This is a genomic window from Paenibacillus sp. AD87, from assembly GCF_001659845.1.
Lineage (GTDB): Bacteria > Bacillota > Bacilli > Paenibacillales > Paenibacillaceae > Paenibacillus > Paenibacillus marchantiae.
Genome location: NZ_LXQN01000007.1, coordinates 3,505,848 through 3,563,518 on the forward strand (window position 1 = coordinate 3,505,848; position 57,671 = coordinate 3,563,518).

General features: G+C 47.3%; 49 protein-coding genes (1 of these 49 only partly in view). 9 read left to right on the top strand and 40 right to left on the bottom strand.

Annotated features, from left to right (window positions below; all coding sequences use genetic code 11):
- Positions 1-216 precede the first annotated feature (216 nt).
- Positions 217-558 carry a 50S ribosomal protein L19 gene (gene rplS, locus gpAD87_RS15325; protein WP_024630190.1) on the bottom strand — a complete coding sequence of 114 codons (342 nt, stop codon included), beginning with the start codon at positions 556-558 and terminating at the stop codon, positions 217-219.
- A gap of 514 nt (positions 559-1,072) precedes the next feature.
- Here rplS and gpAD87_RS15330 point away from each other — a divergent pair.
- The gene (locus gpAD87_RS15330; RefSeq protein ID WP_064639084.1) at positions 1,073-2,041 is read left to right on the top strand and encodes a polysaccharide deacetylase family protein; all 969 of its coding nucleotides are present in this window, start codon (positions 1,073-1,075) and stop codon (positions 2,039-2,041) included.
- A gap of 1 nt (position 2,042) precedes the next feature.
- Here the strand turns inward: gpAD87_RS15330 and gpAD87_RS15335 are convergent, their stop codons facing one another.
- The 20 genes from gpAD87_RS15335 to gpAD87_RS15430 form a co-directional block, all read right to left on the bottom strand.
- Positions 2,043-3,299: a hypothetical protein gene (locus gpAD87_RS15335; protein ID WP_064639085.1), complete on the bottom strand. Its 1,257-nt coding sequence runs from the start codon at positions 3,297-3,299 to the stop codon at positions 2,043-2,045.
- 443 nt (positions 3,300-3,742) lie between these two features.
- On the bottom strand, positions 3,743-4,510 hold the full coding sequence (gene trmD, locus gpAD87_RS15340; protein ID WP_064639086.1) for a tRNA (guanosine(37)-N1)-methyltransferase TrmD: 768 nt from the start codon (positions 4,508-4,510) through the stop codon (positions 3,743-3,745).
- 1 nt (position 4,511) lies between these two features.
- Positions 4,512-5,024: a ribosome maturation factor RimM gene (gene rimM, locus gpAD87_RS15345; protein WP_064639087.1), complete on the bottom strand. Its 513-nt coding sequence runs from the start codon at positions 5,022-5,024 to the stop codon at positions 4,512-4,514.
- A 240-nt stretch (positions 5,025-5,264) separates the two neighbouring features.
- Complete coding sequence (locus tag gpAD87_RS15350) at positions 5,265-5,495, bottom strand: KH domain-containing protein (RefSeq protein ID WP_024630185.1); 231 nt, start codon at positions 5,493-5,495, stop codon at positions 5,265-5,267.
- A 23-nt stretch (positions 5,496-5,518) separates the two neighbouring features.
- On the bottom strand, positions 5,519-5,791 hold the full coding sequence (gene rpsP / locus gpAD87_RS15355; RefSeq protein ID WP_024630184.1) for a 30S ribosomal protein S16: 273 nt from the start codon (positions 5,789-5,791) through the stop codon (positions 5,519-5,521).
- 54 nt (positions 5,792-5,845) lie between these two features.
- Positions 5,846-7,222, bottom strand: coding sequence for a signal recognition particle protein (gene ffh, locus gpAD87_RS15360; protein ID WP_063564662.1), 1,377 nt, complete (start codon positions 7,220-7,222; stop codon positions 5,846-5,848).
- Positions 7,223-7,287: 65 nt separating this feature from the next.
- Positions 7,288-7,638, bottom strand: coding sequence for a putative DNA-binding protein (locus gpAD87_RS15365; protein ID WP_063564663.1), 351 nt, complete (start codon positions 7,636-7,638; stop codon positions 7,288-7,290).
- 260 nt (positions 7,639-7,898) lie between these two features.
- The gene (gene trhA, locus gpAD87_RS15370; protein ID WP_064639088.1) at positions 7,899-8,546 is read right to left on the bottom strand and encodes a PAQR family membrane homeostasis protein TrhA; all 648 of its coding nucleotides are present in this window, start codon (positions 8,544-8,546) and stop codon (positions 7,899-7,901) included.
- Positions 8,547-8,689: 143 nt separating this feature from the next.
- Positions 8,690-9,703: a signal recognition particle-docking protein FtsY gene (gene ftsY / locus gpAD87_RS15375; protein ID WP_064639089.1), complete on the bottom strand. Its 1,014-nt coding sequence runs from the start codon at positions 9,701-9,703 to the stop codon at positions 8,690-8,692.
- 75 nt (positions 9,704-9,778) lie between these two features.
- A complete protein-coding gene (smc, locus tag gpAD87_RS15380) occupies positions 9,779-13,348 on the bottom strand; it encodes a chromosome segregation protein SMC (RefSeq protein WP_064639090.1) in 3,570 nt (1,189 codons plus the stop codon).
- Between the two features lie 398 nt (positions 13,349-13,746).
- Positions 13,747-14,445 carry a ribonuclease III gene (rnc, locus tag gpAD87_RS15385; protein WP_024630178.1) on the bottom strand — a complete coding sequence of 233 codons (699 nt, stop codon included), beginning with the start codon at positions 14,443-14,445 and terminating at the stop codon, positions 13,747-13,749.
- A gap of 13 nt (positions 14,446-14,458) precedes the next feature.
- The gene (fabF, locus tag gpAD87_RS15390) at positions 14,459-15,697 is read right to left on the bottom strand and encodes a beta-ketoacyl-ACP synthase II (RefSeq protein ID WP_064639091.1); all 1,239 of its coding nucleotides are present in this window, start codon (positions 15,695-15,697) and stop codon (positions 14,459-14,461) included.
- Between the two features lie 180 nt (positions 15,698-15,877).
- Positions 15,878-16,111: an acyl carrier protein gene (gene acpP, locus gpAD87_RS15395; protein ID WP_024630176.1), complete on the bottom strand. Its 234-nt coding sequence runs from the start codon at positions 16,109-16,111 to the stop codon at positions 15,878-15,880.
- A 151-nt stretch (positions 16,112-16,262) separates the two neighbouring features.
- Positions 16,263-17,012 carry a 3-oxoacyl-[acyl-carrier-protein] reductase gene (fabG, locus tag gpAD87_RS15400; RefSeq protein ID WP_064639092.1) on the bottom strand — a complete coding sequence of 250 codons (750 nt, stop codon included), beginning with the start codon at positions 17,010-17,012 and terminating at the stop codon, positions 16,263-16,265.
- Between the two features lie 37 nt (positions 17,013-17,049).
- A complete protein-coding gene (gene fabD, locus gpAD87_RS15405; protein WP_064639093.1) occupies positions 17,050-17,982 on the bottom strand; it encodes an ACP S-malonyltransferase in 933 nt (310 codons plus the stop codon).
- A gap of 27 nt (positions 17,983-18,009) precedes the next feature.
- Entirely contained in the window at positions 18,010-18,999 is a 990-nt protein-coding gene (locus gpAD87_RS15410; RefSeq protein ID WP_063564927.1) for a beta-ketoacyl-ACP synthase III, read from the bottom strand.
- An 8-nt stretch (positions 19,000-19,007) separates the two neighbouring features.
- Complete coding sequence (plsX, locus tag gpAD87_RS15415) at positions 19,008-20,003, bottom strand: phosphate acyltransferase PlsX (protein WP_064639094.1); 996 nt, start codon at positions 20,001-20,003, stop codon at positions 19,008-19,010.
- Entirely contained in the window at positions 20,000-20,548 is a 549-nt protein-coding gene (gene fapR / locus gpAD87_RS15420) for a transcription factor FapR (protein WP_063564670.1), read from the bottom strand. The genes plsX and fapR overlap by 4 nt, the downstream gene beginning before the upstream one ends.
- 450 nt (positions 20,549-20,998) lie before the next feature.
- On the bottom strand, positions 20,999-21,172 hold the full coding sequence (rpmF, locus tag gpAD87_RS15425; RefSeq protein ID WP_017689233.1) for a 50S ribosomal protein L32: 174 nt from the start codon (positions 21,170-21,172) through the stop codon (positions 20,999-21,001).
- 68 nt (positions 21,173-21,240) lie between these two features.
- Positions 21,241-21,747 carry a YceD family protein gene (locus tag gpAD87_RS15430; protein WP_064639095.1) on the bottom strand — a complete coding sequence of 169 codons (507 nt, stop codon included), beginning with the start codon at positions 21,745-21,747 and terminating at the stop codon, positions 21,241-21,243.
- A gap of 484 nt (positions 21,748-22,231) precedes the next feature.
- Here gpAD87_RS15430 and gpAD87_RS15435 point away from each other — a divergent pair, with 484 nt between their 5' ends.
- Positions 22,232-23,464: a nucleotidyltransferase gene (locus gpAD87_RS15435; RefSeq protein WP_064639096.1), complete on the top strand. Its 1,233-nt coding sequence runs from the start codon at positions 22,232-22,234 to the stop codon at positions 23,462-23,464.
- Between the two features lie 286 nt (positions 23,465-23,750).
- On the opposite strand, the gene gpAD87_RS15440 is transcribed toward gpAD87_RS15435, so the two are convergent.
- Positions 23,751-24,791 (bottom strand): SepM family pheromone-processing serine protease, encoded by a 1,041-nt coding sequence (locus tag gpAD87_RS15440; protein ID WP_064639097.1) that lies wholly within the window; start codon positions 24,789-24,791, stop codon positions 23,751-23,753.
- Between the two features lie 203 nt (positions 24,792-24,994).
- Here gpAD87_RS15440 and gpAD87_RS15445 point away from each other — a divergent pair, with 203 nt between their 5' ends.
- A complete protein-coding gene (locus tag gpAD87_RS15445) occupies positions 24,995-26,251 on the top strand; it encodes a nucleoside recognition domain-containing protein (RefSeq protein ID WP_082935137.1) in 1,257 nt (418 codons plus the stop codon).
- On the opposite strand, the gene coaD is transcribed toward gpAD87_RS15445, so the two are convergent.
- The 16 genes from coaD to gpAD87_RS15525 form a co-directional block, all read right to left on the bottom strand.
- Positions 26,229-26,735, bottom strand: a complete 507-nt coding sequence (gene coaD / locus gpAD87_RS15450; protein WP_090807427.1) for a pantetheine-phosphate adenylyltransferase — start codon at positions 26,733-26,735, stop codon at positions 26,229-26,231. The genes gpAD87_RS15445 and coaD overlap by 23 nt on opposite strands.
- Position 26,736: 1 nt before the next feature.
- The gene (rsmD, locus tag gpAD87_RS15455) at positions 26,737-27,348 is read right to left on the bottom strand and encodes a 16S rRNA (guanine(966)-N(2))-methyltransferase RsmD (RefSeq protein ID WP_064639098.1); all 612 of its coding nucleotides are present in this window, start codon (positions 27,346-27,348) and stop codon (positions 26,737-26,739) included.
- 339 nt (positions 27,349-27,687) lie between these two features.
- On the bottom strand, positions 27,688-28,113 hold the full coding sequence (locus gpAD87_RS15460) for a hypothetical protein (protein WP_064639099.1): 426 nt from the start codon (positions 28,111-28,113) through the stop codon (positions 27,688-27,690).
- 1 nt (position 28,114) lies between these two features.
- Positions 28,115-28,414 carry a hypothetical protein gene (locus gpAD87_RS15465; protein WP_157258471.1) on the bottom strand — a complete coding sequence of 100 codons (300 nt, stop codon included), beginning with the start codon at positions 28,412-28,414 and terminating at the stop codon, positions 28,115-28,117.
- A 105-nt stretch (positions 28,415-28,519) separates the two neighbouring features.
- Complete coding sequence (locus gpAD87_RS15470) at positions 28,520-28,825, bottom strand: hypothetical protein (RefSeq protein WP_063564677.1); 306 nt, start codon at positions 28,823-28,825, stop codon at positions 28,520-28,522.
- 142 nt (positions 28,826-28,967) lie between these two features.
- Positions 28,968-32,015, bottom strand: coding sequence for a glycoside hydrolase family 2 TIM barrel-domain containing protein (locus tag gpAD87_RS15475; RefSeq protein WP_064639101.1), 3,048 nt, complete (start codon positions 32,013-32,015; stop codon positions 28,968-28,970).
- Positions 32,016-32,189: 174 nt separating this feature from the next.
- A complete protein-coding gene (locus gpAD87_RS15480; RefSeq protein WP_063564679.1) occupies positions 32,190-33,020 on the bottom strand; it encodes a carbohydrate ABC transporter permease in 831 nt (276 codons plus the stop codon).
- Positions 33,013-33,900 carry a carbohydrate ABC transporter permease gene (locus gpAD87_RS15485; RefSeq protein ID WP_053783937.1) on the bottom strand — a complete coding sequence of 296 codons (888 nt, stop codon included), beginning with the start codon at positions 33,898-33,900 and terminating at the stop codon, positions 33,013-33,015. The genes gpAD87_RS15480 and gpAD87_RS15485 overlap by 8 nt, the downstream gene beginning before the upstream one ends.
- 152 nt (positions 33,901-34,052) lie before the next feature.
- On the bottom strand, positions 34,053-35,336 hold the full coding sequence (locus tag gpAD87_RS15490; RefSeq protein ID WP_371121407.1) for an ABC transporter substrate-binding protein: 1,284 nt from the start codon (positions 35,334-35,336) through the stop codon (positions 34,053-34,055).
- A 373-nt stretch (positions 35,337-35,709) separates the two neighbouring features.
- A complete protein-coding gene (locus tag gpAD87_RS15495; protein ID WP_064639102.1) occupies positions 35,710-37,476 on the bottom strand; it encodes a cache domain-containing sensor histidine kinase in 1,767 nt (588 codons plus the stop codon).
- A 19-nt stretch (positions 37,477-37,495) separates the two neighbouring features.
- Positions 37,496-39,043: a response regulator transcription factor gene (locus gpAD87_RS15500; RefSeq protein WP_064639103.1), complete on the bottom strand. Its 1,548-nt coding sequence runs from the start codon at positions 39,041-39,043 to the stop codon at positions 37,496-37,498.
- 407 nt (positions 39,044-39,450) lie between these two features.
- Positions 39,451-42,534 (bottom strand): X2-like carbohydrate binding domain-containing protein, encoded by a 3,084-nt coding sequence (locus gpAD87_RS15505; protein WP_064639104.1) that lies wholly within the window; start codon positions 42,532-42,534, stop codon positions 39,451-39,453.
- A 362-nt stretch (positions 42,535-42,896) separates the two neighbouring features.
- Positions 42,897-43,793 carry an SMP-30/gluconolactonase/LRE family protein gene (locus gpAD87_RS15510; protein ID WP_064639105.1) on the bottom strand — a complete coding sequence of 299 codons (897 nt, stop codon included), beginning with the start codon at positions 43,791-43,793 and terminating at the stop codon, positions 42,897-42,899.
- A 15-nt stretch (positions 43,794-43,808) separates the two neighbouring features.
- Positions 43,809-44,471 carry an SGNH/GDSL hydrolase family protein gene (locus tag gpAD87_RS15515; RefSeq protein ID WP_064639106.1) on the bottom strand — a complete coding sequence of 221 codons (663 nt, stop codon included), beginning with the start codon at positions 44,469-44,471 and terminating at the stop codon, positions 43,809-43,811.
- A 99-nt stretch (positions 44,472-44,570) separates the two neighbouring features.
- The gene (locus gpAD87_RS15520) at positions 44,571-45,359 is read right to left on the bottom strand and encodes an alpha/beta hydrolase (protein ID WP_082935138.1); all 789 of its coding nucleotides are present in this window, start codon (positions 45,357-45,359) and stop codon (positions 44,571-44,573) included.
- Between the two features lie 200 nt (positions 45,360-45,559).
- Complete coding sequence (locus gpAD87_RS15525; RefSeq protein ID WP_064639107.1) at positions 45,560-46,393, bottom strand: AraC family transcriptional regulator; 834 nt, start codon at positions 46,391-46,393, stop codon at positions 45,560-45,562.
- Between the two features lie 133 nt (positions 46,394-46,526).
- Between gpAD87_RS15525 and gpAD87_RS15530 the strand changes: the two genes are divergently transcribed.
- From gpAD87_RS15530 to gpAD87_RS15540, 3 genes are all read left to right on the top strand, one after another.
- On the top strand, positions 46,527-48,554 hold the full coding sequence (locus gpAD87_RS15530; protein WP_064639108.1) for a beta-galactosidase: 2,028 nt from the start codon (positions 46,527-46,529) through the stop codon (positions 48,552-48,554).
- Positions 48,555-48,967: 413 nt separating this feature from the next.
- Complete coding sequence (locus tag gpAD87_RS15535) at positions 48,968-49,939, top strand: helix-turn-helix transcriptional regulator (protein WP_064639109.1); 972 nt, start codon at positions 48,968-48,970, stop codon at positions 49,937-49,939.
- A gap of 19 nt (positions 49,940-49,958) precedes the next feature.
- Positions 49,959-50,645 carry an AlkZ-related protein gene (locus tag gpAD87_RS15540; protein WP_064639110.1) on the top strand — a complete coding sequence of 229 codons (687 nt, stop codon included), beginning with the start codon at positions 49,959-49,961 and terminating at the stop codon, positions 50,643-50,645.
- Between the two features lie 109 nt (positions 50,646-50,754).
- Here gpAD87_RS15540 and gpAD87_RS15545 read toward each other — a convergent pair whose 3' ends face one another.
- Positions 50,755-52,269 carry a UxaA family hydrolase gene (locus gpAD87_RS15545; RefSeq protein ID WP_064639111.1) on the bottom strand — a complete coding sequence of 505 codons (1,515 nt, stop codon included), beginning with the start codon at positions 52,267-52,269 and terminating at the stop codon, positions 50,755-50,757.
- A complete protein-coding gene (locus gpAD87_RS15550) occupies positions 52,269-53,783 on the bottom strand; it encodes a tagaturonate reductase (RefSeq protein WP_064639112.1) in 1,515 nt (504 codons plus the stop codon). Before gpAD87_RS15550 ends, gpAD87_RS15545 begins: the two co-directional genes overlap by 1 nt.
- A 202-nt stretch (positions 53,784-53,985) precedes the next feature.
- Here gpAD87_RS15550 and gpAD87_RS15555 point away from each other — a divergent pair, with 202 nt between their 5' ends.
- The 3 genes from gpAD87_RS15555 to gpAD87_RS15565 all read left to right on the top strand — a co-directional run.
- Positions 53,986-54,867: a helix-turn-helix domain-containing protein gene (locus gpAD87_RS15555; protein ID WP_064639113.1), complete on the top strand. Its 882-nt coding sequence runs from the start codon at positions 53,986-53,988 to the stop codon at positions 54,865-54,867.
- Between the two features lie 136 nt (positions 54,868-55,003).
- Positions 55,004-56,992 carry an elongation factor G gene (locus gpAD87_RS15560; RefSeq protein WP_064639114.1) on the top strand — a complete coding sequence of 663 codons (1,989 nt, stop codon included), beginning with the start codon at positions 55,004-55,006 and terminating at the stop codon, positions 56,990-56,992.
- A 17-nt stretch (positions 56,993-57,009) separates the two neighbouring features.
- A protein-coding gene (locus tag gpAD87_RS15565) for a tetratricopeptide repeat protein (protein WP_064639115.1) crosses the window boundary here: on the top strand, positions 57,010-57,671 show its 5' portion. It continues 16 nt past the right edge of the window; 662 of the gene's 678 nt are visible here — the first part of the coding sequence; it begins with the start codon at positions 57,010-57,012; its stop codon lies beyond the right edge, outside the window.

Consider the following 57,671-nt stretch of genomic DNA (forward strand, 5'->3'; position numbering starts at 1 on the left):
TTTACACATCATCAGTTATGTAATCTTACACGCAAGCATTACCAGTACATTTAATCCACAATTCAAATGTCCTTCAATAACTGATTCCACAAGCCTCCCGGACTATTCGCGCGTGTGCCGCCATACCATTTTACTCGGAAGTGCACCTCCGGTTCAACTTTTCCCGGACAAAAACGAAAAGGGCTTGTCTCCAAGCCCTCCCCGGTATCCGTTATATTAACGAATTTCTTTAATTCTCGCTGCTTTACCGCGTAGTTCACGAAGATAATAAAGCTTCGCACGACGCACTTTACCACGGCGAGCCACTTCGATTCTATCGATTTTAGGGGAATGAAGCGGGAAAGCTCTTTCCACACCTACACCGTAAGAAATTTTACGAACTGTAAAAGTCTCACTGATTCCACCACCACGGCGTTTAATCACAACACCTTCGAACAATTGGATACGCTCACGAGTTCCCTCGATTACCTTAACGTGCACTTTCAAAGTGTCACCAGGACGAAAACTCGGAATATCCTTACGAAGTTGTTCTTGTGTAATCGCTTGAACGATATTCATCTATGACTCCCTCCTTCCGTACAGGCGTTCATACTTCTTCCAGAGAACACCTTGTCTCCTTCATTATCCATAGAGGACCGCCGTATTCCACATAACAGACTTATTGTATCACGCACCATAACAAAACACAAGGAAAAATAAACAAATTGCCGACAGAACTCTTTGGTTCTTCAATCACCTGTAATCCTCATTAATTTCCTTTCTCCAATTAGACGTTATCCGCTATAACGTTCCTCTTAAAATAAGTCCTAAATTTTATTATAGTCACATTACAATTCCATTAAAATACACCTGTACATGCTTTTCTACACAATCCCTTTATGCACATCAAAGCTTCGCCCTATGGATTGTAATAATTAGTATTCTTGAATAAGTCAAGCATTAGACGGAAAAAATACTGTAACTTTCTGTCAAGAAAGATCGTCTATGATATAGCTTGTTGGATTACATGGTGATGCATCTAAAATGTAATTCCACGAAGAAATGAAATGGCAAAAGGAGAACCAAACGAATTATGAAATACTTCAAAAAAATTGCTCTTGCTGCACTCGCATTACTCACTTGTACCATTACAATGTATGCGTATGCAGTAACTCATCCTACCAATGCAATGTCTCACAAAGCATGCACGTCCTGGGATATGGTCAAACGTAAGGCATTTCTAATGTCTCACTCCGATTATTCCAGCAAACCTGCACTTGATCTGGCTACCTTTCACATCGCACAAGGTTCGGCTACTGAAGTACCTGTACTGATGTATCATTACATACAGCCCAAAATTAATAATCATGAAACAAACAACAAATCGATCATTAATCTGGAAGACTTCGAAGAAAACATGAAATATTTGCATGAAGAAGGCTACAACACAATTACACTGGAGCAGCTTGAACAATACGTGAATGGACAGATCTCCCTGCCCCAAAAGTCGATTGTCATCACCTTTGATGATGGGTATCAGAACAATTATACTTTAGCCTACCCTGTGCTAAAAAAATATAATTTCCATGCTTCCCTGTTTGTAATCGGCAGCAAAATTCAGGATCAGCCTTCGCCTTTTGATCCAGCCAAAAAAACGTTTATCTCCAAACAGGAGATGCAGACCGCTAAAGACGTCTTTGAGTTCAATAGCCATACCTATAACCTGCATCACAAGGGATATATGCGTTGCGGCGACAACGTGCCCGTCGGACTCGACACAAGTCTGCTCAATGATGACGTCAAGCTGATGAAAGAAACTGGTATTGATACGCCGTATCTTGCCTACCCTTTCGGTTATACCAGCACACAGATGATCTATCAGCTGCAGCAAAATGGGTATCGCATGGCCTTTTCCGTACGTTCAGGATTTGTTCGACCTGGGGATAATCCTATGAAGCTCCCACGATTAACGGTTACGACAGGAACCGATTTGGCTGCATTGCTCCATCCTGAATCAGACCAACAACAGGAAATCCTTCCTGTCGTAGAGATCAGTCATTAAGCTAGAGTGAAACTTCCCCGCCTGGATAAAGAGTCGAGCTATACAGCCTTTTTGGCTGAAGCTGGGCTCTTTTTATGTTCAAAGAGGTTGGAGTGGTTATCTCCATCACTGAGCTGGAATAGATCACCGCCTCATGTGCATCATAGATGATGACCTGTTCCCTTCCGCTCTGACACAAGTCTGCATGTACGGCGTAGCCATCTCTTTCGAACGCTGCAACCGTTTGCATGTTACCATTGATCAAAGATGGCAGGACATCCCCACCTCGGCGATAAGCCAGGATATAGTCAAGCCCGCTGTCATCCCAGTTGCGTACAGGCTCAATAATGGTTAACCATCCACGCGTTTTACGATCTTCTTTCCAAAGTTCCTTTCCGTCGCTATCCAGCATAAACATTCCATCCTTACCATTCTCATCTCCACGAATAATCCGATCCAGGCCAGCAATCTGTAATCCTTGTCTTTCTCTATAAAATTTCCCCAGTGCAATATGCTGTGATTCAATCGAATCCTCATAACGCCATTTTTCATTACCGTACCGATCCATCATCACCGTGACACTGCCACCGATAACAATTTCAACCTCTCCATCCTCGTCCACATCGCCAAACCATATACAGTCTGCGTGATCATCAAGATTCTGACAGGACCATAATAATGTTCCATCATGATCCAGCATGTCATACCCGGCCATCACTTCATCCTTGCCATCCCCATCGATATCGTAAACCCACGGATAATGACCTATATTACCTTCATGCTTCCATAACAATTTGAAATCGTGATCTAATGCCCATAACGTCTTATACCGATCCTTTAGCAGGATATCCATCGTGTGTTGGTCACCAGTCAGGTTTGCAAGAATAATACAGTCATGCGCTTGCTCTCCAGGCAAATCATGACGTTTCTTTATCTCTCCGGTTCTTCCGTCCAGAATAAGAAATTGTTTGTTCATTACACACAGCACTTCATTATTTCCGTCCCCATCCCAATCTGCAATCTGAGCGGGGTAGTCTGATCCTGGACCACCTGCATCCGGGTCCGGTGTTCCGACCTGCCACATTAATGTTCCATCCAGATCATATGCCGACAAACAGCATACCTGATGCGGAACGTAACGGTCGTCTATGCCCCCATCTGCCTGCACCAACAGCATCTCAAGCCTGCCATCTCCATTCAAATCCCCCAGAAGCATCTTGCAGCGCTCTCCAGCTTCGCTAACATTTACTCTACCAACTTCATAAGGCTGATGATTCATAATCTTCCTCCTTAGCATGTTGTTTCATACGCTTCTATATAAATTAAACTAAAGAATATTTACACTTACCACTCCGATGACAGAACCACCTTCCGATCGCTGTTATCCCCAGATTTTTGAATTCTTTTTCAAATGGGAAAATCCGGTGATAAAGGCGAGGTGTATGCTTCCGATGCAGCTTTCTTTCAGAAAGCTTTTAGCTCCGCTTCTTCAGGTTATTTCTGTCCTCTCCGTTTCTCGTGTAAATGTTTAGTTCAATTTATAAAGCTGAAATCACCATAAAGAAATTTTTCAGTTTATACAACCCTATTTCGGAACATGCAAAAATGTTCAAAGCGGCAAAAGTGTTCAATACAGAAAAAGACCAACCTTCATATCACAAGGCTGGTCTCTCAAGCTTTCGAATGAGATTATTTTACTTACTCAAACGAGATATCAACAAATTACTCTGCATTCTTTTCACGATCGGAACGAAGCTTGTTTAACCAAATTCGTTCTTTATCCGTCAAGTCCGCCGTCTCCAACATATCCGGTCTACGTTCCAGCGTACGAAGCAATGACTGCTCCCTGCGCCATGCCTCAATATTCAGATGATGTCCAGATAACAACATATCGGGCACCTTCATACCTCTAAATTCCGGAGGACGTGTGTAGTGCGGGTATTCGAGCAATCCGGTACTGAATGAATCCGTTACAGCACTTGTCTCATTACCAAGTACACCCGGAATAAGGCGTACAATACTATCAATCGCAACCATCGCAGGCAGCTCGCCACCCGTCAGCACGTAATCACCAATCGACAATTCGTCCGTCACGAGAAACTCACGGATACGCTCATCATAGCCTTCATAATGACCGCAAATAAAAATCAGATGGTCTTCTTGTACAAGTTCCTCTGCTTTTTTCTGTGTGAACGTCTCACCTTGCGGACACATTAGAATAATACGTGGCGGTTTCATCGTTGCCGCAGCTTCCCCTCGCTGCTCTAATACATCCTCAACAGCAGCAAAGATCGGATCTGGCTTTAATACCATACCTCCACCGCCGCCGTAAGGTGCATCGTCAACTGTATTATGTTTGTTGGTCGCAAAATTTCGGAAGTTTGTTGCTCCCAGAGACACAAGCCCTTTGGTTTGGGCTTTGCCCAGAATGCTGGTTCCGAACACACCGTCAAACATTTCCGGGAATAGGGTTAATACATCCACTTTCATGTTACAGCAGCCCTTCCATCAGGTGAACCTTGACTTGCTTCTCTGTAACGTCCACATCAAGAACAACATCATCAATAACCGGGAGCAGAATTTCTTTGCCTGCAGGCGTTTTGACAACCCATACATCATTCGCTCCAGGAGTCAAAATCTCAGAGATGGTTCCAAGTGTTTCACCCTCTTCGGTGAGGACAGAACACCCAACGATTTGATGGAAGTAGTATTCACCTTCCTCCAGCTCTGCCAGATTCTCTTTTAACACTTTGGCCATGCCGCCTTTAAACTTCTCTACTTCATTAATGTTGCCATACTCTTTCAGACGAAGAATATACATATTCTTATGCAAACGTGCAGATTCCACGTTAACCATGACTGGATGATTATCTGGTGTAAAGAAAAACAACTCTGCATTTTTCGCAAAACGCACTTCCGGGAAATCAGTTAAAGGCATGATTCTCACCTCGCCACGAATTCCATGCGTATTGACGATTTTACCTACATTCATAAACTCTGCCATACTTTCCTCCTACAATCCATTCATATTGGTACTCATATGTGATGATCTCCCTGCGGCCGTTCCGGTTACGGATCTTTCTTCGGATCGCTGTTATCCTAACGCTTCTTCAGAATCGATTCCGTCCCCTTCACTACTTCCGCAGATAATCATACTTGACGAGCTATTTCAATCCTATTATTTAAGTTTCAGCATGCACGAAAAGGGGCTAGGACATGCATCCTAACCCCCTTTCGTATATCTTTAAGATATGATATCGACGGTTACCCGTTTATCCATCTTAACTGCTGCTGATGTGACGACTGTACGAAGAGACTTTGCGATTCGTCCCTGTTTACCAATCACTTTCCCAACATCGTCAGGATGAACGGTTAACTCATAAACGACAAGCCGGTCTTTCTCAACCGTCCGAACCGCCACATCTTCCGGATGATCGACCAAAGCCTTAGCAATTATGCTTACTAATTCTTCCATAGAGGACCCTCCGAATCAGCACCTTATTTAGTCAATTTAGACTCGTGGAACTTCTTCATCACGCCCGCTTTGCTCAGCAAGTTGCGGACAGTGTCGGATGCTTGTGCACCGTTTTGAAGCCATTGCAATGCTTTATCTTCATCGATCTTAACAACAGCCGGTTGTTCAACCGGGTTGTAGTAACCGATCTCCTCGATAAAACGACCGTCACGTGGGGAACGGGAATCCGATACCACTACGCGGTAGAAAGGAGCTTTGTGAGCACCCATACGTTTCAGACGAATACGAACTGCCATTTGAAAATTCACCTCCTTCAATGAAATCTGTATATCGTTCAGCTGCCATTGGAATCAACGGAAAGGAAACTTCATTCCTTTGCCCAGACCCTTAAGCTGCTTCATCGCTTTATTCTTGCCGCCTTTAGGTCCCATCATATCCGAGAACTGTTTCATCATGCGGCGCATCTCATCAAACTGCTTGATCAGACGGTTTACTTCGGCTAGGGATGTTCCACTACCTGTAGCAATCCGCTTCCGGCGGCTATGGTTGATCATATCCGGGTTACGTTTCTCCTCGGTCGTCATGGAGTACACGATCGCTTCGATTCGGCCCATCTGTTTATCATCAACTTTCAGGTCCTTGGCTTGTTTCATCTTGCCCATACCAGGAATCATATCCATGATCTGATCGATTGGTCCCAGCTTTTTCACTTGATCCATTTGCTCAAGGAAATCTTCAAACGTAAATTCTGCATTACGCATCTTCCGTTCCATTTCCTTGGCTTTATCGGTATCAATGTTGGACTGTGCTTTCTCAATCAGAGATAGCATATCACCCATACCAAGAATACGTGAAGCCATACGCTCCGGATGGAAAGGTTCCAGTGCATCAAGTTTCTCACCAAGGGAAGCAAACTTGATTGGGCAACCGGTGACTGCTTTAACGGAAAGCGCGGCACCACCACGAGTATCTCCGTCAAGCTTGGTCAGAACGACACCCGTCAGATTAAGCTGCTGGTTAAAGTGTTCTGCCACATTAACTGCATCCTGACCTGTCATGCTGTCTACGACAAGCAATACTTCATCGGGATTTACTACGCTATGAATCTGACGAAGCTCTTCCATCAGTTCTTCATCGACATGCAGGCGTCCAGCCGTATCGATAATGACATAGTCATTGCCGTTGTCCTTGGCATGCTGCAGACCCTGACGTGCGATCTCTACAGGGCTTGTCTGATCTCCCAGTGTGAATACCGGCGCTTTGATCTGCTCGCCGAGCACTTGCAACTGCTTGATCGCTGCTGGACGATAAATATCTCCTGCAACAAGCAACGGTCTACTATTCTGCTTTTGCAGCATTTTAGCCAGTTTACCGGATGTGGTCGTTTTACCTGCACCCTGCAAACCAACCATCATCAGTACCGTAGGCGGTTTGTTCGCTTTAGCCAGCTTGGACTGGCTTCCACCCATCAAATCCGTCAGTTCCTTGTTTACGATGTCGATAATGACCATTCCTGGCGTGAAGCTCTCCATCACTTCTTTGCCAACAGCCTTCTCTTTCACCTTGGCGATGAATTCCTTGACCACTTTGAAGTTTACATCCGCTTCGAGCAATGCCAGACGTACCTCGCGCATAGCTTCGGCAACATCTTCATCAGACACCTTGCCTTTGCCGCGCAGCTTGCTGAACACATTCTGCAATCGGGTCGTTAATCCTTCAAATGCCATGATCCCACCTCCTTAAGCTGTAATACTGTTTTCAGGACCGATACGTTTCGTTCAACTCTTAAGAACTATTCTCTGAGCTGATGAATAATATCGTTTATTTGTTGGTTGTTATCAATGGAAACGCCTGCGCGCTCCAATGCATTTTGCAAATCTTCAAGATTACGGTTGCGCCGTTCGTGCTTCTCCAGCAAGCCAAGCTTGCTTTCGTAATTTTCCAGCACTTGTTCGGCACGCTTGATATGCTCGTATACCGCCTGGCGGCTGATCTCGAACTCGGCTGCAATCTCGCCCAGCGAGAAATCATCATGAAAGTAATACTTTAGAAAAGTCTGCTGTTTCTCGGTAAGCAACCGTTCATAGAAAGCAAACAGCAAGTTAATCCGGTTTGTCTTCTCAAGCCGGTTTTCTTGACTCATAACGGGGCACTCCCTTCGTCAAGGAAAAACACTTTACACTCTTGCAACGTTCCTAATAATACCTAAAACAATTCAGGTTGTCAAGCAAAAATACTTGTCACAATAAAAACGTTCATTTTGCACTCATTTTTCGTGCCTACACGGTTGATCTTAGCCATTCCTCTATAGTTGAATACGACCTGCTGTATCCTTTATATAGAACAAAAAACGAATGGGTCTCCACAGATGGAGCCGATTCGTTTTACGCTATCTACCGTGTTCTAGCGAAGTGGTGTCAGGTACAGCAGTACCATAAAGAAATGAAGAATACTGCCTGCCAACACAAAGAGATGCCAAATCGCATGGTGGTACGGAAACCCACGCCACACATAAAAAAGCGTACCCAGTGTATACATCAAACCTCCAGCAACCAGCAGCACGATTCCTCCTGTAGGAATGGCAGCCATAAGCGGTTGCCAGGCAATAACGATGAGCCAGCCCATTGCAATATAGAAAATCGTGGACATGAATAGAAACCTTTTTGTAAAAAACGCCTTAAAGATCACGCCGAATAATGCAATTCCCCAGATTACACCGAACAGGGTCCAACCAAGTGTGCCCCGAACAGCAATAAACAAAAGCGGAGTGTACGATCCCGCAATAAACAAATAAATGGAAGAATGGTCGAAAATCTCAAATAAATCTTTCATTTTTCCATCTTTCCATGCATGCACGAGTGTAGAGCTCGTATAGAGCAGCAGCATGGTGATCCCGTAGATCGTGAAACTGACCACATGCCAAGCCGTGCCTTTCATACTCGAAAATACAATCAACAGCACTAGTGCAGCTACACTGAGTGCAGCGCCAATTCCATGAGTCACCGCATTGGCGACTTCCTCACGGCGGGAATAGGTGTAGGTATTGGCCATATCAACCGTCCTTTCTAGCCCTTTAGCCTTGCCTTCTTTATTCCCATTATACACGTATTGCCAGTGACATTACACGTGACACTTATCACGTATATCACTGGCAATACGGTTGCGCTATTCATTCATCCTATTTATTAATGGTTCTAGGAATTAGCTTCCTCTTCTTCAGCACTTTCAGCTGGCTGTTCTTGAATCAATCCGGCAAACAACGCATGCACGAATTGCTCCGAGTCGAAAGGCTGCAGATCATCAATTTTCTCACCAAGTCCGACCAGCTTCACAGGCAGATCCAACTCCTGGCGAATGGCAACAACAATACCACCTTTGGCGGTACCATCCAGCTTCGTCAGTACAAGTCCAGTTACCCCGCTCTTCTCTCCGAAGAGTTTGGCCTGATTCAGTGCATTCTGACCTGTAGTTGCATCCAGCACCATTAATACTTCATGAGGTGCTTCCGGAATTTCACGTTGAATGACACGATAGATTTTGTTGAGTTCGTCCATTAGATTGGATTTATTTTGCAGACGGCCTGCGGTATCACAGAGCAATACATCAGCACCCCGTTGCTTCGCAGCCTGCACCGCATCGTACATAACAGCGGCAGGGTCAGAACCTGACTGTTGCTTGATGACATCCACACCAGCGCGTTGTCCCCATACTTCGAGTTGCTCAATCGCTCCGGCACGGAACGTGTCACCTGCTGCCATGATGACCTTTTTGCCTTGCTGTTTGAAACGATGAGCCAGTTTACCAATCGTTGTTGTTTTACCAACACCATTAACACCAACAAACAAAATAACCGTAATTCCATCCGGATTCATTTTCAGTTCATTATTCTGCTCACCACGAAGCAAACCCGTCAGTTTTTCGGACAGTACAGGCTGTAGTTCAGCCGCATCCTCAATTTTGCGTTTTTTAACCTCATCACGCAGATCTTCAATCAGTTTCATGACCGTATTGACACCTACGTCGGCTCCAATCAGAATCTCTTCCAATTCTTCATAGAATTCCTCGTCGATTTTTTTGCGACGGATAACGAGATCCGACACTTTCTCTACAAGGCCTTTACGCGTCTTTTCCAACCCGTCCTTGAACTGTTTGGTAACCGACTCCGTTTTGCTTGCAATGCTGTCTCTCAGCTTTTTAAAAAAACTCATAAAGCCCCTCCATCGTGTACATTTCTTAGTTTAAATGATATTAGATGAGTTCATGCGTGACAACCAACTCAAAGATTAGGCAATGACAGCTTCCTCATCTTCCAGTTTAACCGAAACAAGCTTGGATACTCCGCCCTCTTCCATCGTGACACCATACAGCACATCCGCTTCTTCCATTGTGCCTTTGCGATGTGTAACAACGATGAATTGTGTTTGTTCCGAGAACTCACGCAAATACTGGGCAAAACGCACCACGTTGGCTTCATCCAGCGCCGCTTCCACTTCATCCAGTACGCAGAACGGTACCGGCTTAACATGCAGAATAGCGAATAAGAGTGCCATCGCGGTCAACGCTCGTTCCCCACCGGATAATAGCTGCAGGTTTTGCAGCTTTTTGCCTGGTGGCTGTGCGACGATATCAATGCCCGTATCGAGCAAACGCTCAGGGTCCATCAATACAAGATCCGCGCGCCCTCCGCCAAACAGCTTGGTGAAGACAGCGCCAAATTCCCGGCGAATCGCATCAAATGTTGCCTTGAATCGTTTGGCCATCTCGTCTTCCATCTCTCGAATAACCTGATATAACGTTGTTTTGGCTTCAACCAGGTCATTCTTCTGCGTGCTGAGGAACTCATACCGTTCGTTAACCCGCTGGAATTCCTCGATGGCTCCCAGATTGACGTCGCCAAGAGCTGCAATGCTGCGCTTCAGTTTCTGAACCTCAGCTTGTGTACTCTCCACATCTTCCGGTACTGGATAACGCTCTTTGGCGAGTTCATAGCCGAGCTCATACTCATCCATCAGTTTGCGCAGAATATTTTCCAACTCCACATCAAGTCTGTTCACGGAAATTTCCGTTTGTCGCATCTGTTCCTCCACAGCTTTCAGCTGTGTGCGTTGTTCCTTCGTTTCACTCTCGGCAAGCTCAAGCTTCTTCGACAGCTCGCTTCGGGCAGCACGCTTGAAGTCCAGTTCCTGTGCAGATTCCGCTTTTTTCAACTTGTATTGGTTAAGATCTTCAATCTGTTTAACACTCTCAGTCTCTGTTTTCTTCAGATCGGCTTCCATGGAGGCCAGCAACGTGCGATTTTGACGAAGATCCTTCACCAGTGAATCCACTTCGCGCTCCAGACGACGCAATTGTTCCTCGTTGGAGAATCGTTCCTGATCCAGTTTCCCCTCTCGGACTTTCAGATCAGTGAGTTGGGTCTGCAATTCCTCCTTCGCCGATTCATTCGCTTTACGCGCAAATTCTGCGGCATGAATGGCCCTATGAGTTGCCTTCTCTTCTTCCTCAAGCTGCTCCAGCTTCTTCACGGCGACATCGCGAGCTGTATCCATCTCTTTGATTTCTTCGGTAAAGCCACTCTTCTCCTGCCCGGCTACGGCAACCTGTTCCAGCACGTGACGCAGCTCATGCTCAACCTGCTTCATTTCCATTGAAGCCTGCTGTTCTGCATTCCGGGTGTCGTCTCCAGACTGACGCAGCTCGTCCAGCTTGTCCTGGCACTGCTCCAGTTGAGTTTTTACATCATCCACACTGCGATGAAGTTTTACGATCTGATTTTCGGTATCCAAAATATCCTGGTCCAGCTGGTCCAGTTGCCGTTTGCGACTGAGCAGACTTACATTTTTCTTGTGCTGGCTACCACCAGTCATCGAACCACCCGCGTTAACCACATCGCCTTCCAGGGTTACGACCCGGAAACGATATTGGCAGCGAGCCGCGATCTTATTGGCATCCTCCAACTTCTCCGCAATAATGACATTTCCGAGTAAGCTTCCAATGATCGCAGCATAACGTTCTTCGTATTGTACGAGATCCGCACCAATTCCCACAAAACCATCCATGCCTTCGATCATCGAACGTTCACCCGCACCAATGGTACGTGCACGAATAACATCCAGCGGGAGGAACGTAGCTCTGCCCAATTGACGTTGTTTCAGAAAAGCGATCGCCTGTCTGGAAACCGATTCATTCTCCATGACGACATGCTGCAGGGAAGCGCCCATCGCTGTCTCTACCGCAAGTTCGATCTTCTCAGGCACTTTAACGAGCTCTGCAACGGCTCCATGAACCCCGTTCAGTGTACCTTTTCGTGATGCCTTAAGAACTTCTTTGACACCCAACATGAAACCGTCAAAATCATCCTGCATTTCTTTCATTGTATCGCGACGGGAGACCTGGGCTTCACGCTTCTGTTCCCATTTCCGGACAGTTCCCCGGCTTTCTTCGAGCAGCTTCTGCAACGATTGGAGACGTTCACTTTCCGTAATATAACCACCGCGCAGATCACTGATTTCCTTGCCTAAACGAATAACTTTTTTCTCAATCTCCGTTTTGCGGGCTTCCAACGTTTCCTTCTGGCCTTCCCACTTGCCGGATTCCTCAGTCGCGCGATTCATTCGCCGTTCCAACGTTTCTTTCTGTTGGTCCGCGTAACGAATTTCATTTCGTGTCTGAGCCATCTGATTCATCAGTTCCAGCAAGTTGCCCTTAAGGCTTTCCTCCTGCTGTTGGCTAATGCCGCCAGTAACACCGATAAGTTTGGCCTCTTCTTCGGATAGGCGGTTTCTAACGTCACTCAATTCCAGTTCAAGCTTGGCAAACTTTTCGCGTAATGCAAGTAACTCGGCTTCACGCTCCCGATGTCTCTCTTCACTCGCTGCAAGCGTTACTTTAAGCTGTTCCTGATTCGTCTGCAGATGACGCGAACGCTCCTTGAGCAGTTCCCCAAGCCCTTCGCTTTTCTCCGTTGCTTCACTGAATTGCAATAAGGCCGATTGCAGCTGTTCCGTCTCCGTCTCCAGAGTACGCAGCGCATTCCGGTCACTTTCCAGCTTGGCATCATGAGTGGAGACGATAGCCGCCAATCCGACTTCTTCCTCTTTCAATGATTCAAGTCGTTGGTTTGCTTTACTCCAGGAAGCGTGAATTTGTTCAATCTGATACACATACATAGAGATTTCCTGTGATTTCAGCTGTCCACGCAATTCCTTGTAGTGGATTGCTTTCTCCGATTGTTCCTTTAACGGACCAATCTGGTCTTCCAGCTCGGTGACCAGGTCATGAATGCGCAACAAATTCTGTTCCGTCTCATCCAGTTTGCGAGTAGCATCCCGTTTGCGAGATTTATATTTAACAATACCTGATGCCTCTTCAAAGATCCCCCTGCGATCCTCTGAACGGGTACTCAGAATCTCTTCGATTCGTCCCTGTCCAATAATCGAGTAAGCTTCCTTGCCGATCCCGGTATCCATAAACAATTCCGTAATATCCTTCAACCGACACGACTGTTTGTTGATAAAATATTCACTGTCTCCGCTGCGATGTACACGACGCGTTACCGTTACTTCACCAAAATCCAAAGCAAGCGCATGATCTTCGTTATCCAGCGTCAACGAAACTTCACCATAATTAACAGCCTTCCGTGCATCACTGCCGGCAAAAATGATATCTTCCATCTTGCCACCACGCAGTGATTTGGCGCTTTGTTCCCCAAGAACCCAGCGTATGCCGTCTGAAATGTTACTTTTGCCACTTCCGTTCGGGCCCACAACAGCGGTTATGCCACGAACGAATTCCATTTCCGTTTTGTCGGCGAATGACTTGAATCCACCCAGTTCAATCCGTTTCAAAAACATAGGGTTTCCCGTCACCTCCTCTTGCAAATTTCAAATGTTGCATTCAGCGCCTATTTACACTTGCCACTTCGATGACAGAACAACCTTCCGATCGCTGTTATCCCCAGATTTTTTTGATTCCTTTTAAAAAGGGAAAATCCGGGGATAAAGGCGAAGCGTATGCTTCCGATGTAGCTTTCTTGCAGAAAGCTTTTAGCTCCGCTTCTTCAGGTTATTTCTGTCCTCTCCGTTTTGGTGTAAAACTTAGGTTCAACTTCTATAGTTAAACTAACAGGAGCAGCTAGCCCTGAACCCCTTTACAAAAAAAAGAGCAAAAAGCAGTCCGGCCGATAAATTCCGCCAGGCGGACCCGCGGGCTGCTCTTTGCTCTTCGTTTGTCTATGCGCTTACGGTAAAGCTCAGGCTTCCGGAAGCTTCAGTCGATCCAGTGCTGCGGATGCAGCCTGTTGTTCGGCTTCCTTTTTGGAACGTCCTGTACCTCTGCCAAGCCGTTCTTGACCCATATGGACCTCGGAGACAAACTCCCGTTCATGGGCAGGGCCCCGTTCCTCAACAATACGGTATTCCAGAGCTCCCATATTGTGATGCTGAGTGAGTTCCTGCAATTCCGTTTTGTAATCGCTCATTTGCAATTTGCTGCCCAGAACGATCAACGGAAATACATGCTGATCCAGAAATGTCCGGACAGGCGCCAATCCCTGATCCAGATATAATGCACCGATGAAAGATTCAAACACATCCGCTAACAAAGCCGGTCTAGTTCGTCCTCCCGTCAGTTCCTCACCTTTACCAAGAAGTACATACTGCCCAAAACCCAACGCTTCAGCAAATTTGACGAGGGAAGGCTCGCAGACAATGGATGCCCGCAGCTTAGTTAATTCACCTTCCGGCCGGTTAGGAAACAAGTGATACAAGTATTCCGACACAGTCAGTTCCAGTACCGCATCGCCCAGAAACTCCAGACGCTCGTTATCCTGATGCTGACTGAACCGGTGTTCGTTTACATAAGAAGCATGGGTAAACGCTTGTTTTAAAAGCTGCCTGTTGTCAAATTTGATTTGAAGTTTGTGTTGTAACTGCTTCAGATCTTCACTCAAACGAACTAGCCCCTTATGCTTCAAATTTTTTGAGAATAATGGTGGCATTGTGACCGCCGAACCCAAATGAATTGGACATGGCAATGTTGACTTTAGTTTGACGTGGAACGTTTGGAACATAATCCAGATCACATTCCGGGTCCTGATTTTCCAGGTTGATTGTTGGAGCAAGCGTCTGATGTGTCAGCGACAATCCGCAGATTACGGCTTCCACGCCACCAGCAGCACCAAGCATATGACCTGTCATCGATTTGGTTGAACTTACAGCAAGCTTGTACGCATGATCGCCAAACGCTTTTTTGATCGCAAGCGTTTCGGATCTGTCACCTACAGGTGTTGATGTACCGTGTGCATTGATATAGTCCACTTCTTCTGGTTCGATACCCGCATTACGCAGAGCCATCTTCATGCAACGAGCTGCTCCATCCGGATCAGGCTCCGTCATGTGATGTGCATCGCCAGTGAGACCGTAACCAATTACTTCGCCATAAATACGAGCACCACGTTTTTGAGCATGTTCAAGGGATTCAAGGATCAGAACTCCCGCGCCCTCGCCCATAACAAACCCGTCACGTTCTGTATCAAAAGGACGGCTCGACTTAGCCGGATCATCATTACGTGTAGACATGGCACGCATTGCACAGAACCCAGCCAGACCAGTTGGTCTAATGGTTGCTTCCGCACCGCCACAAATCATTGCATCCGCATCACCGTTTGCAATCAGCTTGAAGGAATCTCCAATGGAGTGTGTTCCTGTAGCACATGCCGTTACCACGTTGATGTTAGGACCTTTCGCCCCGAGAGAAATCGACATCTGGCCAGAAGCCATGTTGGAGATCATCATCGGAATGAAAAATGGGCTTACGCGTTTAGGACCTTTTTGCAGCAATGCATTATGTTGGTCCTCCCAAGTACCCAATCCACCGATACCCGATCCGATCGACACACCAAAACGCTCTGCATCAATGTTCTCGTCAATTTTCAGACCACTGTCTTCAACGGCTTTGAAACCAGCTGCTACAGCGAACTGAACAAAACGGTCCATTTTACGTGCATCTTTGCGTTCCATGTATTCTTCCGGGTTGAAATCCTTGATCTCGGCTGCAATTTGAGTGGTGTATTCACTTACATCAAACGCCTCAATCTGAGAGATTCCGGACTTGCCTGCCATTAAACTGCCCCAGAACGTTTCCAAATCTTTTCCGAGCGATGTCATTACGCCCATTCCGGTAATTACAACTCTTTGTTTCAAACCGACTCACCTCTATATCGACTGCATTACGCAATTATTTTGTGGGAACATCCGCAAGCAGACGTCTAGCCAAGCAGGACCCGGAGATCCGTTTGACCAGCGCCGCTTGCGGAATGAGAAAAACCAATGAATGATGAGAAGTCCCGCCTGTTCGAAAACAGGTGCGGGACTGAATTGACTTTAGGTATGAGATTGTATGTAGTTTACAACTTCACCTACGGTCGTGATTTTTTCTGCATCTTCATCAGAGATTTCCAAATCGAATTCATCTTCCAATTCCATGACCAATTCCACTACATCCAAAGAATCAGCACCCAAATCTTCTTTGAAAGATGCTTCAAGTGTAACTTCAGCTTCGTCTGCGCCCAAGCGGTCGACGACGATGCGTTTTACACGCTCCAATACATCGGACATCCGGTTCACCTCCTCCTTGGTATTATACGAGAATCGCAGGCAAAATGCCATAGAAGACATATGCGGCTCCCGGCCGGGGAACCCGGCCTTTTTCCGGCATTTCGGATCGTCCAGCGCCTGTTCCCCGACTATTGTTCAAGTCCGGGAAGAATTACATGTACATGCCACCATCAACATGCAGTGTCTGCCCTGTCATATAAGATGAAGCTTCTGAAGCCAGGAACGTGACAACACCGGCGATTTCATCCGGTTGGCCCAGACGGGATAACGGAATACCGTTCAACATGTTGTCAACGATCTCCTGGGACAATTCCTTCGTCATATCGGTCTCAATAAATCCTGGTGCAACGCAGTTAACTGTGATGCCGCGGGAGGCAAGCTCACGAGCAGATGCCTTCGTCAAACCGATGACCCCTGCCTTGGCAGCAACATAGTTTGCTTGTCCAGCATTTCCGAGCACGCCCACAACAGAGGAGATATTGATAATTCTACCAGACCGTTGCTTCATCATTGGACGTGTAACCGCCTTAAGACAGTTAAACACCCCTTTGAGGTTGGTTTCGATCACCTGATCAAATTCCTCTTCTTTCATACGCATGATCAGATTATCACGGGTAATTCCAGCATTGTTGACAAGAATATCAACATTGCCCCATGCCTCAATCGTAGCTTTGACCATTTGTTCGGCTTCGTCCATCTGGCCCACATTCGCTTGAATCGTAATTGCCTGGACACCTTTGGCACGAATCGCTTCCGCTACTTCCTCAGCTGCCGCTTGACTGCCCGCATAATTCACGGCCACGTTGGCGCCAGCCTCGGCCAAAGCGAGTGCAATACTGCGCCCAATACCACGGGATGCACCGGTAACAAGCGCATTTTTGCCGTGTAATGGTTTAGACATAATCATTCCTCCTTTCCCCAAATCTAATCATGGTTAATCAAATTAGTGCAGCTGCAGTTGCTTCAAGCGTCTCAAGACTGTTCACATTGTACAGTTTAACGGTTTTATCTGTTTTTTTAATCAAACCTGTTAACACACTGCCAGAACCAATCTCGATAAAGGTATCGACACCTTGCTCAATAAGCCATGTCACACTGTCTTCCCATAAAACCGGAGAATAGACCTGAGCTGTCAACAAATCCTGAACCTTACCGTCCTCCACAGGTCTTGCAGTCACATTCGCAACTACAGGGACATCCCCAGGTGAGAACGAAACAGTTTTCAGTTTCTCAGCCAGCTTCTCTGCTGCATCCTTCATTAAGGAAGAATGGAACGGACCGCTTACTTCAAGTGTGATGGCACGTTTGCCGCCCGCTTCCTTGACCCGTTCAGCGACAGCAGCTACCCCTTCCTTCACACCGGAAATCACGATTTGTCCCGGACAGTTGATGTTGGCAAGTTCAACCGCATGACCACTTTCGGATACGTCTCGGCAAAGCACCCCCAGCGCTTCCCGATCCGCACCCAATACCGCAGCCATTGCACCCTGTCCACCAGGAACAGCCTGTTCCATATATTGACCGCGTGCCCGCACAATGCTTACCGCGTCCGCGAACGAAAGAACGCCCGCCGCGACCAGTGCACTGTATTCACCCAGACTGTGTCCGGCCGTATAATCAGGCTGAATTCCTTTTTCTTTAAAAGCCTCAAGCAATGCAATACTTGCTGTCAACAGAGCCGGTTGTGTATTCGATGTCTGTTTCAACTCGGTCTCTGGTCCCTCAAAAACAAGATTGCTCAGCGCGAAACCTAGCGTTTCATCGGCTGTGCGAAAAATCTCTGTTGCCGCAGGCACAGACTCATACGCGTCCTTGGCCATGCCCACAGCCTGCGATCCCTGTCCGGGAAATACAAATGCTATTTTACCCATCCAATTCATCTCTCCCAGCTGTCTAGTTTACCAAACGAGTACTGATGCGCCCCACGTCAATCCGCCACCGAAACCAACCATAAGCACAGTATCTCCGGCTTTCATGCGGCCTTCTTCAGCAGCTTCTACCAGAGCAAGCGGAATGGAGGCTGCAGATGTGTTGGCGTATTTATCCACGTTGACTACAACTTTCTCTTCAGGAAGCTCAAGTCGCTGCATTGCAGATTGGATAATCCGGATATTGGCTTGGTGAGGAACAAACAGATCCACGTCCGTACGTTCCAGGCCAGCCTTGCGCAGAACTTCGATCGTCGCTGTACCCATCACCCGTACTGCAAATTTAAACACTTCACGGCCATTCATGTAAATATAATGTTTTTTGTTCTCAACCGTTTCTACGGATGCAGGCAGACGGGAACCTCCGCCTTCCATTTGAAGCAGGCTTCCGCCCGCACCTTCAGCTCCGAGATCGAATGATTTAAATCCACGGCCTTCCGGCACTTCACCAACGATAACCGCACCGGCGCCATCGCCAAACAGCACACAGGTATTACGGTCGGTATAGTCAGTAATGCGAGACAAGCAATCTGCACCAATAACAAGTGCATTGTTGTACATGCCGCTTTGGATAAAGCTCGTTGCTGTTGCCAGACCGTATACAAATCCGGAGCAGGCAGCAGACAAGTCAAATGCCGCAGCGCCCTTGGCACCAAGCTTATCTTGCAAAATACAAGCAGTAGAAGGGAATGAAGAATCCGGTGTAATAGTTGCCACAATAATCAGATCAAGATCGCTGCCAGTCATGCCAGCAGACTCAAGTGCTTTGATCGCTGCCTCGTATGCCAGATCTGAAGTCGCCTGATCCGGTGCAGCGATGTGACGCTCCTTGATTCCTGTACGACTGACGATCCACTCATCATTCGTATCGACCATTTTCTCCAAATCGCTGTTTGTCAAAATTTTCTCAGGTACATATTTACCAGTACCGATAACCCCTACCGGGCGCAAATTATTCATGTCTTCACTCACTTCCCGCTAATTTCCTTAGATATGCTCTCCACCAGCTGGTTCTGTACTGCAATCCGTGCTTGGCGCACAGCATTTTTGATGGCATTGCCATCAGCCGATCCATGACTTTTCACCACAAGTCTGCTCAAACCGAGGAGTGGTGCACCACCATGCTCGGTATAATCCAGTTTCCGTTTCAAACCGCGCAGCTCAGGCATGAGCACAGCAGCAGCCAGTTTGCTTTTGAGCGATGATGAGAATTGTTCCTTAAGCAGAGCGAAAATGGCACCTGCTGTGCCTTCGAGCGATTTCAGCAATATATTTCCGGCAAATCCATCACATACAAGCACATCACACGCACCTGTAAGCACATCACGGGCCTCTACGTTACCAACAAAACGAATCGGAAGTTGCTCCAGCAACGGATAGGCATGTTTGGTCAACTCATTCCCCTTACCGGGCTCCGTTCCCACATTGAGCAGGCCCACTCTTGGGGACGCAATTCCCTGCACTTTTTGCCGATACAAGCTCCCCATCAGACCATACTGTGCGAGGTGTTCCGGTTTGGCATCCATATTCGCACCAAGATCAAGTGCAAGTACACCCACATCATCGATCGTTGGAATCATGGGTGCAAGCGCCGGGCGCTCAATACCTTCCATACGACCTACTACAAGCAAGCCGGCTGTCATCAGTGCTCCGGTATTGCCCGCAGAGATCATGGCGTCTGCTTCGCCTTCCTTAAGCATACGACCTGCAACCACCATGGAGGCATCCTTCTTACGACGGACTGCCTTTACCGGTTCATCATCCGAACCGATCACTTCGGAAGCATGCCGAATAGTCAGATTAGCAGGTTTGGCGCCTGACTGACTCAGAAGAGGTTCCAGCTTGGCTTCATCGCCGACCAGGACGATCTGTGTATCCGCCCATTCCGTAGCCGCGGCGATCGCACCTTCTACTGTTGCCGCAGGTGCGTTATCGCCTCCCATGGCATCAATGACGATTTTCATCCCAAATGACCTCCTTCTACGCTGTCTTCTCCACCTGAATGGTAGATTACAAAGTTGCCTTGAAACACCATTTCTTCACCCACATAAGTGAACACTTCTACTTTGGCTTTGCCCTTTTGACCCGGAATCGATCTCACATAGGCCTTCGCAATACATTTCTCGGCCAAATGAACCGAACGAACAAAACGAATGTCTGCGGACGCCGTCAGTGCAATCTCGTCATTAATAACGGCCACAGCCAACGAGTTGGCCTGTGCAAAAACATAGTGTCCCCGAGCAATGCCCGTTCTCGAAAATACGTGTTCTTCCTTAATCTCAAACAAGGAAATCCCGCTCTTGTCCAGTTGCAAGTCCACAATATCACCGATAATCTCATGCAGGGGTAAGGAACGCACCTGATCATAGGAACGCTCCGCCATCAGTTTCATCCGCTCCCGAAGCTCGGGAATCCCAAGCTCCAGTCTGTCGAGACGAATCGTCTGAATACTCACCTTCAATTGGCGTGTAAGTTCCTGATCCGTCACAAACGGGTTGTCTTCGATCATTTTGGTTAACTGCTGCTGCCTCTGTCTCTTCGGTACACGTTCGATGCCTGACACCCCCCGCTGTATCGTTTAAGGAACCGCCCAATCCGGTCAGTTCAATACTCTTTCACGTTGCTTCTATAGTTGCATCCCTGTTCAGCAGGGTCGTTCTCACAAGAATCATGGTTCATGTTTATGTAACGTCAAATCTTAGAACCTGGTACTAAACTATAGTATATCTCATCCCGTGTCAAAAAGAAAGGCTGGCTGAACAAAAACAATCCTGCCTTGCGGAGCCTGGCTTCACAGTCCCGAACACAACCAGTAGCGAGCCTTACTAAAATATCAAAAAACGTATATTGAACTATATTCACGAAGATAGAATACAGGTAAAGGTAGTCATTTTTGCGATGCTATAGTCTAAAAAAAGTAGCACCTCATCGAAATGAAGTGCTACTTGATGTCTAGCTATTATTGAGAGATGATCTCTCTTGCTTTGTACGTTCCGCACACTTTGCATACGTGGTGACTAAGCTTCAGCTCGCCACATTGTTCACATTTCACCATACCCGGTACTGCCAATTTAAAGTGAGTGCGACGTTTGTCGCGACGCGTCTTGGATGTTCTCCGTTGAGGTACTGCCATTATTCCCACCTCCTTATCAAAATAAACCTTTGCAGGTAGTTGTTACAATGTTCGATTTTCAATCATGCTCATTTAAAAAAATCCTTGAGCCCTGCAAGCCGCGGATCGATAACTTGGTTATCACAACCGCAGTCACCTTCGTTCAGCTCATGGCCACACTTGGGGCATAACCCTTTGCATGTATCGCTACACAGCGGTATAAACGGAAGATTCAGCAGAAAAGCTTCCTCAGCATAACCCTTCAGATCAACGCTATCTCCATCCACATAGAAAGTATCGTCGTCTTCGTGCAATTCCTCTGGCTGCTTTCCCTTCTTGAATTGCTCATGAAAATCAATATGAAAATGTTCATTAATCGGCTTAAGACACCGGGAGCACAACATGTCCACTCCTGCTGTCAGCTTGCCATGAACATCCACAACGTCTCCCTCTCTGAATTCTGCAGATAAATCTGCAGTCAGCGGGGTAACGGCTGTGATATCTTGTCGGTTAGAAACCAGTTCCTTGATATCCCACTGTTCATTAAACTTCAGGGGACCATCACTGGTAGCCACTTTGCGAAATGGCATTAACATTTCCCATCACTCCAAACGAAACCAATCTCATAATTAAAGTTAAACGCCTAACGACAGTTATACAGGTCAAACCTGACTCTTGCAACACATCAAATTCCTGACTGTATGTAATCTGACGATTCATCGTTAAAAGTATTATGAAATTGACTTAACAAACAAAAATCATTATACCGATTTTTCAAGACGTTTGTCAACACTTTTAACTTTACACCCTTTTTGAAATTGACGATCCTAATCCGCATTCGATCTCTGATACATTATAGGCTTACTGTAAGTTAAACTACAAGTCATGCATTTTGAAGGCGGGTTCGGGCTATATCGATCTGAAGGATTCTTTTCTTTTTCGTTGTACACACTGCGATATGATTTGAACAAAGGTATATCCATGTCCTATTATGGAACAAGATGAGCTCACATATTATCGGGCTAGGAAGAGAAAGATTGATCCCCATTTGAATATTTACCGAAAGGAGCGCGTTCTCATATGAAAGCCGTTGGCGTCATTGTTGAATATAACCCTTTACATAACGGACATGTCTACCATCTGAGTGAAGCAAGGCGGCTCAGTGGAGCAGACGTTGTTGTGGCTGTGATGAGCGGCCCTTTCCTCCAGCGCGGCGAACCCGCCATCGTGGGCAAAAGGGCACGCACTGAGATGGCGCTGCATGCTGGCGCCGATCTTGTGCTTGAACTGCCGGTTGCCTATGCTGTACAACCGGCCGAGTGGTTCGCCTTTGGTGCGGTGTCACTTCTGCACCGCACAGGCGTGGTGGACTCGCTCTGCTTTGGCAGCGAGTCCGGCGACCTGGACAGCCTGCAGCGCATTGCGCGCGTGCTGGCTGTGGAGCCCGCAGGGCTGCGCGAGGATATCGCGCGCCGCCTGCGGGAAGGCGCCAGCTACCCCGCCGCGTACGCAGGTGCGGTGGCAGCGCTGGCGCCTGGCGGCGTCGATGCAGACGACGCCGCTGCACTGCTGGGGCAGCCCAACAATTCGCTTGGGCTGCATTACCTGATCGCGCTGCAACGGCTGGGCAGCGCGATCAAGCCCTATACGGCGGCGCGTACCGGTGCCGCGTATCATGAGGCGACGCCCGGACCGGGGGCGATCGCCAGTGCAACCGCCGTCCGCCGCCTGCTGATGGCGGACGGGCCCGAAGCCGCCGCGCCATACGTGCCGGCGGCAACCCTTGCCATTCTGCGGCGCGAATGGCAGGAAGGCCGCGCTCCCGTGCACTGGGAGCGCTTTGCACAGCCGCTGATGCACATCGCGGCCACACGTCGTGCCTCCGAGCTGGAGCAGATCGCCGAAGTCACGGAAGGACTCGAACACAGGCTGAGCCGTACACTTGCTCAGCTCCCGGAGCCTTCAGTCGAGGCGTTGCTGAACGCACTTAAAACGAAACGGTACACACGCACAAAGCTACAGCGCTTGCTGACCCATATCCTGCTGAATCATACCAAGGCCGAATGTTCGCCCGAGAAGCTGGCTGAAGGGCCAGCGTATCTTCGAGTGCTCGGGTTTAATGCACAAGGGCAGGGCCTTTTGAAACAGATGAAAAAGACGGCTTCTCTGCCCGTTCTGCTGAAACCATCAACCTTTGTCCATAACCAGTTGGAACTGGATGTACAAGCTCAGGCAGCATATGCACTCGCCTGTGAACACATCGATACACGCATGATGTACAGCGACTACTACGAACCACCTGTGAGACTTTAACTCTACGTTCAGTCATATCCATAGCTGGTTCAACATAAACGATTTCGAAGCCCCAAGTTCAATGGATCGACTCACAAGTTTTTGCGGGAGCCAACGCTTACGCATAGATTGATGCAATCCTGATCTACGGGTATAAGATTAATCAAACTCTGTTGATGATGCGTTGTTTAATATCGACTACTCAAACAAAATCCCCCTATCGCACACCGATTCGGCATCGTTGCAATAGGGGGATTTCACATCATTCTCATATTGGTTCAAGCATTATTCGTTGCGAATAATTGTTTTAGGATTTGACAGACAAGGTTTTCAGATAAGCCAGCGCATCATCCACTGTGCTGACAGGGATGAGTTTCATTTTGGTGCCAATCTGTTCAGCCTTAGTTTCAGCTTCTTTATAATTATCCTTCGGCACAAAGAAAAACTCCGCTTCTTTCCGATCTGCCGCAACAATTTTGTGCACAACGCCACCAATTGCGCCAACCACACCTTCTTTGTTAATGGTGCCTGTGCCAGCAATCCGGTGACCTTTCGTCAAATCTCCAGGGGTCAACTGATTGTAAATCTCCAGGGTGAACATCAGTCCGGCAGATGGACCACCTACCTGAGTATCCGTGAAGGAAATCTGTTTATCCGGATCTTCTGCTTTCACTTTCTGAACCGCACCGATCATGACACCCAATGCCGGGCGAACTTCACCGGTTTTGCTGTCTTTCACTTCAATCAGTTGAACGTCGCGGCTGATGGTCTCTCCGCCTCGCTCTAATTGCATCTCAACCGTTTCTCCGACCTTTTTGTTCTTTAACTGCTCAGACAGCACTGTATTGTCCGGTGTTGCCGTTCCGTTTACACCCAAAATAATATCTCCGGGCTCAATATCTCCCTTAGGTTTTGGATCTTCGGACAGCCCAAATACAAAAATATGCTCAGGAACAATGGAGTATTTCACTCCCGCCTGCTCATAAGCCGCCTCCATTGCCGAGGATTGTGAATCACTCATGAACCAGACCTGTTCGGCAGAATATTCTGCTTCGCTTTTGCCACGCAGCCGATCTTCTTTTTTATCCACTTGTGCATTTCGGTTAAACAAGGAGGTTCCTAGCAAAAACACATTGGCGTATGTTGCCGACACTGTCGTCATCATAAACACACCACGTTCTTCCTTATCTCCCTCTTTCACGGTAACCATGGGTTTTACTTCGTCGGCACTACCAGGCATATAAATGATATATGGCGTTGGCATATATACCGCAACATAGACGACCAGAGCCACCACGATCACAAAGATCGAAGCTCTGAATCCGCCAGATTTCCGAATCCGATTCATTGCATGAGCCCCCGTTCTTTGCGTATCTTTCAATAATTATAAGTCTAACACTCTCATGCTTTTGCATACAATGGTACAGGCCGGATAGGCCGCTGTTTACAGTAGCTTATCCGGTCAAGGCCGAAGCGTCCACGGACGTCATTCGGCCGTCCACAACTAATCCTGGCCGAGTGTATGCGGCACGATCCATATGAGGTGAAACAATGACAATGCAGAGCGAAGTTACGGGCTCTGGACCGTTACGAACGGTACTTATGAGTACAGGCGCTTTATTGCTGGTAATTGCAGTAGTTGTATCTCCGAAAGATGCATTCGATGCCTCTATTCAAGGTTTAGACATTTGGTGGAAAATCATCTTTCCTGCCATGCTTCCATTTCTGATGTTATCCCAAATGCTGACTGCATTCGGCTTTACCCACGCACTTGGCGTCTTATTAGGGCCATTAATGCAGCGCTGGTTCCGTCTGCCGGGCAAAGCCGGACTGGCCATTGTTGTCGGCATGTGTGGCGGCTTTCCGGCAGGAGCAGATACCGCCTCCCGCCTAGTGCAGGATCAACAAATTACCGCCAAACAGGCGGGTATTGTCGCATCAGCATCTCATTTTGCCAATCCATTGATGATTATACTTGTCATCGGTGCAGCTTTTCTTCATCAGCCTGCTGCTGGATATTTCCTTCTGATCGTTCACTGGGTTAGTGGATGGATTGCAGCCATGATCGGAGTACGACTCCTACCCAAGGAATCAAAAGGGGAAGAATTCCCAACTGCAAACCCTTCTTCGTATAAACGACGGAGCCTAGGGTCACAAATGATACTTGCAGCCCGCGAAGCCCAGGAACGTGACGGGCGCGGGTTCGGCAAATTGCTTGGTGACACGGTCTCCCAAGCTGTACAAACTTTAATGATGACCGGAGGATATATGATTGTGTTTGCCGTGTTTGTTCGGCTGCTCACTCTCTATATCACCCCCGGTACTTCAGTTGCTTTTTGGCCCTCACTGCTGGAACTGCATCTCGGAACTTATCACCTGAGTCAGAGCCCACTGACACCCGTTCTGCTAGTGTCTTTGCTTGCAGCTGTTCTCGGCTGGGGTGGTCTGTGCTCTCATCTGCAAGTCTCCGCCGTGCTGAAAGCTGCGGGACTTGCCACAACGTCCATGTTGTATTTTGCCGGAATCCGCCTGCTTCATGCATTGGTTGCATTTTTCATCAGCTTGCTGCTGTGGCTGCCATTCAGCCGTTACAGTTCCGAAGTCTGGGCTACGTTTCAGAACAATCCGGGCAATGGTTTGACACCTTTCCTAACCAAGCAGTCCCTGGTAGGCATGAACACCTCCGACATCATCGATGCCGTCTGGAATGGTTTCCCTGTTGCCTATATCGGTCTGGCATTGCTGCTCACCGTCATGATCTGCCTATCCGGGCTGACCTTCTGGTTTAACCGCCGGTTTTCTCGCTAATTTTCTGACGCAGCGCAGCTTCCACTTCAGGTGAGACCAGATCGGTGACATCTCCGTGGTAGTGGGCAATTTCCTTGACGATGCTGGAGCTCAGATAAGAATATTTAGGATTGGTCATCATAAAAATGGTTTCCGCATCCGGATTTAACTTGCTGTTCGTCGAAGCCAGCTGAAGCTCATATTCAAAATCCGTCACCGAGCGGATACCGCGGACAATGACCTGAGCATCTTTTTGCCGTACATAATTTGCCGTCAGATCACGGAAGCTGTCCACCTCCACATTAGGCAGATGACTCGTGACTTCCGTAATAAGACTCTTGCGTTCTTCCACCGTAAATAATGGATTTTTGCTCATATTATTCAATACAGCCACGATGACGCGATCGAACTGCTTCGACGCCCGGGCAATAATGTCCAGATGGCCCATAGTTACGGGATCAAAACTGCCTGGATATACGGCAATTCGTTCCTGACGATGTATCATTTCACTCATGAGGAGCCTCCTCTTCTGCTGCGCTAGGTTCTCCATCTTCTGTTGTTGCAGTAGGTGCATAATAATAGATGGATACAGCTGTCTCCCCATACAATGCCTTGCGCGTTTGTTCAAACGGGCCGAATTGCTCAGGGTAACTATATTTGGATTCATATTCAAGCACAATGGTCGCTTCCGGTTCAAGCAGATCCAGTTCGTGCATCGTAAGCATTAACTCGTCCCCATTTTTCATACGGTAGGGTGGATCCAGAAATACGAGATCAAATTGTGTGTTTCGCTTGGCGAGCGCCTTCAATGCACGACTGGCATCATTCCGGTATATGGCCGCCTGATCTTCCAGCTTGGTTGCTTTCAGATTTGCACGGATCACTTCAATACTTTTCGATTCCAAGTCAACAAAAACAGCCTTGTCCATGCCGCGGCTCAGCGCCTCAATACCGAGACCTCCACTGCCTGCAAACAGATCCAATGCTGTACCGCCCTCAAAATAAGGGCCAATCATACTAAACAACGCTTCCTTCACCTTGTCGGTGGTCGGCCGCGTCCCTGTGCCAGGAACAGCCTTCAGCGGTCTGCCTTTCGCACTCCCAGATACCACTCTCACTGATGAGTCACCTTTTCTCTCTATGTAAGTTTATTGATAAAGCTATCGTACCACAATCGGGTTCAGTTTGAAAAATAGTGCGTCTGCTTTCTCTCAAGAAAATTGTTGACGCAATTGTTAACGGATATGTATAAAAAGGAAACTTTCCGGCCATCCTTTAATTATCGACATCACAAGTGTCGTAGACAACCGCGGAGAAGACTTACGTTTCCCCATAAGCTCTTCGTCCGGTTTCTCCTCTCCCATGAAAAAGAAGCTCTCGAAAGAGGGCTTCTTTTTGTTATCTTTATTATGTACCATAACCCCATTGACTAATTATAAAACCGCCATCAGACAACCCTATTCCCGATATTCATCCATACTGGCCTCTAATTCGGATTGTAACCATCCAATTTCTTTAAGCCATTCTTCCATGTCATTCATAAATTCCGTATGATCCAAGTGTTCGATCTTATATTTCTTCAGTTTGTCGCTCAGAAGAGCATAGAAATAATGACTCAGCTCATATCGCTGTCTGCTTTTGCTAGACGTTTTATACTGATCCTCACTGACCGTCATATCAAAGTAAATCGTATTGTCCTTCTTAGCGTATCTGACCGTCGATTTTCTCTCATATTCTTCAGGCAGACATCTGAAAACAAAGAACAGCTCAATGCCACACGCTTGATATTTACGTTCTGCTTTGTCAAACACAGGCTGTAATTCATCCGAAAGTGCGGCAACCTGTGTTAACCCTGAGGTGTCTGTCGACTTATCCAGTATCATATTAAAGTCCCTCTTTGTTCATCTCTTTGCTCATCTCTCTGTATTTCCGATTTGAACGGTGTAGGTTAATCATTGAAACCATAAGGAGAACTACAAGCAGCAACATATTCCATGACTGATTCTTAATCATCACAATAGCAAAGAACACCATTGCTGCCCATACCAATATTTCAATTGTTTCATACTTGGTTAACGTGCGCTTGAATGCTTTTCTGGAAATAAGACGAATTAGGAAATAAGCGATTAAGCAATAGAATGCGACCATTCCGAGTATGGCAATCAGGGCCAACAACATCTCCATGAACATGCCTCTCATCACCTCTCCACTTCATTTCCTTAATTTTACCATATGAGCGAAAGAGTGTCATAGGAATGCTCCTGCCTGAACTCTCACACCGTCCCTCATTTACTTCTCTTCACTAATCACTGTCGCGTTATAGATCACAATCCGTTTGCCATCCAGATCAAAAAGCACCTTATTTCCATACTCCGTATCTTGCAAATCAATCTTACCCTCATACGTATGAATCAATTCCCCCGAATTACTGTATACGTTAACCACACGCTCCAGACCCCCGGAGTTGTTGGACCGCATCGTTTTCAGCGCACGTTCACCTGAAGCCGTATTAAAATACCAGATGAAGCATCCCACAATGATGCCTAGTATAACGAGTACCGTTACCCATACACCCGTCTTTGCTTTTCTGCTCAAAATAAACCCCTCCTTTATCCATGTCCAGTACAGTACGAGACAGGTACGGTAGCGGTTTCATAGCTCATCATCTGATAACAGCAAACAGAGGCCCCCAGTTTTGGAGACCTCTGTCCTTTAGCTACATTTTTATATAGCGCTATTACAGCGCACGAATGACAAATTCAAATTGCAGTTCGCCGTCCGAGGCGATGCGGTACTCCGGATGAACCGGTGCGCCCCAGCTATCGTCACCACCTACGCCCATTTGTTTGCCGGCTACCGTTACAACCGTATAATGCACCGGAGGCAGCTCATATGCATGTTGTGCATTCTCCAGCTCAAATGCCGTATATGGGGATACATTCAGCTCGACTGGAACTCCAGCCGATTCAATTTTAAAGCCACGTCCCGCGTTGTCGGTCAATTTGGCCCAACGTACACCCGTACGGTTGCCCGACTCTTGCGGTACAAGATATGGAGCAACGGTATCTGCTACCTTGCTGTCATGGATACCCAGACGAGCGCCAAATGCACGGTCCGCATAATTTTCTTCAGGTCCCATCGCCAGCCATTCCACATTTTCAAACTCCGGAGATGTCTTGAAGGAGAGCGCATGAATCGGAAGATCTGGCAGACCTGCCGTTCCTTTATACGTATTATGCACATGCACACTACCATCTGCACGGACGGTATAAGCCACTTTCACTTGTACATCTGCCGAAATATTAAGTTTGTACGTGAATTCGATCCGATATTGATCCGTGTTTTGTTCCGCTTTCCAGTTCACACATCTAGGCAGCAGACTTGAAGCATACCAAGCCCCAAGCTCGAAGCCCATAGCAGTACCCTTATCATTATCGGTGGTCGCACGCCAGAATAATGGCATTGGAGGCTGTGCAATCGTCTCTTGACCTGACAGCTTCAGGGATACCAATGTTCCGAAAGCCTTGGAGAACAGGACATGGGTCTGACCTACCCTTACCCCGATATTAACGTCCCCTTCAACGACCTGAATTTCATTTGTCAGGTTCAGATCGGACTCCACAATTTCCGACTTTTCCTGAGGAAATACAAACTGTCCAAAGGCAACTTCCTCGCCTTTTTCTGCCCACAATGTTGCTGCTTTTAATACAAACGCGGTATTCACTGCGTATTCCCCGCCAGTAAGAGATTCCACATCAAGTGGAAGTTTCACAACGGTCTCGCTTTGTGGACCCACGTTTACCTCCAACGTTCCATGCAGCACTTCGTGACCTTCCCGATCCAGACTGTATACCAGTTCGAATTCAGATGTGTCTGCAAACAAATTATCGTTAACGATTTTCACGCCTTCCCGATCCGGGAACAGCTTGAGGTTTTGGTACAGGAATTTGACTTCCTGCATCTTGGCAGACACTCTGCGGTCTGCGTACACAATGCCGTCTCCACAGAACGAATAGTCCGAAGGACGATCACCGAAATCTCCGCCATAAGCAAGGAACTCTTTGCCGTAACGATCTTTTTTGTATATGGCTTGATCAATGTAATCCCAAATGAATCCGCCCTGATACATCGGATACTTGTCTTCGAGTTCCGTATACTTATGCATACCGCCAATGGAGTTACCCATGGCATGCATATACTCACAGCTGATATATGGTTTTTCCGGATTCGCGTTCAAGAATTCCTCAATGTCGGCCGGTTTGGCATACATGCGTGATTCCATATCGCTCGTATCGTTGAAGCGACGATCGTGGAACACACCTTCATAATGAACAAGACGTGTAGGATCAGCCGATTTGAAATATTGCGAAACTTTATAGATCACTTCACCACCATGAGACTCGTTACCACAAGACCAGATCAGAATGGACGGATGGTTTTTATCCCGCTCCACCATCGACACCGCACGATCCATAACGATATCATGCCACTCTGGACGGTCGCCAGGAATAACCCACGAAGGCTCAACTGCACCCAGTTTTTGCCATGATCCGTGTGTCTCCAGGTTCATTTCATCAATCACATACAATCCATATTCATCACACAGTTCATACCATAGGCTTTGGTTTGGATAGTGAGATGTACGAACAGCGTTCATATTGTTTTGTTTGATCGTCTGAACATCCCACAGCATATCTTCCTTGGTTACAGCGCGTCCGCGACGCGGATTGAATTCGTGACGGTTTACCCCTTTGAAGACAATACGTTTACCGTTGATGTGCATCACTTTATCGATCATTTCAAATGTACGGAAGCCAACGGCCTGAGGTACAACTTCCAACAGCTCGCCTGCTGCATCATATACTTGAATGTACAGACGATAAAGGTAAGGAATCTCCGCGCTCCACAGGTTTACTTGGCCAATCTCCTCACGAAGGCTCACCAGACCATTGGTAACTTCGATACCACCAAATGTTTTCACCGTGTTGCCTACAGCATCCCGCAGTTCAGCCTTCACTTTGGCTCCAGCAGCAGCTTTTCCTTCAAGCTTCAGATCCACGTTTAACGTACCATGGGTATAAGACTTGTCCAGATCCGTCACAACCCGCACATCGCGAATATGCGCAGCCGGCACAGTATACAGATACACATCTCTGAAAATGCCGGAGAACCGCCAGAAATCCTGATCCTCCAACCAACTGCCTGTGCTGCGTTGATACACTTCCACAGCCAGTTTATTCTCTCCGTCCTGGAGGAATGGTGTCAGATCAAAATCGGATGGGGTAAAGCTGTCTTCCCCATACCCGACAAACTGTCCGTTAAGCCATACATAGAATGCAGATTCTACACCCTGAAACGAAATATATACCGGACTGTTCTGCCAGCCTGTTGGCAAATGGAAAGTGCGAATATAACTGCCTACCGGGTTTTGGTCCTGCGGCAATGCAGGTGGACGCAGATCGTTTAAGCCATCCCAAGGGTATTGTGTATTTACGTATTGGATCTGACCGTATCCTTGGAGCTGAATATGCCCCGGCACTTCAATATCATCCCAACCGGCACTGGAGAATTCCTGATTGTAAAAAGCTTCGGGGCGGCAATCCGGACGGATCGCATAATTAAATTTCCACGTTCCGTTAAGATTGTAGCGCATAGTCATTGCACCGGATGCTTTCGCTTCTTCCATAGTACGGTAATAGCGATGATCCGAGTAAGCGTTAAGGCGGTTTACTTCAAAAACGCTTACATCGCCCAGCCAGTTAATATCTGCATGTGTTGCTTTCATTCGGCTCTCTCTCCCTCTTGAAACAAATATATTTATTACTTATTCAGTGCAGATTCTTATTTTCCTTTTACGAAACAAACATAAACAAACAGAAAGACAGAGGCACGCCATGTCTGGCGTCCTCTTCTCTCTCTTCTACATTGACGTCCATTCAGACGGTTTAATGATGATGCATTACTTAACGGAACCAACCATACCTGCGACAAAGTGTTTTTGCATAATGAAGAATACAATGGCTGTTGGTAATGTCGCGATGACGATGGCGGTCATGATGACACCATAATCCGGTGAATAGCTGGAACCGAGGTTCGAGATTAACAACGGAATCGTCTGTTGGTCTGGCGTTTGCAGCACCACGAGAGGCCACAGGTAGTTATTCCAGCTGCTCATGAATGTGATGATCGCAGCGGCTGCATATGTTGTTTTCATCGTTGGCATGTAGATCTTCAGGAAGATCCCAATTTCGCTCAAACCATCAATCCGGCCAGCTTCAAGCATCTCTTTCGGGAACATTTTGGTGTTCTGACGGAAGAAGAAGATTAGGAACGCCGTTGTGATGGTCGGCAGAATAACTGCGGCCATGGTGTTGATACCGATGAACGGTGCAAAACCAGAGATCGTAGCAAACATCCGGTATAAAGGAACCATCAGCGCTGCGAACGGAATCATCATCGACAGCAACAGAATGTTAAATACGATATCACGTGATTTCGTCCGATATACTTCGAATCCATAACCGGCCAAGGAACCAATCAGCAAAGCAAGAATCGTGGAAATAACGGAAACAATCGCCGAATTTCCAAGAGCCTGTACCAGATTGGTTGAATCCAGCAATTTGTTGAAGTTATCAAGGAAAGCCGATCCAGGAAGCAGTCTGCCTTTGGTGACATCTACAGAAGCATTGGTCGAACTAACAAGCATCCAGAAGAATGGGAAGATGGACACAAATGCAACGATGGACAAGAAGACATATGTGAATATACGTTTTGCTTTTGCTTTAGCCATTTCTCTCACCTGCCACTTTGAACTGGATAATGGACAATACGATAATCATCAGCACGATGGAATACGAAACGGTTGCCGCATATCCGAAGTCCGGTGAATATTTGAACGAAAGGTTATAAATGTACTGGGAGATGGACATCGTCGCATTACCCGGACCACCTTTGGTGATGTTCATAATCTCATCGAAAATTTGTAATGTACCAATCGTCGATGTAATGGAGGTGAACAGGATAATCGGTTTGAGCAATGGAACGGTAATTTTGAAAAATTGCGTGAAAGCATTTGCTCCATCAATCCGTGCAGCTTCATAGATCGACTGATCAATGTTCTGAAGAGATGACAGATAGAAAATCATGTTATATCCGGTCCAACGCCAAGTAACAGCGATTATAATCGTAATTTTAGCCCAGAACGGGTCAGTGATCCATTGAATCGGTTCAGCAATCACGTGCAAATTCATCAGGAATTGGTTAACCATACCGTCAGAAGAGAACAGATATTTGAATACGACAGAGTAGGCAACCAATGAGGTTACGCAAGGCAGGAAGATAGCAGTACGGAAGAAGCTACGGAAGCGTAACGTACTGTCATTCAATAAAACGGAAATAAACAAACCGAGAATAATCATGACAGGCACTTGAATGATCAAGTACAGAAATGTATTGGATACAGCAGTTCGGAACGTTGTATCAATGAATAATCTTTTATAGTTATCCAGGCCCGTAAATTCAAGATTGGCTCCTACACCCGACTTGAACGATAAGAGCAGCGCTTGCAGCATCGGATAGAAGTAAAATGCAACGATCCCGATAACAGCGAGCGATATAAAAGCCCATCCAGTCAAATTATTTTTCTTTTGCAGACTGTCTCCTGTATTCATGGCTTTGGCTTTCACAGTATGGCTCCTCTCTCTCCGTGTAACATGGATAGAACCCAGGGAGCCTCCACCATGTCCGGGTCGGCTATTGCTTGTGCCAGACAGTGGAACGGCTCCGATGCTTCCTTGGGTTCTATAAGTTACCGTGGATCATCTTAGTTTAATTGTGCTTCAGCTTGTTTCTGTGCATCAGCCAGAACGTCATCAATCGCTTTGCCGTTCAGGAAGTTTTGCATTTCAACAACCAGAATGTCCTCGATGGCATATGTGTTGATACCGTAGTTTACGCTAGGGATTTCTTGTGTCCACTTTGCAAAATCAGCAAACACTTTTTGTCCACCGAAGAACTCGTCGGCTTTATCAAATGCTTCGCCTTCTGCCGCCGGTTTGTACGTGCCGATTGCACCAATGTTGTTCAGCAAATCTTGATACAATTGTTTATCAGAACCGAATGTTTTACCCATGAAGTCAGCCGCTTGGTCTGCACCAGCAACATTATTCATGACGTACCAAGAGCTGCCACCCAAGTTGGATGCGTGTACAGAATTCGATTGTCCAGCCATTTTAGGAAGTGGTGCTACCGCCCATTTGCCGGATTGGGATGCTTCTTGACGCACGGATGGTGTAATCCAGTTTCCTGTAGGAATGGTAGCAACATCACCGTTGTTGAATGCTGCCACGAATTGGCTCCAGTCAGAGTTCAACTTAACGATATTTGCATCCATCATTGCTTTGTACGTTACAAATGCTTCTTTCAACGCTGCATTGCCAGCCAGATCAGGTGTTTTACCATCTTCTTTGGAATACCATGAACCTGCGGATTGAATCATCATACGGATCAGACCCAAATCGTTAGGATCAAGTGTGATCAGATCTTTGCCCGTTTTGGCTTTCACATCTTTACCGATTTTGATGTAATCATCCCATGTGATGTCCTGAAGGTCAGCTGCTTTGTAGCCTGCTTGCTCCAGCAAATCTGTTCTGTAGTAGAGACCTGTTACACCAGAGTCAAACGGAACACCAAACTGTTTGCCATCAAAAGCGGTTGGTCCCAGTTTGTACTCTGCGAAATCGGAAGCTTTGATTGTAGAGGACATATCTTTAAATGCATCAGGGTAAGCGTTCAGGAAACTTTGTGCACGGTAATCTTCAATCAGAACAATGTTCGGAAGGCCGCTGCTTGTTCCCGAGTTCAAACCTGTATTCAGCTTTTGGATAATGTCAGCTTGAGCATATTCAATGATATTGATTTTCAAATCAGGATTTTGTTTTTGATAGGCTTCTTTTGCTGTTTCTAATGCAGCGACGTTAAACGCTTTGTCCCAAGCCCAGATCGTAATTTCATTAGCGGTTTTTTCACCCTCACTTGCCTTGTTCCCTCCACCACCGGAAGAACATGCAGACAACAGCAGGACAGTAACGAGCATCAGTACCCACATTTTTTTCAAACGATTCAACTCCCCTTCGACCTCTTTGTGTGTAATTTGTTTGCGTTTTCTGAAAGCGTTTGCTCTCGATGAATTCATCTTATCATTCCCAAATCTTCATTCGTTAGTAATAATTTTGTGTTGATTTGTCATCTTATTGCCACAATGAAAACCTTTACAGAAACCGCTTGCATTAAATTTGTTTTTTTGTAATTTCTTTTGATTTTGTACTTTTTTGATCTGAATATTTTACAAGTCTGGCTGAATTCTTACGCTCTGAGCACCAAAAAGGCCCTCCCGTGTTGTCATCGACAACCCAGGAAGACCTTCTATAAAGCCACCTTTTCATAAAAATAACGACCTTGTATTCACTCAAAAGCTATTATTAGCTCGTAATCAACGGAAGTGTAACAGTAACCCTTGTTCCCTCTCCCGGTTTGCTCATTATGGTTACACCATAAGGTGCCCCGTACAATAGCTCTATGCGATCATGTACATTCCGGATACCAATACCACTAAACAATTGCCGATTATTCTTCGGATTGGGCAGCGACTCACCCATGGAGAATCCCTCTATTCCGTCCCCGTTATCCATAATCTCGCATATTAATGACTCACCGGCTCTGGAGACCATCACATGGATGGTGCCTGTTTCCTTGGAAATGAATCCATGGAAGAAGGCATTCTCGATAAAGGGCTGAATCACCAGTTTGGGTACATGATAATGTGTACAATCCGGAGCTACGTAGAAGGCTGCTTTAATGCGCCCTCCGTATCGGACATGATTAATGAATACATAGTTTTTCAGGTTTTCGACTTCTTGCTCCACCGTTATCGTCTCACTCACATTACTAATCGTATTCTGCAATAAGGAGATCAGCGCATTGATGGTTTCGGCAGCCCTATCCTTGTTGCCTTGCTGAACCAGGACTTTCACGGAAGCCAGGGTATTGTAAAGGAAATGAGGATTAATCTGACTTTGCAGCGCTGCTAGTTCGGCATTTCGTTGCTCTCGTTGTGTAAGTACCAGCTGATCCACATAATCATGCAGTTCGTCCAGCATGTAGTTATAGGCATGACCTAACTGTCTACTCTCATAACTTCCGCTGACTGGTATATAGTTGTCCAGATCACTTTTGGTTATATTGGACATCTGCTTCACAAGTCTGCGCAGCGACTTCGTGATCTGATTCGTAATAAGAAACACCAGTATAAGTGCTCCTGCTACAATGGCTGCACAGATCAGAGCGATCGTCTTCATGTCAATCAGCTGCCCCATCGCGAGATCCTTATCGACCACATTTACGATATAAAACCGATAAAATGGTAAGTACTCGGACAATACCACACTGTCCTGATCCATGACCCGCGCATTTACACCTTTTACACTTTCGTTATTCATTTCTCTGGCATAGGTCAGCAATTCGAGTTGAGTGGTGCCGATCCACTCTTCACGATTGGACGATACAATCTCACCCGCATCATTCAGGATAACCACATCATTGCCTCTGCTCGTGAAGCTACTGTAGAACTGACGAAATGCGTTCTCTCTCATGGTGACATACAACGTACCATAGAGTCGGTTTTCAGCACGATCCGTCAATGCCTTGGTCGCTGAGATCATCTGCTGGGCAGTCTCATCATTCGTCTGATAGTCGTCAAAAATAATTCGATTTGGACTGGCCGCTGCTTCCAGCGTAATCGGCTGCTCTTTCAATTCATCCGCTGATAAACGAAGATGAGATCGATCGGTGGAATACGTACGTCCATTAATACCGCTAATCGTTATACCAACTTCATAGGACTCCGTAATCGATTGAATCCGGTCCATCGTTTCTCTCATATTATAATAGGATTTTGCCATCGTGAGGGAGTCACCCTCCCCCTCAGACAGATAACCACGAATTGCCCCGCTTTGGCTAACATTATTGGATACAGCAGCAATCGCATCGTTAAAGGATTCAAAGTTCGTTTTAATCTGGCTAAGTACCTTGGAGTTCGTAATACTGAACGTCTCGGTAAACAGCTTGGTCGACATATGAATTGATGTCCATAGAATGAGCACGGAGACAAGAATGATGCTAACGAACATAACGAGGAACAGTTTTGGGAAAAGTCCAAGCCTTGAGAATGCATTCATCCATTTCTTCATTTATTTCTTCCTTCTGACGTTATGCCCAGAATTTTCGCCGGTATCGGCTCGGTGACAGTCCGGTAAATTTTTTGAACACCTTGCAAAAGTAACTGTGGTCGGAATACCCTACCATGCTGCTAATTTCGGAAATGGTAACATCGTCTGAGCGGAGGAGTTCCTCTGCCTTTTCAATCCGAATTTTATTCAAATATTCGTTAAAGCCTTCTTTTTTGTGTGAAGAGAAATAACTGGACAAGTACGATGGATTAAAATGAAAATGCTTGGCTACTTCGGCAAGTCCGAGTGGCTGATCAAAGTGCTGATGCATATATTCCAGCAGCATTTTCATATTCGGATCACTTCGTCTTGCGCCCTCTCCAGTGGTGCACTCCTGTACCTCAGCCATGAACTGATCCAGCACATTCATCGCTTCTGTTAGACTAGAGGCGCCATCCACATGTTTGAAATAGGCATACTTGCTCTCTTCCAGTGCAGCGGACTGCACATCCATATCAGCCAAGGTAATGGTTACGTTAAAGATCAGATTGCCCAGAAAGGACTTAATTTCAAACACATCCGCAATATAATCCCGCCCCAACGTAAGGGCATGCTCCTGCAAATATTCTCTTGCGGCTTCTGTTCGATTTCGCTTCACATGCTGCAAAAACATGTTCACATTGAACTGATATCCTGCAGGGTGAAGAGGCGGAAGTTCGCCATACACCAGAATAGATCGGTCCTCATAATAAAAGCGATACTCCATTAGCTTGATCAGACGTGTTCGATATACGTCCCCCATCTCTTCAAATGAAGAGAAGCTGTCGCTCAGCACCCAGCAAGGTCCGTCCTGCCCGTCCTTATTCTCGCTCGCCAACTCCTTAATTCGCTGCACCATCCATTCATCCTTCGCAGGCTCAACATTAAGGAGCACCACTGGCGAGGTACCTTCGGCCGGAACGATTGCGCACTCCACGTCGGGGAGCAGATCCCGTAACCTGGACTCCAATTGCTCGTTATCCAGTTTGTGCACACGTACTTGTGTATCCTGCGGCTTATATACGAGTAAGCGGAAGCATCGGTGAGGAAACGTCTCCCTAATCATAAGCAACTCATTATCCTCATCCAACGTAAAACCGGACAGCATTTTCTCCATCAGTTGTCCGAGCCTCCACCCATCATGAGAAGGCTCAAACTGCAATTCGGGAATTTTGCCAGCCGTACGCTGAAGTACTTGTAATAATTCATTGGTATCCAGTTTGGGTTTCAATATATAGTCTGCTGCTCCATTCTGGAGCGTTGAACGTACATATTCAAATTCACTGAAGCTGCTAAGTACGATAACCTCAATCTGCGGATGACTGGCTTTTAACGTCCTGACAAATGTTTCCCCATCCATCACAGGCATTACGATGTCCGTAATGACAATATCCGGCTGTAATGAGTGTACCTGTTCAAGCCCTTCTTCCCCGTTGGAAGCTTCACCTACAATCTGAAAACCTTCAGCTTCCCAGTTCATATGGTGCTTAATGCCTTGCCTTACAAGAAACTCATCGTCAACAATCAGCACCTTACACAACCGGTTCATGACCCTTGACCCCCTTGTCTAATCTTTCTTCTATGTCTGTTCAAGATATACCATCATATATCGGATAGAATGGCATCCCCGTGTTAGCGGTTACATTAATTTAAAAGTTTTGTACTTCTTTTTATATCTCAAAACGAACGTTTAAGCAATGGTAGGCATTTTGCATAAATCCATAGAGCGACTTTCAATCAGCAAGATATAGATTGAAATGCATCTATTCGTCTTTATCTTGTACCCGGGAGTGAGTTGATTCGAATAATGCAAAATGCTAACGGAAAGTCTCTTTAGTGTACACTATATTTCGACAAAATAAGAAGCCTCGGCGCGCCATGAATCATTTTCGGCGAGCCAGGACTTCTTATCGATGTACGTTTAAATTAAGTCATACTTTCATTTCAAGTTCAGGTCTAAGGTTCGATCCCCCATTGAAGACTTCCGGCAATATATCCCGTTACTTTGTTCCAGTCAGTATAGGCTGTTTGACTTGGAGCAAACGAATAATCATCCGTCTGAGTGTAGTTGGTCCAGTCTGTTTTGGAGAAACGTGCCTGAATTTCAGTACTTTGCCCCGCTGCCAATGAACCCGCAGAAGTTTTGAAACCAATCTCCAGCACGGAATCTGCTCCGGTCACTGGGGTCGACAGCGCGCTAAACGCCCCTGTAACATTGTCGTTTCCAGCTGTTGCCCAGTCACAGAAAAAGTTTTGGGCTTGAGCGCCATTGATCGTATAATAGTAACGAATTTTGACGTCGGAAAGATTAATGGCCGAAGTACCTGTATTCGTTAATTTGATCTTGGGATTAATCGAGTTCCCCGTTGCTGAAGTCGTTCCATTGAACATCTCAATTCGAATGGCTCCTGCGGGTACAGCCGTCGTGTCTTTGATCGTCAGATTCAGAATCGCATCATTGCCTGCACTGAAATGAAAGGTTAACGCCGCGCTTCCCTTGGACAAAGAAGCCAGATAGGTTTTACTCAACACGACCTGATTGCCCGATAATGTGTAATCCGTACCTGAAACCAGCGTTGTATTGCCATTACGTATTGCACTAAGCGTGTTTCCGTTCAGTGTCAACGTTACAGGAATATCTACCTGATTGCCTGTATTTTTATCAAATTCCGCATTCACTGGTGTGATGGCCGAACTGGTCACCGGAGTCTCGCCTCCACCTTCTCCACCGCCATTGTTCCCACCAATACGGTCAGCATATAAAATGCCTCGTCCATTCGTACCCAGATACACTCTTCCATACAAACGTGGATCACCTGTAATCGTGGTCACACGTGCATATTGATGCTGATTATCGTTAATCCGTACCCAATTCGCCCCGCCGTCATCGGAACGGAAAAATCCACGTGTTCCATCAATCTTAGCAATCGTGTACAGCGCGACTACGTTCTGCCCAGGTGCCGCTTTACCAAAACCGATGCTGTCCGCTTCCTCCACATTTGCAAGCTTGGTAAAGGTCGCTCCTGAATCGGTGGAATGCCACAGACCATATGGCCCTTCCTCTTCACTGCCGCCTGCAAACCAAAGTTCGCCTTCCGTTCCTGGAACAGCGTCCAGATCCGCGTTACCTTCAACCGGAAGCCCAGTTGCCGCAGATGCAGTGAAGGAGGCACCACCATTGGTGCTCACATAGACTTTACCGGCAGCAAATCCATAGAATTTGTTCGGATTTACCCGGTCGGAGATCACTTTTGCCTGTACGGGTATACCTGAACTCGCTGTCCATGAGTTGCCGCCAGTGGAATAATGCACACCCTTGTCCGACGTGCTCCATACAAGTCGATTACCATTTGCCGAGATAGCTACGGTTCCTCCTCCGGTTGTACCGGCAGGCTCTGCGTTTGCCTTATACCACGTGGTCCCACCATCGCTGGATAAACCAATGGATTTTGCATTCGGATCAGCAGTATAGTCTGCTTTACCAACGCGAACCATGGTATTCGGACTTAACTCTGCAAAATCCAGACTTTCCGTAGAAGAGTAGTTGGGGCTGGTAAACATCGTAGCTGGTGACTGATCCAGATTGTTATGACGGAATCCCGAGACATCCCCTACCCCACTTAACAAATGTGCACCGCTTGGCGGGCTGATCAGATCCAGAACCGCGATCTCCTCGACCCCTTTGGCCATCACTGAAATATTGATTTTGTTGCCGTCATCCCAGTCTGTCAGATTTTTCGTGCCGTAGATGGTCGCACCTGTTCCATACATCATGCGGTCAGAGTCAAACGGGTCAATCTCCAGATCGCCAATCATCCAGCCCAGCTTTGGAGAAACTTCAGGCGGTGCAGGATTCGTCCCAAAGGTCAACCAAGGAGCGGCCGAAATATCCTGTGTATAGCGCATTTTACGGTTTGGATATCCTTCAAATTCCCAAATGCGGGTCCAAGTAGCTCCACTGTCCGTACTGCGGAACAGATTCGCGTCAGGCCACCAAGAGTTGAGGGTTGCCACCATCAGTGTACCAGGATGCTGAGCATCTACAGCCAGTCCGCCGTATCCAAAATAATTGTCCGAGCTGCTGCTCGGCACTGGACTAATGTTGGTCCATACCCCTGTAGTCGTATTTAGTTTCCAGAGGTCTCCCTTTTCCCCATCATAAGGGCCTGCACCATCGCTATATGAAATATAGAGATTTCCATTGGCATCCAGTTCTCCGTGATGAGGTAAATACCCTGTAGGCTGTCCAGCAACAGCAGTCCACGTTGCGCCTCCATTTGTACTGCGGTATATGCTTTGATTTTTGTCGGCTACCCCGACATAGATGGTCTGTGTTGCCTGTCCAGCAGAACCTGTTGATTTGTCAAACGTGATCCAAGAAAGACCCACGATGTCACTGGTATATTCATAAGACGGGTCTTCCACATACGTACCCGGATTCGGGAAGCTCGTTACTTTGTTCCAGGTTACGCCGTAATCCGTACTTTTCCAGAGTCCGTTGCCACTGCGTGCACCAAAATACAAAATGCTATTTTTATTCGGATCAACGGTCAGGCGTTCCCCCATGGAACGTCCCGGCATGTTACCGCCGACTTTGAACGGAAGAGTGGTGGTCTGCCAAGTATCACCGCGGTCCGTAGAGCGCAGGATGGAGCCGTTGTTTTTGTCCCATGAATTCGTGTACGTGCCGACAGCCATATACACTCGATTCGGATCAACCGGGTCTGTTGCCAGCGCATCGACACCGTTTTTGTTCCAGTCATCCCAGCCGACAAAATCAGTAAGTGGAATCCAACTCTCATTCACAGGATTCCAGCGATAGGCTCCCCCGATATCCGTCCGGGCATAGATCAAATCTTTCTCTGACTCATTGAAAATAATTCCCGGCACAAAACCGCCACCAGCCCCGGTCACGACATTTTTCCACTGGTATGAATCACTCGGTGCCGCATCTGTTGTTCCAGCGAGTACTCCCAGCGAAACTGCTGCAACAGCAACCGTCAAACTCATCACCCGCAGCTTTCCCAAAAACGTTTTCATAATTACTTAGCCTCCTCTTCAATATGTTCATCGCATCCGGTAAACCCCGCTGTGTCATCATGTTGATGAGTGCAGTGTCAGACATTTAATGCATTGGAACAGGCAACCAGCCCCACCTCCTCTCCAATTTTATAAAACGCTTTCATAAATAAATTTCGATTACCATTCATTGGATTAACCTTGCAATAAATAACATTCGATGGCAATTAAAAAACCCCTTCTGCCCAAATTCTATTTTTTGTATTTTTTTCTGCATATCGCTTTTGAAAACATAAAAAAAGGATGCTGTTTAAACAGCACCCTTCTCCATTGATAAATATTTTATAGACGAAGAACAAAATTCTAGTAACACTGTCCTTCATTTATTTCGTATCCGACTGTGCTCCCCCGCCAAAAGCGTAAGTTTTCTGCCCTTTCACACCCGGTTTAATTACAAATAGAGATCCAGCATTCGGCGTCTCCGTCAGCCGCTCTTCTCGAATACCGATTCGGGCAGTCGTAATATATAAGTCCTCCAACTCCGGCCCTCCGAAACAGCAGGATGTCACCTGATCTGCAGGTACCTCAATCTGTTGCATCAGCTCTGCTGTATGCGGATTCCAGCGAGTAACTCTTCCTCCGCCCCAGTGGGCAACCCACAGCATTCCCTCACTGTCTACTGTCATTCCATCCGGATAGCCAAATTCCTCCGGTATAGCAATTACACTTGTCCGGTTCGTTATCTCTCCAGCAGCCAGATCAAAATCAAAACGGTCAATGGATCGTGTCGGCGTATCAATGTAGTACATCTTCTGTTGATCCGGGCTCCAGCCCAAACCATTGGATGTGGATACATCCCTGAACAACATTCGAACAGGCTGTCCTTCCTCCAGGCAATAAAATGCCCCTGCCTTGCTTTCATTGTTCATGCTCATCGTCCCTGCCCAGAAGCGTCCAAGAGCGTCACACTTCCCGTCATTGAAACGGTTGTTGTCTTTGCCTTTCTCCGGATCTTCAATCGGCTGTAACTCTCCCGTGAGCAAGTTATAGCTGTGGAAGCCACTGCGCAAAGCAACGACAACCTCATCATCATGGTATGGCACAACCGCACCTACATGCTCGCCAACATCATAAGTCCGATCTTCTCCTGTAGCTGGAACGTATACATGGATCTTGTAGCTTTCAATATCCACCCATAATAATCGATTGTGTTCAGCATCCCAGCTAGGACCTTCGCCCAACAGTGCCGGGGTATGTACTGCAATGTTCAAATCGCTCATGCCATCACGTCCTTTTTAAGATTTGACGCCGCCTGACCATTCGAAACCAATGGCATCCAAGAACGCTTTGGAAAGCACCATATGGCCTGTTGCATCGGGATGAACCCGATCGTAAGTCAGCACAGACGTATAGAAATGATCCCAGAATGGAGTAAATGCAGCCTGTGTATCCACGAAAATGGCGTCATATTCAGCGGCTACTCTACGAACAGCCTCACCGTATATATCCATCGTAGCCCGCATCGGATCTTCCGGATTGGCTTCCAAATAATAAGGAGACATCAGAACAAGTCCTTTCAACCCAGGACGAACAGAAGCAACCAGATCTCGTAGTGTGGATTCATACTCTTCCAGAAAAACTTGCGATTCTGTGGATAACGGATTGTCAAATTGACGCCATACATCATTGATCCCGATCATAATCGTTAGCCAATCCGGTTTGAGATCAAGCACATCACGGTCCCAGCGCTGCTTCAAATCCCGGATTGTATTCCCACTATTACCCACATTCTGAATCCGCAGCATCAATTCCGGATAGATGGAACGCAGCAAGGCATACACTTGCGCCACATAGCCGTGCCCCAGTCCAGAACTCCCTTCACCAACAGGATGTTCACGGCCACAATCTGTGATTGAATCTCCGATAAAAAGCAGCTTATCATTCTTTTGCAATTTCATTGTCGTTTTCTCCTTCGCTCTCATAAGCGTTAAAATATGTGAGATCACTCGTATTCATATTTCATATTCAGGAAAGACATAGATCAGCCAAGTGCCGGGTTACCACCCTTGATTCTTAAGCCAGGTCAGGCACAGATCAGACCAAGCCCGAACGGCATGGTCATCCTCTGCCAATCCCAAACCATGTGAACCTTTTTCAAATACATGCAAGTCATATGGTATACCGTGTGCACCCAGGGCAAGCGCGTAACGCAAACTGTTTTCTACAGGGACCGCTTGATCATCACTCGTATGCCAGATGAATGCTTCAGGAGCGTCGGCTTTCACCTGCTGCTCTGCACTGAAAGCCTTGATCTGTTCAGCAGACACATCTGACCCAAGCAGATTTTCACGAGAACCGGCATGTCCATAGGAGTCCATTGTAATTACCGGATAACAAAGAATAACCCGATCCGGGCGTGAACTCTCCCTTTCAATTGGGTCTTCGTGATCTGGTTGACCCTCGTCATACAAGGTTCCCAACGTGGCTGTAAGATGACCGCCCGCCGAGAAACCAAGTACGGCAATTTTGGAAGGTTGAATACCATATTGCTCGGCATGAGCCCGTACATAACGAATCGCACGCTGACCATCTGTCATGGGTGCCGGATGCTGGTGGGGCGCCACACGGTACTTCAGCACAAATGCGCTAATTCCCGCATGGTTCAGCAATTCAGCGATTGGCGCTCCTTCATGATCGGCCAAAAATCCATAGCCCCCACCCGGACATATAATGACAGCGCTCTCGGAACCCGGCTGAATAAATGGAATCAGATGGGGCATTTCATCCTCATGACCCTTGGCCGCATAAGGTGCTGCATGGTCCCACAATGGTATAGTTGTTGTCACTTCTATCATCCTCTCTAAGTTGAACGGATACGTTGATTCTTATAGTCATTTTCCAATCTAAGGAATCGATATCATCATAACGGGTAGCACCCTTACGCATCAATACCTTCCTGGCATCACTTTTTATTCAATTTGTAACAGGTTACACGGAATCCTCATGCTTGAACAGTGTTTTATAGCACATTTATACCTCAGAATGATTAATATAACGTTCGATACTGCTCCGGAGTTACGCCCTCAATCCGCCGAAACGTAGCCACAAAATGACTCGCATCCCGAAAACCAACCTTCGCTGCCGTTTCCTTGACGGTCATTTTGCTGTCCCCTGTCATCCATTCTTTGGATTTGCGAATACGAAGGAGAATGAAATAACTGTAGGCGGTCATGCCAAAGGATTGTTTGAAAAGGGTATTCAGATGCCTAGGCGTAATGCCTGGTATGGCTGCCATCTGTTCAAGGCCGATTTCGGGATCGGCATAGTGTTCATTCATAAATGAAATTAACGGAGCCAGCCGTTCCACCGCATGGGAGATAGAAGAACGACTGCCCGTCATGCCATGTTTTTTGAGCAAAATCAGAAATCGGTACATGTCCGCTGACGCTTCCAACCCGGATAAATCCTGGTCACTGCTGATGGAACCCAGCACTTCCCTGCCATAGTATTCAAGCGGGCTCTCTGAATCCCACTGGTGAAGGGCTGCCTCCCCCAAACCAAGCGACTCTGTAATGGCCGGGCACTGGGCGCCTCCAAATGTAATGTAAAGTGTCTCCCATTCTCCTTGCGAACGTACATACTCGTGCGGCTCATTCGGCGGTAGCAAAATGCCGGAAGTCTCTCCCAGAAGTACAGTTGAACCTGCAAACTTAAACTCTCCAGCTCCCTTCACCGTCTGAAGCCAGTGATAACAAGGATATCCGGCAGATCTGTACACATTCTCCTGATTGCCGTTATACCCTATACTTTCGATGTAAAGCGGAAGTGGCTGATCCCGCGGGGTCATAAAATAGCGCCGATGATCGGGTGTGATGAGCATAGGGATTCTCTCCTTTGAACAAAAAGCAAAATTACAGTTCCATATTCTTATATGTTTCATTACTTTTCTTATATTTTAAAAGTCATACCCATCATATAGTATAGATTTATTCTTATACAAGAGGTGAACACATTTGATTAGCAGCAAGTTACCCAAAATGTTCTACGGCGGCGACTATAACCCTGAACAATGGGATCATGAGACTCATCTTGAAGATCTGCGCATGTTCCAATTGGCAGGTATTGATATTGCGACCATCAACGTATTTTCATGGGCACTGATTCAGCCTGATGAAGTCACTTATAATTTTGAAGGACTCGACCAGTTAATTAACAGTCTCTATGAAAGCGGCGTTTACATTTGCCTCGCGACAAGCACTGCTGCCCATCCAGCATGGATGGCGAAGAAATACCCGGATGTACTGCGTGTGGATGCAGATGGACGTAAACGCAAATTCGGTGGACGGCATAACTCCTGTCCGAATAGCCCAACTTACCGCAAATACTCCGAGAAAATTGCAGACAAGCTGGCGGAACGTTACAAGGATCACCCGGCTGTGCTTGTATGGCATATCTCCAACGAATATGGTGGCGACTGTTATTGTGATAACTGCGAGAAAGCGTTCCGTGTGTATCTCAAAGAACGTTATCAGACCCTGGAGCAGCTCAACAAAGCATGGAACACCAATTTCTGGGGGCATACATTCTACGATTGGGATGAGATTGTACTGCCAAGTAATCTGAGCGAGCACTGGGGAAACAACAATTCCACCTTCCAGGGCATCTCACTTGATTACTCCCGCTTCAACTCCGACAGTATGCTCGATTGTTACCGTCTGGAATATGATGCGATCAAAAAACATATCCCGGATTCGGTCGTTACGACCAATCTGATGGGATTCTTCAAACAGCTGGACTATTTCAAATGGGCTAAATATATGGATATCGTCTCCTGGGACAGCTATCCGGGTCTTGCGACTCCGGTAAGTTTCACAGCTATGGCTCATGATCTGATGCGTGGATTGATGGACGGACAGCCGTTCATGCTCATGGAGCAGACACCAAGCCAGCAGAACTGGCAGCCTTATAACTCATTGAAACGCCCCGGCGTCATGCGTCTGTGGAGCTACCAGTCCGTTGCCCATGGTGCGGATACGATCATGTTCTTCCAGCTCCGCCGCTCTGTAGGCGCTTGCGAGAAATATCACGGTGCAGTCATTGAACATGTAGGACATGAGCATACCCGTGTATTCCGTGAAGTCGCGGAGCTGGGCAAGGAGTTACAGTTGCTGGGAGACAAAACGCTGGATGCTACTGTGGATGCCAAAGTCGCGATTGTGTTTGACTGGGATAACTGGTGGGCAATCGAGAAATCCAGCGGACCTACGGTTGCACTGAACTATGTAGATCAAATTCACAAATACTACGCTGCCTTCTTCCGCCGCAACATTCAGGTGGACATCGTTAGTGTGGATACCGATATCAGCAAATACGACATCGTGCTCGCTCCGGTGCTCTATATGGTTAAACCAGGCTTTGCGGCCAAACTGGAGAAGTTCGTTGAAGCAGGTGGTACATTCCTGACAACCTTCTTCAGTGGTATCGTCAATGAGAGTGATATCGTAACAACCGGGGGTTATCCGGGTGAACTTCGCAAACTGCTCGGTATCTGGGTTGAAGAAATTGATGCACTGCTGCCTGAGCAAAGAAACCGTATGGTCATGAAAGAGGCTTATGGCGATCTTCAAGGAGACTATGGTTGCGGCATGTTGTGTGACTTGCTGCACAGTGAAGGTGCAGAGATCATTGCCGAGTATGGAGACGACTTCTACAAAGGCATGCCTGCGGTAACCCGTAACACATTTGGTCAAGGTGAAGCCTGGTACGTAGCTTCCGACCCGGAAGATCGATTCCTGGACGGCTTGCTGGGACAACTGGCTGCAACCAAAAATATTGCTTCTCTTCTGGATACTCCGGAAGGTGTCGAAGTGACTGCTCGCACCAAGGATGGACAACAGTACCTGTTTGTCATGAATCACAATGCTACCGCTCAATCCTATGATTTGGGTAAAGCAGAGGCTCATGATTTGCTCACAGATCGGTCCCTTTCAGGTACGATCGAGATTGAAGGACGCGGTGTACAACTGCTTGAAATGAAATAATATTCGAAAATCGATGATACAACATGTTACATGGAGATCGCACTGATCGTTATTTGTGGCTTAAAAGCGTGTCAATTGTTAAAATTTAAAGTATTATATGATTGAACTTGTTTCAATCTGCTACTTCCCGTATCCGTTTAGACCGGATACGGTTTTTTGTCATTATTTGTTAGGCTATCGGTTAGAAGGAAATACCGAGAAGCGAAGCGAATTGGACGAGACACACAATTTAACGACGCCCCGCCGGGAAAAGGAAGCGGCCCTCCGAAAGTAGGCGCTGCACTGTATAGAATAAATAATATAATGCTGCGAAATATTGGTGACAATCATGATGTCACTTATACACTGCTACAATGGGAGGAACACTCCAGCATCCTTTCCGGCGGCGCAACCCTCGAAACGGAGTGGCTGACATGAATAGAACAAATCGGCTTGCCGCCATCGTTATGGCATTGCAGCACGGTCACGAAACGGCACATTCACTTGCTGAAAAGTTTGAAGTTTCCCGCCGTACCATCCTGCGGGATATCCAATCTCTCTCAGAGATGAATGTCCCGATCATTGCTATCTCCGGTCCCGGAGGCGGCTTCAGACTTATGGAGGGGTATGTACTGCCCCCACTGCAATTAGACCCGGTTGAAGCAGCTACTCTCATCTTTGCTCTCGAAGGCCTAAGCCATTATGCAGATACCCCTTTTCAAGAGAAACGCTGGACATTAATGGACAAAATCAAAAGCATTATTCCAGATGATGTCAAAGCAAGGATGGATCCTATGCTCAAACAATTGCAGCATGATGTTCCCGAGCGGAACTACATCCTTCATCATCTGGAACCGCTTCTGGCTTGTATCCCGGAACAAGGGTGGCTGCGTATGTTGTACCGCTCTGCATCCCGTCAACGCTGGCTAACGATCTGCCCCATTCGAATCTATGCTTCAGCCGGTTTCTGGTATTGTGAAGCGTATTCAGAGGAGCACGGTGAACAGCGCCTGTTCAGGGCAGACCGCATTCTGGACATTACACCGGTTGAGCTGCTTGAATCACAACAGCTGGCAGAACAGGCAAAGCGACAGCGCAGCAAACCGAAATCACCCGAACCTTCCCCTACACGTGTTACCGCACGTCTGAGTTACAGCGGAATGATCGAGGCAGAACAGGACAAGCATATTGGCGAACGGATGACCGAGATTGCTCCGGATGTATGGGAACTGTCCTTTCTCTGCCCTCCCGGTGAGTGGGCTTGGGCCGTACGATTCTTTTATCGACTTGGAAGTGAAGCAGAAGTACTTGAACCCGAGAACCTTCGCTGCGAGATTCGCAAACATGCCGAGGAAGTATTCCAGATGTATCTTACCTCCAACAATAATCGTTGTAGCACACGCTAAAAAGGAGCTTGCCAAAATCATGATGAATGAGCATGAATCGATCATAACTTACGAAGAAGCTGTGCAGCGAATAGAGGCTGTGGGACTGCTCCCACTCGCCCCTTTATTTCCTGAATACCCTTCACTGTCCTCCATAACGCCTAAAGAAAACTGGCACAAGGATAACGCGCTTGATCCCTGGTTGTGGCGTTCACGTCTGGCTGAGGAAGGGATCGCTGCCTATGGCAAATTTCTCAAAAAGAAAGCTATTCTTGTCTCACGCGAATATTTCCCATGGGTGCACCGTCTGCTAGCGGACTCCAGAGTCATGGAAGAACAATATGACGCGGGTTTGCTCTCTCGAGAAGCATTCAAACTGTATGAGATAATCGAGAAGCATGAGGGGATTGATGGACGGACGTTGCGTTCACAAGCAGGTTTTGGAGCCAAAGAGGACAAAAAAGCATTTGACCAGGGGCTTCTGGACCTTCAAGGCATTAGCGCCATTGTCATCTGCGGCACCAAAGAAAAAGAAGGCCTCGCTGAAGGCAAGGTCGCTTGGAACAGCTCTGCTTATGAGACCTCAGGCTGCTGGATGAAGCGTCAAGGTATTGAACCGTTTGAGGGCAGCGTTGCAGATGCGAGCGAACTCCTGGTACAGCAATTGGAGAAACACGCTTCTGCTGCCGCACTGACCAAAATCAAAAAATCTTTTGCGATAAAATGATTGAAATACTTGTAAACAACAAATCCCGGAAGCCGAAGAGGGCCACCGGGATTTGCTGTATATACCTTTACCATACATACAACAGATATAAAGCAACGAACGAATACAATTACAGGATAACTCCATCCTTGAATATCGCAATTTCCCGAAATCCATGCTGCTCGCTGAGCGTATGCGCCCGTCCTGAAGCAATATCGATCAGTTGACTGAACAGCTGCACCTTCACGTCCTTCATCGTCTTACCTTCCAGCAGTTGGCCTGCGTTAAAATCGATCCAGTGCTTTTTCCGATTTGCGAGGTCAGATTGGGTTGCAATTTTGACAGTAGGTACCGGGCCTCCAAACGGCGTTCCGCGACCTGTCGTGAAAAGAACAATGTGCGCACCCGCAGCTGACAGTGCCGTAACAGACACGAGATCATTCCCCGGAGCCTCCACGATGTTCAGGCCGGTTTGAGTGACACGTTTGCCATAACGGAGCACATCAACTACGGAAGAACGCCCTCCCTTTTGCGTACATCCCAAAGACTTTTCTTCCAGCGTGGTAATTCCACCTGCTTTGTTCCCTGGTGAGGGATTTTCATATATATTCTGACCGTGGTTCACAAAGTATTGCTTGAAGCCGTTCACCAAGTCTACCAAATCATCAAATACCTGCTCATTGGCCGCCCGATTCATCAGAATGGTCTCTGCACCAAACATCTCGGGAACTTCGGTCAATATAGCCGTACCTCCGGCAGCAACCAGCATATCCGCAACGGAGCCAACGAGCGGGTTCGCCGTAATCCCGGACAGACCGTCCGAACCGCCGCACTTCAATCCAATTTTGAGCTTGCTCAAAGGTAGCGGCTGACGCTGTTCGTGTTCGACGAGCTCCACGAGCTCTTCCATCAGACGCAGTCCTTCCTCAAGTTCGTCATCTGTTTCCTGCGCTTTGAGAAAACGGACTTTCCCCTGATATTCCGGTGCGATACATTCGCGGAACTGGTCTACCTGATTATTTTCGCAACCCAGACCAATGACCAGCACGCCGCCAGCATTTGGGTGTTCCACCAGGGAAGCCAATACCTGCTGCGTATATTTCAGGTCATCTCCAAGCTGCGAGCAGCCGAACGGGTGTGGGAAATGATATACGCCATCCACCCTGCTGCCGAACTGAGATTGGCCCATCCGAGCCAAAGCCTCACACACTTTATTAATGCAGCCGACCGTATTTACAATCCAGATTTCATTACGGATACCTGCTTCACCGTTAGGACGCAGATACCCATCAAATGAACGCAGATGTTCCGGAGGCATGTCCGTCTGGACAGATGGTCCCGGCTGATAATGGTATTCAAGTAAACCGTGAAGTCCTGTTTTCAGATTGTGACTGTGAATCCAGCTCCCCTGTTCGATCTGTTCCTTGGCTATCCCAATGGAAAAACCATATTTCATCACATCCTCGCCCGGTGCGAGGGTATGCACAGCAATTTTATGACCTTTGGGCACATCTTCCCTTAATGTAAAAGTAGTGCTGTCTGGCAGGGTAATATTTTCCCCTTTTACATAATCCCGAAGAGCTATAATGACATCATCCTGCGGTTGAATCGCAATCCAGTCATTGACTGTACGTGTTGTGTTCATTAACTCTCACCTTCCAGCAAACCAATTTCGTGAACGAGTGCTTCGCGAAGCCCCTGTCGATCATCCAGATTCTCTCCCCAGATCGATACATCAGACAATACAGCAGCGACACTCTGGTCTAATTGCTGCGTATCCCTCTTCAGAGGATCATAACGATCCCAATGTTTGGCGAGTGCAGCCAGTACATCCGCATCATCCCGAAGTAGGACAGACTCACCGTTCAATCGCTGTGCCATATAACCATCCGGCGTGTTCACTGGACGATACAGACACAATAATCCCGCAAATCCTTTCACGAGCCGAGCCGGCCAGGTTCCCTGATTTTGCTCATAGGCCAAAAGTGTAGGCAGCACACGGACTTTGAACTTTCCTACTGTATTTAATGCAATATCCTGCAGCTTGTGATTAATATATGGATTGAGGAAACGTTCAAACACTTCCCCTGCGTACTGATCCAGATGATGATCCGGCATATCCAGTGCAGGCACGATCTCCTGATGTACCGCTTCTCTGATCCATGAGCCAAACTGCGGGTCTTCCATCGTCTCTCTCACATGTTCCTTGCCTTGCAGAATGCCGAGCGAAGACATGAGGGTATGAGCACCATTCAAAATACGAACCTTGCGCAGCTGAAAAGGTTTCAAATCCTTCACCCAATGTACGTTGAGTCCCGCCTGTTTCAGGGGGAGTTTCTTGTCCAGTGCTTCATCTGCCTGGATGGCCCAGAAATGATATGGCTCTGCCGTATTGACCAGTTGATCCTCGTATCCCCAGCGATTGGTCAGGGAATCAGCTTCTTCCGTAGTCGGTGCACCCGTGACAATCCGGTCAACCAGATTGTTCAGGAACAAGTTATGGTTCTCAATCCATGAACGGAAGCCTTCAGAATAACCGAAATCTTCACTATGCTGCAGCACACAACTGCGCAGTACATCCCCGTTGCCCTCAAGCAACTCACACGGCAGGTGAATCAATCCTCGGGATGGATCCCCATCAAAGCGCAGATAACGTTGATGCAAGAAGACCGTCAGCTTACCCGGAAATGATTGTACAGGTTCACCCTGCGTGTACTCTGAATGCGTATATTTCAATCCCGATTCGGTTGTATTGGAGATGACAAACTCCAGGGAAGGCAATTCCGCTAGTTTCAGAAAATCCTGCCATTCTTCGTACGGATTAATACAGTGTGAAAAAATCGAGATCATTTCCGTACGTTCCACTGCTTTTCCCTGTGACAGCCCCCGGGTAATCATCGTATATAATCCGTCCTGATCACGAATTTGTTCCAGCTTTGCCTTTCCCCCAGGCCGGGGCTGGGTCACAGCAACACTGCCATGGAATTTGCCTTGTCTGGCACTCTCATGAAGCATCCAGTCTGCAAACCCACGCAGAAAGTTGCCTTCCCCAATCTGTAGTACCTTCACGGGACGTTCCATCACTTCTTTGCACTTGCGCTGGCTATCACTTCCAAGCAGATTTAGCTTTAGCCTTGGTCTTTTCGTGCTCGCCGACATGAACACTCACCTCATTGTTTTATTTGTCAATATCAGATGTCCCGCTGCACGGTACACAGCCGCCTACACCCCCATTGAAAACGCTTTAAATTCATTGTATCATCAATAAAAGGAAATTTAATTGCTTATATTGCGGTAAATGTACTCTTTCATGATCAGATGTAACCCTTTTTTTGTAAGCACTGTTTTGAAAGGAGATCGAATGGAACGTTCGCCCGTTCGTACAACCATTCAGGCGGAATCGGGGATTCCCTTTCGTCTGGTGTATGCAGATACCAAGTCCCCCCAGAACGAGTTGCCGGATCATCTTCATGACTGGCATGAAATTATTTATGTATATCGCGGTCAGGGTACCATTTTCATTGATACCGGTCTTGAAGACATGCAGGAGGGTGATTTGTTCATCATTCCTGGCAGCACGGTACATCGCGCATTGCCGGATGCCGGGAATCCGGTGACCTCGTCGGCCTTGTTCTTCAGTCCAGGATTACTGGCCTCCACAGCGGGAGGGAGTGCGTCAGCCATGCTCTCTCTATTTGAACGCTGCCGTAAACGCAAAGTGTACAAGAGGCATCTAGAAGCCAAGGAGCAAGCCCAAGTGGCTGCATTAATTGACGACATTCATACAGAATTCCAGTTAGAACATCACCTGAGTGCCCACGCCGCTCTGCTGCGGTTGCAGCTCTTACTTATTTATCTGGAGCGATTGGAGGCAGTTGGTCCTGCAATTCCTGCCAGAAGTGTTCCTGGACCAAGCTGGCTCTCCTCTACGCTGTCTCATATGGATGAGGAGCTGCGCAGCGGCCTTTCCTTGCCGGAACTGGCACGGCAGGCAGCCGTATCCTCGGCGCACTTCAGCCGTGCGTTTAAAAGATATACCGGCATGACGCTAACTGACTATACATTGGCCCGCCGGATCATTATGGCGAAAGAGCACCTGCTTCGAAGTGATGAGACGATGGCCGTTGTTGCCGATGCCTGCGGCTTTGAGAGCCTGCCCCATTTTTATCGACAATTCAAGAAACTGACGGGTACCACACCCGCTGCCTACCGTAAAACCATGAAGAATCAGAATCAAACGTGATTGTCACAACATCCTGAAATGTAGAGATTTGTCTGTGTGTAACATATTCTTCCATACTATTCGTGTGGTATGTTATAATACTGAATTACAATGTCGGAAACGATGCGTTTCTGCTGCCAGAGGAGCCTTACATCCCATGTTAAACGAATTGAATCGCAGAAATATCGGCATCTTCGCACACGTCGATGCAGGGAAAACAACAACGACAGAACATATGTTATTTCAAAGCGGTGTCGTACGTAGTCCAGGTCGCGTAGATGACGGAACTACGGCCACAGACTCTCTGGATATTGAAAAGGAACGAGGCATTTCCGTGCAGGCGGCTATGACCTCTTTGATCTGGAAAGATACGATTATTGATCTGATTGATACGCCGGGACATATCGATTTCAGCTCTGAGGTAGAGCGAGCCCTGCGTGTTATGGATGGAGCCGTTCTGATTGTATCCGCCGTGGAAGGGGTTCAATCCCAAAGCGAGACCATCTGGCATGCTCTCCGCTCGCTTGGAATTCCTACCCTAATTTATATGAACAAAATGGATCGGGTTGGTGCCTCTGCTGAGACGGTTATTGATCAGATCCGCTCCAGCCTATCTCCTTTCGTATGCGAGGTCCAATCCTTTCGTATGAATGAAGATGTATTTGAGGGCATTGACTCCTTATGGAATGAGAGCCAAACGCAAGTGAAGGGTTCTTCTTCATCTATCCCTGGCCTTTTTGAATTACTTGCCGAACTGGACGAAGATCTGATGGAAGCCTACATTAATGGTGAAACGCTGCCTGCTGACCAGCTAGATGAAGCATTTCGCAAAAAGGTGCATCAGGGCGAAGTGTTCCCCATTTGTTATGGTGCTTCTGGCAAAGGGATCGGCGTAACGGAGCTGCTGGATGCCATCATCGAATTTCTTCCTGCACCTGCGCAGCCTCAAGAACCTTCAGTATCCGGGGTTGTATTCAAAATTGAACGGGATAAAACGATGGGCCGTACAGCCTATGTTCGCATGTATGGTGGCAGCGTGCATAATCGGGATACGATCTATAACTCCACTCGGGAGCTGGAAGAGAAAGTGACACAGATTCGCCGAATGGATGGCCGGAAATGGACGGATACCGGTGCTGTTCATGCTGGACAGATCGCCGCACTGTACGGACTAAGCGAAACCCATGTTGGTGATATTATTGGCAGCCCCGAAGGTGTGCCTCCTGTACCCCAGCTGGCTGTTCCCTTGTTGACCGTGCAGGTACATGGTAAAGACACGGCTCGTTATCCTGACCTTGTAGCGGCACTGCAAGAGCTGACGGATGAAGATCCCCTGCTCGATTTGCAATGGTTGCCTGAAGAACGGGAACTGCATCTTAAAGTCATGGGAACCATCCAGCTTGAAATTCTGTCCAGCCTGCTGATGAGTCGTTTCGGACTGGATGTCGTATTTGACCCGCCGTCCGTCATCTATAAGGAAACTCCTCGTTCTTCAGGGGAAGGATTCATCGCGTATACGATGCCCAAGCCTTGCTGGGCCATTCTTCGATTCAGCATTGAGCCTTTGCCACGTGGTAGCGGTCTGATCTACTCATCCACCGTCCGGACGGATCATCTTCTGCTTCGTTATCAGAATGAAGTGGAGCGCCGCATTCCCGAAGCGCTATCTCAGGGGTTATTGGGGTGGGAGGTTACCGACCTGCGCATTACGCTAATCGAAGGTGAGCATCATGTCTGGCATACCCATCCACTGGATTTTGTGGTAGCCACGCCGATGGGGATTATGGACGGGTTGGCAAGCATAGGCACGACCCTGCTGGAACCCATTCTGAATTTCCGGTTAACGGTCCCCGAGGAGCACGGCGGTAAAGCGCTCAGTGATCTGGTACATATGCGAGCAACCTTTGAAGCGCCGATCATCGGAGGCGGTCGATGCATCGTTGAAGGACGTATGCCTCTGGCAAGCTCCATGGATTATCCGGTGAAGCTCCGCTCAGAGACGAGCGGACGCGGGGTGCTCACGACTTCTTTTGCCGGGTACCAGGATTGTCCTTCGGATCAGACCCATACGCGGAAACGCAGAGGAGTTAACCCGCTGGACCAATCCAAATATATTTTAAGTGTTCGAAATGCGATTACATCATAATTGGAGTTGACTTTGTCGTGCTGATTAAATTTCTAATCTTTGGCCTGCTGTGGCGGATTGTAGGCAATCCATTTTTGGCGGTTCTTATTTTCCTCATCATTCTGTATTTCCTAGATCGTCGGTATGTTGGGGTGATGCCAAGCTTCATGAAGCCACTTAAGCGTATGCGTAACATCTCAAGGCTCCGGCAGCAGCTTGCCATGAGTCCGAATGAAGTCTCTTCCAAGCTGGATCTGGCCCGTCTGTTAATTGAACGCAAACGTTATAGCGAAGCTCATGCCTTGCTGCTGGAACTGGAACGTCCTTACGAGCAATCAGCCGAATATTGGGAGGCGCTGGGCACAACTGAACTTCATCTGGGCCAAACGGAAGAAGGGGAGCGTCATATTTTGCAGGCACTGGATATTAATCCAAGAGTGAAATATGGCCGCCCTTATCTAACACTCGCAGGTGCTTTCAAGGATACTCACCGGGACAAAGCGCTGGCATACGTTCAGCAATTCCAGGAGATTCATTCTTCATCCAGTGAAGCATATTATCTGCTCGGCTCGGTGTACCGCTCCCTTGGACGTACTGCAGATGCAAAACAAGCCTACGAGCAATCACTGAACGTGTATCGCTCCCTGCCAAAATATAAGAAGCGCCAAGAACGTCGCTGGGCTGTTCGCAGCTGGTTCCG

Bases quoted from the DNA above. Each gene is read 5' to 3' on its own strand.
- rplS (WP_024630190.1), bottom strand. From the start codon at position 558: ATGAATATCGTTCAAGCGATTACACAAGAACAACTTCGTAAGGATATT.
- gpAD87_RS15330 (WP_064639084.1), top strand. From the start codon at position 1,073: ATGAAATACTTCAAAAAAATTGCTCTTGCTGCACTCGCATTACTCACT.
- gpAD87_RS15335 (WP_064639085.1), bottom strand. From the start codon at position 3,299: ATGAATCATCAGCCTTATGAAGTTGGTAGAGTAAATGTTAGCGAAGCT.
- trmD (WP_064639086.1), bottom strand. From the start codon at position 4,510: ATGAAAGTGGATGTATTAACCCTATTCCCGGAAATGTTTGACGGTGTG.
- rimM (WP_064639087.1), bottom strand. From the start codon at position 5,024: ATGGCAGAGTTTATGAATGTAGGTAAAATCGTCAATACGCATGGAATT.
- gpAD87_RS15350 (WP_024630185.1), bottom strand. From the start codon at position 5,495: ATGGAAGAATTAGTAAGCATAATTGCTAAGGCTTTGGTCGATCATCCG.
- rpsP (WP_024630184.1), bottom strand. From the start codon at position 5,791: ATGGCAGTTCGTATTCGTCTGAAACGTATGGGTGCTCACAAAGCTCCT.
- ffh (WP_063564662.1), bottom strand. From the start codon at position 7,222: ATGGCATTTGAAGGATTAACGACCCGATTGCAGAATGTGTTCAGCAAG.
- gpAD87_RS15365 (WP_063564663.1), bottom strand. From the start codon at position 7,638: ATGAGTCAAGAAAACCGGCTTGAGAAGACAAACCGGATTAACTTGCTG.
- trhA (WP_064639088.1), bottom strand. From the start codon at position 8,546: ATGGCCAATACCTACACCTATTCCCGCCGTGAGGAAGTCGCCAATGCG.
- ftsY (WP_064639089.1), bottom strand. From the start codon at position 9,703: ATGAGTTTTTTTAAAAAGCTGAGAGACAGCATTGCAAGCAAAACGGAG.
- smc (WP_064639090.1), bottom strand. From the start codon at position 13,348: ATGTTTTTGAAACGGATTGAACTGGGTGGATTCAAGTCATTCGCCGAC.
- acpP (WP_024630176.1), bottom strand. From the start codon at position 16,111: ATGTCCGATGTATTGGAGCGTGTAAAACGCATCGTCGTCGACCGCTTG.
- fabG (WP_064639092.1), bottom strand. From the start codon at position 17,012: ATGTCTAAACCATTACACGGCAAAAATGCGCTTGTTACCGGTGCATCC.
- fabD (WP_064639093.1), bottom strand. From the start codon at position 17,982: ATGGGTAAAATAGCATTTGTATTTCCCGGACAGGGATCGCAGGCTGTG.
- gpAD87_RS15410 (WP_063564927.1), bottom strand. From the start codon at position 18,999: ATGAATAATTTGCGCCCGGTAGGGGTTATCGGTACTGGTAAATATGTA.
- plsX (WP_064639094.1), bottom strand. From the start codon at position 20,003: ATGAAAATCGTCATTGATGCCATGGGAGGCGATAACGCACCTGCGGCA.
- fapR (WP_063564670.1), bottom strand. From the start codon at position 20,548: ATGATCGAAGACAACCCGTTTGTGACGGATCAGGAACTTACACGCCAA.
- rpmF (WP_017689233.1), bottom strand. From the start codon at position 21,172: ATGGCAGTACCTCAACGGAGAACATCCAAGACGCGTCGCGACAAACGT.
- gpAD87_RS15430 (WP_064639095.1), bottom strand. From the start codon at position 21,747: ATGTTAATGCCATTTCGCAAAGTGGCTACCAGTGATGGTCCCCTGAAG.
- gpAD87_RS15435 (WP_064639096.1), top strand. From the start codon at position 22,232: ATGAAAGCCGTTGGCGTCATTGTTGAATATAACCCTTTACATAACGGA.
- gpAD87_RS15440 (WP_064639097.1), bottom strand. From the start codon at position 24,791: ATGAATCGGATTCGGAAATCTGGCGGATTCAGAGCTTCGATCTTTGTG.
- gpAD87_RS15445 (WP_082935137.1), top strand. From the start codon at position 24,995: ATGACAATGCAGAGCGAAGTTACGGGCTCTGGACCGTTACGAACGGTA.
- coaD (WP_090807427.1), bottom strand. From the start codon at position 26,735: ATGATACATCGTCAGGAACGAATTGCCGTATATCCAGGCAGTTTTGAT.
- gpAD87_RS15460 (WP_064639099.1), bottom strand. From the start codon at position 28,113: ATGATACTGGATAAGTCGACAGACACCTCAGGGTTAACACAGGTTGCC.
- gpAD87_RS15465 (WP_157258471.1), bottom strand. From the start codon at position 28,414: ATGGAGATGTTGTTGGCCCTGATTGCCATACTCGGAATGGTCGCATTC.
- gpAD87_RS15475 (WP_064639101.1), bottom strand. From the start codon at position 32,015: ATGAAAGCAACACATGCAGATATTAACTGGCTGGGCGATGTAAGCGTT.
- gpAD87_RS15480 (WP_063564679.1), bottom strand. From the start codon at position 33,020: ATGGCTAAAGCAAAAGCAAAACGTATATTCACATATGTCTTCTTGTCC.
- gpAD87_RS15485 (WP_053783937.1), bottom strand. From the start codon at position 33,900: ATGAATACAGGAGACAGTCTGCAAAAGAAAAATAATTTGACTGGATGG.
- gpAD87_RS15490 (WP_371121407.1), bottom strand. From the start codon at position 35,336: ATGTGGGTACTGATGCTCGTTACTGTCCTGCTGTTGTCTGCATGTTCT.
- gpAD87_RS15495 (WP_064639102.1), bottom strand. From the start codon at position 37,476: ATGAAGAAATGGATGAATGCATTCTCAAGGCTTGGACTTTTCCCAAAA.
- gpAD87_RS15500 (WP_064639103.1), bottom strand. From the start codon at position 39,043: ATGAACCGGTTGTGTAAGGTGCTGATTGTTGACGATGAGTTTCTTGTA.
- gpAD87_RS15505 (WP_064639104.1), bottom strand. From the start codon at position 42,534: ATGAAAACGTTTTTGGGAAAGCTGCGGGTGATGAGTTTGACGGTTGCT.
- gpAD87_RS15510 (WP_064639105.1), bottom strand. From the start codon at position 43,793: ATGAGCGATTTGAACATTGCAGTACATACCCCGGCACTGTTGGGCGAA.
- gpAD87_RS15515 (WP_064639106.1), bottom strand. From the start codon at position 44,471: ATGAAATTGCAAAAGAATGATAAGCTGCTTTTTATCGGAGATTCAATC.
- gpAD87_RS15525 (WP_064639107.1), bottom strand. From the start codon at position 46,393: ATGCTCATCACACCCGATCATCGGCGCTATTTTATGACCCCGCGGGAT.
- gpAD87_RS15535 (WP_064639109.1), top strand. From the start codon at position 48,968: ATGAATAGAACAAATCGGCTTGCCGCCATCGTTATGGCATTGCAGCAC.
- gpAD87_RS15540 (WP_064639110.1), top strand. From the start codon at position 49,959: ATGATGAATGAGCATGAATCGATCATAACTTACGAAGAAGCTGTGCAG.
- gpAD87_RS15545 (WP_064639111.1), bottom strand. From the start codon at position 52,269: ATGAACACAACACGTACAGTCAATGACTGGATTGCGATTCAACCGCAG.
- gpAD87_RS15550 (WP_064639112.1), bottom strand. From the start codon at position 53,783: ATGTCGGCGAGCACGAAAAGACCAAGGCTAAAGCTAAATCTGCTTGGA.
- gpAD87_RS15555 (WP_064639113.1), top strand. From the start codon at position 53,986: ATGGAACGTTCGCCCGTTCGTACAACCATTCAGGCGGAATCGGGGATT.
- gpAD87_RS15560 (WP_064639114.1), top strand. From the start codon at position 55,004: ATGTTAAACGAATTGAATCGCAGAAATATCGGCATCTTCGCACACGTC.